Raw genomic sequence first — 57,671 nt, forward strand, 5'->3', positions numbered from 1 at the left:
CGCGCATACTGCGAACGGGTGGTATCGGTCCACATCACTGATCTCCAGAAGTTCTTCGCAAAACTCCTGAATCAGCCCTGGATTTGGCCGTCAAGCTAACTCGCTGATATCACCCAACTTAGTTTCGGGTCAGGCTCTAAGTTCGCGCAAAAGTTTAAGCTGATAAGAAATGATGGGGCGCCTTGTCGCAAAGGTTTGTGATCGCCCGATAAACTCACCTAATAGACCATCCCAAAAGCGTAGCGGGGGCACGGCAGGATCAGTGCCTCGTCACTTTTTCACCTCAAAGATATTCTCTGCGTAGCAATTCGTTGGATCGACAGGCTTTGCGGGAGTATCTTTAACGTCATGGAACGACGATCGATTATTGATGCCCGCTTCCCGGTCAGTGTCGAGGCGAGAATTTATCGTGCAGAAGGAGAATGGTTTCACGCTTTTGTAAGAAACGTCTCCAAGCGCGGATTTGCTATGGCTAGCAGCAATGACTTCACGTCGGGCGACTGCGTATTTGTTGAAATCGGAAGCCTTCCGAGGAGAAAGGCGAATGTGGCCTGGCGCCACGGAGAGCGTGTCGGGTGCGAATTCCACGAACCGTTGACCACTGCCGAGTTGGCAACGATCGGAAGTTTCGATGAGGATCTCCAAATTGGTACAAGCGATCCTCTGGGCGAAACGATCAGACGCTTGCGCCACGTCACTGGGGTAACTCAATCAGAACTCGCCGAAGCCATCGGCACCAGCCGAGAGACGATCTGGTCTTGGGAAACCGGAAAAACCCGACCAGCGCGCGAAAAGGTGTTTCGATTGTTCTCTTATCTTGAGAGTATGGTGGATACGACCGATGCCGGAAGCTTCATTGTCGAGACAGCAAGCGAAGAAGGTGGCCGAGAAGTGCGAAAGCTCTTGGACGAGTTGAGAGTTGCGGTGTCGGAACGTCTTGGGATCGAACCAGACTGCGTTGACATCCATATTAATATCAAGCCTGTCTAACTCCTACTTTGTTCAAACTTAACATTTTGCCAAACTCTGCGTCCCGTCATGGCACAGAGCGGCTATAAGCGCCGCCTTGGGATTGAGTGCTCGACCGATCTTACCTAACAAGATGTTAACCGCGAATCGGGTCAGCCCGATCAGAACAAGTAATGCGGTGCCCAACCTTTGGTGGGGCAGGTCGATTTTGATCACTCGATGAACGGAGATTATCTATGAAGAAGTTTACTTGCGTACTTGCCGTCTCTACGTTGGCAATTGCTGCTCCTGCCTTCGCACAGAGCGAAACTTCCTCCGAAAGCTTCACCATTTCGGCTGAAGTTCCTGAAGTTTGTGCCATGGCTGATATCAATGATGTGGATCTCGGCGAATTGGAGATCAACCGGAACTCTGGTTCGGAAGCTCTTTCGCTTGTCAGCAACGCCACCGGGTCGAGCAATGATTTCTGGATCAGCTGTAACGACGCCACGACGTTGACTCTTTCGAGCGCCAACCAGGGCATGCGCAATACCAGCCGCGGCGCGCCGACTGGCGACGATGCTGATTTGTTCACCAATAAGATTTTCTACAATCTGCGTCTGCTGAACTTCACTGATGCAAATCGTTCGGCACAGCCGGTTCTTCGTACGGACCGTGCCGCATCGACCAGCGTTCCGGGTACCGAAATTCACCGTGAAGTTACTGCCAGCGTAACCATCCTGCGTGACGATAACCCTCTGCTGCTTCTTGCCGGCGAGTACGAAGACACTGCAACCGTGGAAATCACGACGCTTTAACCGAAGATTTCTGATTAGGGAGGGGGGGCGCACTTTGGCGCCCCCCTTTGCATTTCAATCTTGTTCATTTGTCTAATCTAAGGACTTCGGGATGAGATATCTCGCTACTTTCTTCGCCGCCATCGCCATTTTTTTTATTCCCGTCGTCGCGCAAGCTGCGCAAGTCACACCTATGGTTCTGACTCTCGACGAGATTGGTCGAGGTGCCACGGGCAGGGTCGAAGTGGCGAATACCGGGGACGAGCCGGTTCCGTTTGAAGTTCTGATGTTTCGTGCGCAAATCTCAGAAGATGGCGAACTCGCGCTTGCCGCCGCCGATGAAGACTTCCTCGTTTTCCCGCCGCAGGTCGTGATTGAGCCACTGCGCCAGCAGATTTTTCGTATTCAGTATATCGGCGACGAGGCGCTCGCGCATTCGCAAGTTTATTACGCCTCGATACGCGAGGTCCCCATCAAGCGCGAGCGTAAGGGGATGAATCTTCAGATCGTCTCGACCTTCAATGTGCTCGTGAATGTTGTCCCTGCAGGAGCCTCTGCAAAAGCAAGTTATGAAGTCTTGGGCATCGAAAATCGCGATGGTCAGCCTGGCATTGTCGTTCGGGTCACAAATTCCGGGACCCGTTTCATGGCGGCCGGACGCCGAGATTGGTTGATCGAGGGGGAGACCATTTCCGGCCAAAGCTACAAGAAGGAATATCGATCAGCGGAAATCGGCGGGGTAATCGGGTACGGCGTCGTTCCTGCTGGCGGTGCTCGAAAGTTTTTCATCCCAACGCCCGAAGCCCTGAGGGTGGATACGCTCAAGGTTGAAATGGGAAGTTGATCCACGTGTTTGGGGGGTGGAATGATCTGGGGTACTTTTTTAACTGCGTCGACGGCGATGGTCGCAATTCTTTCACCGGACTTGCGACAAGAACCCCACTCTACGCCACAATTTACTCGTGAGGCGCGCGATCCTGTCACGCTGTCTCTACCAATTTTGTATCGCAGAGCTGTTCTTGGCGACGTCCTTGCGCGCCTCGATCCAGTAGATCCTGAGAATGTTACGCTCGACGCGCGATCGTTCCAACAGGCGATGAATAATGTCCTCAATGAACAGGGGCGCGATAACCTAGCGACTATGCTTTCGGAGAGGGATTTCGTTGAAATCGGGGACTTAGCGGACCTCGGCATTGTCATTCTTTACGATCGAGAACGTCTGGAATTGGTGATTGATCGCATTGATCCTTCTTTCTCCAATGTCTCGTCCTTTGGCGCGACTCCCTATCGCGAAACGCCCGTCACAATGTCGCCCGAACGAACGAGTGCATACTTAAATATCTTGCCGGAAATCCGCTTTGATGATTTCCGTGACGTCGAAGTGACGACCAACCTGTTTTTCGCTGCGCGGCACAAAGGGTTCGTGATTGAGGCAGACGGCGGCTATGATTCCACCACATTCGGACCAGGCTTATATCGGCGGCAGGCGCGCGCACTATACGACGTGCCCGATAAGTATTTGCGGTTCAGTGCTGGTGACCTGCGATTACAAAACCAGTCTCTTCTTGGCACTGCGTTTCTTGCGGGCGCGGCGATCGAGAAGGGCCGCAGGATTTTCAATCCCTTCCTGCCTTTTCAATCGCTTGGTCCACAGCAGGTCTTGATTGACCAGCGCACCACTCTTGAGATCTATTCGGGTGATACTCTAGTCGATACGGTGGTCCTGGATACGGGCGCATACGATATCGCAACACTCCCTGCGCGATATGGTTTGACGGATGCCCGGTTAGTAGTGGTTGATCCGTCTGGCGATCGGCAAGCGCTCGATTTCGACTTCTTTTTCGATCCTGCCGATCTGCAAAAGGGAGAAACGGAGTATAGCATCGCCGTCGGATTGCCAGCGACGAACCTCAATTTCAATCCGCGTTATGACGAAGAGCCAGCCTTTTCCGGCTTCTATCGCCGCGGTGTTTCGAATCGACTGATATTGGGGGGAGGAATCCAGACGACCCAGAATTTTATTGCCGGGTCGGCAGAAGCAATCCTTAGCCCGCAAGTCCTCCCTGGACGGATTTCCATGTCAGCCGGTTTCAGCTATCGTGAACGTCGTACCGGCTATTCGGGCGAACTGCGGTATATATTGCTCGACAGCTATAACAGCGGAATTGGGGACCTTTCCCTTGCTGCCAGTTTCCAATCCAAAGAATTTGTGAACCTTTCGCAGCGCCTGTCGGGTCTTGCATCTGAATTTACTTCTGTAAGTATAAATTATTCAAAGCCGATCGACGAACGTACATCTGTCCTTGCGGCTGGTTCGTATAATTCCCGCGCGACTGGGAATGACTTTTATCTAACTTCGATTGAAGGCTTGCATCGTCTGGATGACAGGATTTTTATTCGGGGCGGGTTCGAATACGGTACTTATGCAGGTGAAGGCGCCAGCTTTGGTGTACGGATCAGTATGACCGCACGTCTTGGCGGACGCAAGCGCGCCTCCGTCCGCTACAGTTCGGTCCGCGAATCCTACTCTGCTTCATTTTCGCGCTCGGCAGAGGATCGCGTGGGGGGATACGGCTATGATCTTACTGTTGGAGGTAACAGTGGGCGGCAGGAACTCGATGCGAGCGGTACATATGTGGGCAATCGTTTTGAAGCGCGCGGTCTTGTGGTTACTGGCGGGGATGGATTCGGCAATTTCGGCCAAGACAATTCAGTACGACTGAATTTGGGAACCTCGATCGCGATGGCAGGAGGCGATGTGGCGATTGGTCGCCCCATCTTTGATAGCTTCTTGATCGCAAAACCTTCATCAGATCTTGCTGACGCCGAAGTCATTGTCGGACGAAATATTCGCGAAAATGAGTACGATGCCAAAAGCGGGCCGCTAGGTCCCGGATTGCAATCTCGTCTGACGTCCTTTTCGAAACAAACTATAAGCTATGATATGGAGGGAGAAGGACGGTTTGCCGATATAGGAACGGGGATCGAAACCTTGGAACCGATGTACCGGAGTGGCTATCGTTTGACAGTCGGTTCGGGCGGAAGCGCTAGCGCGACTGGAACGGCCTATATCGACGGTCGGCGGGCCTCGCTTGCCAGTGGAAGCGTAGTTTCGGTAGACGATGCGGAATTCAAGCCGACCCAGTTCTTTACCAATTCTGCAGGTCGATTTGCCATTGTAGGCTTACGCCCAGGACGTACTTACCGTATCGTCTCGGATGATGGTTCCGAATACCAGTTTACCGTGCCGAACGAAGGTTCGAACCTGCTTCGTATCGAACGGGCGGACCTTACGGTCTCATCGGATTGAGGACTAAACGATGAAATTTCCTGCAACGATAATTGTCTCGACGACCGCGTTTCTCACCGCTCCTGCTGCGGCATGTGTAGCAAATATCGAAGTCCTCAGTCCGAGTGTAAGTATACGCAGCGCGCCGTCTTTTTCTGACGCAACAAGTCGTGAGCGGTTTCAGGTTCGTGTGCATAATATCAGCGAAGAGAAATGTGTGCTTGAGCTTGGTCTAACTCTCGATCCTGCTTCAGCTGGAGAATTCCCTCGGTACAGCATTGTTGGCCCAGGCGGAGTTATCGAGTTCGATGCCCAATCGATGAGTGCAGCGAATGGATCAGGAGAACTGCGGACACCTCTTACCCTCGATCCGGGGGCAGAAAGAACGTTTGACTACAATGTTGCGACATCAATCGGTTGGGATTTGCCTGCCGGTTCATACACACGGCGCTTGCGGTTTAACCTTGTCGAGGCCGGCACGAATTCCGAGGTCGATCAAGAAGAAATTGAGTTTGACGTAACTGTCCCGCTTTCCAGCCAAATTGATTTTGTTGGGAACATCGATCAAATTGCCTTGGGTCGGCTTTCCCTTGGACGCGAAAATTTCTCCCCGCCTTTCGGAATTCGCGTATATTCTACGTCATCTTACAACATGCAGTTTGAATCGGAAAACGCCGGTAATATGCGCAAAGAGGACGGCACTGCTCTGTTGCCATATCTAATGACGCTAAAAGGGCGGGAACTCAATCTTGCGAGTGGGGGTGATACGATCAATGGGTTGAGCAAGCCCGCCGATATTGGCGATGTCTTCAACGTAGTCGTCAGAGTGAACCCCGAACCGACTACTCCTGCAGGCTTTTATGCGGACCGCGTCAACGTGACCGTGACACCGTATTGATCAAAGATATGAAATGCTGACGGTCAGTACAACCGGCTCATTGAGGTTCGCTTCGTCGAGTTCGATTGCGCTCGCGCGTTTTACAGGTCCTCGCCGGTTCGCTATAGTTGTGAGGCCCGAAGGGTTTAATGCGAACGCTTTTCGATTGAGCCTCAACTCTACCATCTCGTCCTTCGCAAGCGTGCGGTGCTCCGCTGTGAGCAAATAGCCATCGCCAGTATTGCAATACTCTGTAACGGTACCGACTGTACCGCTGGCACCGGGGACGACCGGCTTGAGCTTCGCATCAATCTCGCAAACGGAATCTATCGAAACTTTCAAACGAAATGATCCACCCTCGCCCGCCAATGCTTGTACCGGCATCGCGATACCCAAACCGATTGCGGCGACTAGGATTTTGCGAGCTCTCATGCAAAATCAGATACGACGAAGTAGTTAAAGAACGATTGCCTTGGGACTGAGGCCAACATCAGATTTAAGCTGGAGCCTATATTTGGTGGGGAAGGGCACGGTGCTAATGCAACACATTGGTTATCGATAACCTACCCATACAATTACGCCCAAGCTCGCTCATCATTCGTTTTTGCTGGGGAATTAAAGGCTGGCTGGGGTGGCAGGGATCGAACCTGCGAATGTCGGTACCAAAAACCGATGCCTTACCACTTGGCTACACCCCAGCAGGTGCGCGCCCCTATAACGTGTCGTGCGCGGAAGGGAAGGGGTTGGATGTGGAAATGATGAGGGTGCCAGACCCGCGGCTGGATATCGGGCAAACGTCCTCTCCTCGATTACTTGGAGGAGAGGACATTTGCGCCCTCAGGCGGCGGCGCTTGCCGCGGCCTAGATATTCTTGCCTTCGAAATCGCTGGACGAATGCCGTTCGCTCAGCTGTTCGTTGTCTTCACCCCAGGTCTTGTTGACGATACGCCCACGGCGCACGGCTGGCCTCTCGGCGATCTGCTTTACCCACCGCTCGACATGGGTGTACTCATGGATCGAGAGGAATTTGCGCGCTTCGCCGTAAATGCCGCCAGTGACGAAGGGGGACAACCACGGCCAGCTTGCAATGTCGGCGATCGTATAGTCCTTGCCACCGAGATATTCGCTTTGGGACAGCCGCTTGTCGGCAACATCGAACAGGCGCTTCGTTTCCATAGCGTAGCGGTTGATCGGATATTCGAACTTTTCGGGTGCGTAGGCGTAGAAGTGGCCGAAACCACCACCGATGAACGGGGCGCTGCCGACCTGCCAGAACAGCCAGCTCAGCACTTCTGCACGGGTGGTGTCAGTCGGAAGGAAGGCACTGAATTTCTCAGCTAGATGAAGCAGGATTGCGCCGCTCTCGAAAACTCGGATCGGTTCCGGTCCACTGCGATCGAGCAACGTGGGGATTTTCGAGTTGGGGTTGAGGTTGACAAAATCTGATCCGAACTGATCACCATCCGAGATGCTTATCGTCCAGGCGTCGTATTCCGCACCGGAATGACCCGCTTCCAACAGTTCCTCGAGCATGATGCCAGCCTTCACGCCGTTGGGCGTCGCCAGCGAGTAAAGTTGGAAATCATGTTCGCCGACGGGAAGTTCCTTGTCTTCCCGGGCACCCGCCGTCGGTCGATTGATGCTGGCGAAGCGCCCGCCATTCTCGGTGTCGGGTGCCCAGACTTCGGGCGGGGTATAGGTGGGATCAGCCATTGTGTTCTCCTGTGATGCGATGGCTAAGCCAGCCTTCGGTTCACCGCAAGGTGGGGAACCGGACTTCCCGTCCCACTGTTCTTCCCTTCGCCATGACGAAGCTCATCTATGTCGACGACGACCTGCCTGGAATCACCCGCAAGGGTGCTGGGAAGGGATGGGCCTATTACGATCCCAAAGGTAAGCTTATCGGCGATGCAGAGGAAAAGCGCAGGCTCAATGCTATCGCTCTTCCGCCGGCTTATGTCGACGCCTGGTTCTGCCCCGCGCCGAATGGTCATATTCTCGCGACCGGCATCGATGCCAAAGGCCGCAAACAATATCGGTATCACCCGGATTTCCGCACCGCGCGAGAAGGCGAGAAGTTCGATAGTTGCGTTACCTTCGGCAGCCTGCTTCCTCTCGTCCGAAAGCGTGTAGAAAGCGATCTGCGCGGGCATAACCTCACCAGAGAGCGCGCCATCGCGAGCGTCGTGAGGCTGCTCGACCTTGGTGCGATAAGGGTTGGGAACGAAGGGTATGCAAAGGCCAACAAGAGTTTCGGTGCCACCACCCTGCGTAATCGCCACGCCGAACTGACCGGGAAGACCTTGCGGCTTCGCTACAAGGGGAAGGGCGGCAAGCTGCAGGAGGTTACCCTGTCCGATGGCAGCCTGGCACGAATGGTGCGCAAAATGCAGGATTTGCCAGGCCAACATCTGTTCAAATATGTCGATGACGATGGCGACCAGCACACGGTCGGATCGAGTGACGTCAACGAGTATCTGCGCGAAACCATGGGGCAGGATTTCACCGCCAAGAACTTTCGCACCTGGCACGCAAGCGTCAGGGCGCTGACCTGCGTTTATGAGGGCGATGGCAAGCTGCCGATGAAGCAACTGCTCGAATGCGTCGCTGACCATCTGGGCAATACACCCGCGGTCACAAGAAAAAGTTATATTCACCCGGCGGTGTTCGAAGTGCTCGAAAATCAGATCGAATGGCGCGAAGAGCTTCGCCTGCCACGCGCGACACGATGGTTAACACGCGAAGAACGCGGCCTGATCGACCTTCTGCAGAACAGTCCCAGCGCGAGCACCCTGCTCGCCGCCTAGGGCCGAAAATCTCAAAATCATTTCGTAATTTCGGTAGGTTGGGCTAACACTCTGCCATCGACGGAGTGGAGCTGTCGACGGTTCGCATATACGTTGGGGTTTATTGCGGACACCCATGTCTGCCGGAAGCTTGTCATCATGCATCGCCTCGCAAATTTCGATGTCAGCCGACAGTTTCTTACCCGTAAGGGCAAGATTACGGCTCAGATCGTATTCGGTACCTTGTGCGGTGCAGCGATGATCGGGCTCCGGACATTGTTCGATATGTGGGCGCCATCTTCGGGGCCCTTTGCTCTGATATATCCGACAGTGCTGCTATCGACGCTCTATGGCCATTGGCGCGCCGGACTGGCTGCTTTTTGCGTAACATTTGCGTGGGCCTGGTTCTTCGTCCTCCCAGTGCAATCCTCGTTCTTTTTTTCGGACCCCACCGATCCCGCTCGTGTCTTCCTGAACGCAGCAAGCGCGCTGGTCGTTCTGATTTTTGCCGAAGCGTTCCGCAGGGCAGCACACGCCACGCTGACTGAAATTCGCCTGCGGGCGGATCGTCGCTTGACCCTGCTTGCAGACCTCGAGCACCGAACAAAGAACAATTTTGCGTTGGTTGCCAGCATGCTGGAATTGCAGAAACGGCGCATTCCCCATCAGGAATTGCATGCGCCGCTCGATGACGCAGTGGGGCGTGTTCGAACCTTTGCGGATGCCTATTCCGCTCTCGCGCTCGAGCAATCGGACGATCCCAGCGTCGATATGAAGCCATATCTCGACTATCTGCTCAACCGGATCGAAGCGTCCAGTCTGCCACCTGCGGTCAAGCTGTTCCGCGAAATCGACGCAGCCACTTTGTTACGGGAGGAGGCGGTCGCCATAGGTCTCTATCTGAACGAAGCCGTCTCGAATGCCTGCAAATATGCCTTTCCGAACGACCGAAGCGGTACGATAGCAGTGTTCTTCCATGTGCGGGAGGGGGGGTGGCGGTTCACCATCGAAGACGATGGTGTCGGTGATGCCGCGATATCCCACCCAGGTGGGGGTCTGGGAAGCCAGCTCCTGACGGCATTCGCCGCTCAGGCGAGCGCAACCCACCATGGCGGGCCGGTTCTCAATGGCTATCGCAGTGAAATGCGAAAGGTTCTTGAAACCGAGGTTGCGTAGGGTAGCCTAAAAGGATACCGCACCGGCCATGCATCTGGCCGGTAGCAAAATTCGGCAGTGGCGCGAGGCGCATCACCCCCCGCTTAGTGCGGACGAATTCGGTATGCGCTACGGCCAACCAGCGCCTTGGCCCAGTCGAACCGTCTACGGCTGGGAGGCGAAGGGTAAGATTGCCCGTGCGTCGGTCCAGAAACGCCTCGCTGAACTGGGTATTTGCAAGCCCGCCGACTGGCTTGAGCCGGCTTCCGATAATCCCGACGAGAAAGGCCCCGCGTCAATGAGCGGTACCGAAACGCCCCCCTTCTTCGACCTGCATACGCATGGGTTTGTCAGAATTGCCACCAGCACGCCGAAGGTGCGCACGGCGGATGTCGAGTATAATGCTCAGGGTATCGTTGAGCAGGCGCGCATGGCGGATGCGAAGAACGTCGATCTGCTCCTCTATCCCGAACTTTCGCTATCGTCTTACGCTCTCGATGACCTTCATTTGCAGTCGGCGCTTCTCGACGCTGTCGAAGCGCAGGTTGAAGCGATCATAGATGCGTCGCGAACCTTGTCGCCCGTGCTCGTGTTCGGCGCTCCGCTGCGCCGCAATGGGCGTATCTACAACTGTGCGTTTGTGGTTGGGCATGGGGAACTGCTGGGCGTGGTGCCGAAGAGCTACCTGCCGAATTATCGCGAATACTATGAAAAACGGTGGTTCGCCCATGGTCGCGAATGCATCGGTCTAACCATCCGTTGCGGTGATCATGAGGTGCCGTTCGGCACCGACCTTACATTCGGCGCGAGCGATCTGCCGGGGTTTATCTTTGGCATCGAAATCTGCGAGGATTTCTGGGCGCCCAACCCGCCTGGGATCATGGCAGCTCTCGCCGGCGCGACTATTCTGCTAAATCCGAGCGCATCGAACATAACCATAGGCAAGTCGGACGAGCGCCATCTGCTGAGCCGTGCCAGTTCAAGCCGCCTGGTGTGCGCTTACGCCTATTCGGCCAGCGGACACGGAGAAAGCACGACCGATCTCGCATGGGACGGGCAGGGGATGATCTACGAACTCGGTGACCTGCTGGTCGAAAGTGTTCGCTTCGATCTCGATCCCGAACTCTGCATCACGGATGTGGATACTCAGCGCATCCTGTCCGAACGCATGCGGATGCAGACATTCAACGATGCCGCCGAGGCCGCAGGTCGGCCCGAGGACTGGTATCGACGTATTGCCTTCAAGCATCGTCCGCGGGGAGGGGATAAAGGGCTTCAGCGCCCCATCCGGCGCTTTCCGTTCGTGCCCAATCGTGCGGACAAGCTGGACGAAGATTGTTACGAGGCATTCAACATTCAGGTCGATGCGCTGATGCGCCGCATCGATGCCACAGATCCCAAATGCCTCGTGATCGGGATTTCGGGGGGGCTTGATAGCACGCATGCCCTGATCGTGGCAGCCAAGGCGATGGACCGACTTGGCCGTCCACGGACAGACATTCGCGGATATACTCTGCCAGGCTTTGCTACCTCGGATGGTACGAAGGCCAACGCCTGGCGGCTCATGGAAGCGTTCGGCATCGCGGCCGAGGAAATCGACATCCGTCCTACCGCCACGACCATGCTCGAGAACATCGGCCATGCGTTTGCCGACGGGCACCCGGTCTACGACACGACTTTCGAGAACGTGCAAGCGGGGTTGCGGACGGATTATCTCTTCCGCCTGGCCGGTCAGCATGGCGGCTGGGTGATCGGGACCGGCGATTTGAGTGAACTAGCACTGGGATGGTGCACCTATGGCGTCGGCGATCACATGAGCCATTACGGTGTTAATTCGGGCGTACCCAAAACCCTTATCCAGTACCTGATCGGCTGGACGAGCCGGACGAAGCAGTTCGACGACGGGGTTGAACAGGTGCTCGGCGATATCCTCGATACCGAAATCAGTCCGGAGCTCGTTCCTGCGGGAGAAGACGGCGAAATCCAGAGCACGCAATCGATCATCGGGCCTTACGAGCTTAACGACTTCTTCCTTCATCACCTTATTCGCTGGGGCCAGAAACCCAGCCACGTCGCTTTTCTCGCTTGGCATGCCTGGAAAGACGCCGAGCAAGGTCTTTGGCCCATAGGTTTTCCCGAAGATGCGAAGAACGAATATGAACTGGCCATCATTGCAAAATGGCTGCGAAATTTTCTGAAGCGCTTTTTCGGTTTCAGTCAGTTCAAGCGAAGCGCCTTGCCGAACGGGCCAAAAGTTTCCGCGGGCGGCTCGCTCAGCCCACGAGGCGATTGGCGGGCACCCAGCGATGCCGTTGCCGACATTTGGCTGGCCGAATTGGATGCTGCACTTCCACGGGATGACGGCTGATCATGCCGGTACGAGCCTTGGTCATAATGATGCTGTGCAATGTGGTTTGGGCGCTCAACGTCGTCGTCAGCAAGGTCGCGATCGCAGACCTCGGCACGCCGCCACTATTCTATGCCTTGCTACGATCGATCATTATTGCAGTCGTGCTCATCCCGTTGCTGCGGCCTCTGCCCGACAAACTGTGGCGCGTCTTGCTGGTCGGTCTGGCGATCAGTGGCGGGTCCTTTGCGCTGCTGTTCATGGGTCTTGCCACTGCCAGCCCGTCTGCAGCGGGTGTGGTAAGTTTGACCGGTGCGCCGATGACGGTCCTGTTTGCCATCATATTTCTTGGCGAACGTATTCGGTGGCGCCGTGGGCTCGGTATCGGGCTGGCGTTCGGTGGCGTCCTGTTCGCAATGGCGGGGGACAATCAGATGGAAACCAGCACTGGCCTGCTGCTGGTGTTCATTTCCGCAGTCATCGGTGCATTGGGGTCTGTCTTCGTGAAGCGGCTCGATCTGCCTTCAATCCGGCTGCAGGCGTGGGCCGCTGTCGCATCGGTGGCAGTGTTGATTCCTTTTACAGTGGCGATGGAAAGCAATCAGATCGCGGCGCTTTCCCAAGCCCCTTGGAAACTTGCTGCCTGCCTGTTCTTCGCTGCCATCATCGTATCGGTATGTGGACACACCGCATATTATCGCCTGCTGCAGGAACACGACGCCAATCTCGTGGTGCCTTTGACGCTGTTTACGCCGATCCTGACGATACTTTTCGGCGCCTGGCTGACGGGCGATGCCATTGGCGGGCGTTTGATCACAGGCGGAGCAATCGCACTCGCAGGTGTGGCGATTATCGTATTGCGGCCGAGCGAAACATTCACCCGGCGCTTTCTGGTCAGACCAAGGTTCTGATCAATCGAGTTTGTGCGTCCAGCCGTACGTGTCCGGCACGGTCCCTTTCTGAATGCCGACCAGTTTTTCACGTATCTTGTGGGTCATCTGACCCGTACCGCCGCTGCCTATAGTGAATTCGCCATCCGGACCCAGAACAGTGCCGACCGGGGTCACGACTGCGGCAGTACCGCAGGCCATGGTTTCCAGTAGGCGGCCCTCAGTCGCATCTACGCGCCATTGGTCGATGCTGTATGGTTCTTCGCGAACCTGAAGGCCTTCTTCGCGCAGGAGCTGTATCAGGCTGTCGCGCGTGATGCCGGGCAGAATGGTACCAGTTAGCGGCGGCGTAATGACACTTCCGTCGTCGAAGACGAAGAACAGGTTCATGCCACCCAGTTCCTCGATCCATTTCTTCTCGACGGCGTCGAGGAAGACCACCTGATCGCAGCCGTTTTCGATACCTTCGGCTTGCGGGACCAAGGATGCGGCATAGTTTCCGCCGGTCTTCGCAGCGCCCGTGCCGCCCGGTGCCGCACGGGTGTAATTGCGGCTCACCCAGATTTTTACCGGCTTGGCGCCGCCTTTGAAGTAAGGTCCGACCGGTGAAGCGATGAGGACATATTTATACTGTCGTGCCGGTCGCACGCCGAGAAATGCCTCGGATGCGAACATGAACGGACGAAGGTAAAGCGAACCATCGGGATCACCGGGCACCCAGTCACGATCTTTGGCGACAAGCTGGCTGATCGATTCGAGAAACAGTTCTTCCGGCAATTCCGGCATCGCCATCCGCCGGGCACTTTCATTGAAGCGGCGCGCATTTTGCTCGGGTCGGAAAAGGGCGAGCGAGCCATCCTCTCGCTTGTAAGCCTTCATGCCTTCGAAGATCTCCTGCGCATAATGCAGGACCGCCGCTGCGGGATCGAGGCTGATCGGTTCGCGCGGGCCGAGCGTCGCCGTGTGCCATCCACCTTTGTCAGCATCGAAATCAATCACGACCATATGATCTGTGAACAGTTTGCCGAAGCCGGGATCCTGCAATGCCTGCTGACGCGTTTCGCCGGGCACTGGGGCGGAGTGGGGAAGATGCTTGAAATCCATGGCCCGCGGGTAATGTGCGCTGCGAAATTTCGCAAGCGATCGGGTTGCGGGATGAAAATGAGAAGGGCAGCTCCACGCCCGTAGGTGGAACTGCCCTTCGCATGGTCAGCGGCGGGAAGTGCCGCTCACGGAGCCTCTAAAGGTCTCTGCTTACCGATAGTGCTCCGTGCGGAAACTTGCCGACCTCTCTGCTGAACCATGAGACATCGGATCACCTCCTTTCGCGCTGTTTAGAGCCAAAGTACCCCGTTTCCGGAGAACAAGACCGCGTTTCGCCGCTGATCTTGAGGACATATTTGAGTCTTTCGCGGGCCTAAAACAACCCTTGAAAAAAAGTTTTCCCACGTCAGAATTGTCGTTTCTGGCTCAGAACATTCATCGAGCCTTCCTCCAGCTCCTCTTCCGATCCACGGCCGTCGATAATCGCGAAGCGAATCCCCTCAGCGGCATTCCTCGATCACGTGCGATACTTCCGCCCATGGCGGCAGGTAGATTGTGGATAAGCCGGGGACTTCCACAGCGAATCGCCCCCTGGTGATCGCCATTGCGTCGAGCAAGGGATCGCGCGCGGAGACGGTGGCCACGGTGGTCGGCTGGCCGCCATCGCCCGGCCGGACTGCCAGCGTCCGATCCGCGGTTTCGGTACGGATGGTCATCCTCGACTGGCCCTGCACCTGACCAGCGCGGGTTAGAATGATCTGATTTGCCGAACGATCGCAGCGAATGGAAAACCGAGTTTCGGACGCATTTTCGCCGTATAAGGCCATCCCGCCATTCGTATCGGCGCGATAACTCCAGTCTCCTGGAGTACGGGGCTGGTCGATCCAGTTCTCGACCGGCGGTGCCGGAGGCGGAGGTGCGGGGGACGTAGTTTGCACTGGCGTGGGTGCAGGCGCGGGTGCCGGGGTGGAATCGGGTGCCGGAACGCAGGCGGCGATGGTGAAAGTGAGCGCCAGCGCGCCACCTAGATGGGCATAGATCGGTTTCATGCAGCAACAATGCTCGCTAAGCGCCATGTTTCCAATGCCGAAAAAGAAGCGCCTTGATCAGATGCTGGTAGACCGCGGGCTCGTGGAGAGCCGTACGCGGGCCCAAGCCCTGGTAATGGCCGGTCTGGTTTTCTCCGGAGAACAGAAACTGGCGAAGCCGGGTCAGCAACTTTCCGAAGATGCACCCTTGGATGTGCGCGGACGGGATCACCCGTGGGTCAGCAGAGGCGGGATCAAGCTCGCCCATGCGATCGACCATTTCGGCCTTAATCCTGCAGGGGTCACTGCGATGGATATCGGCAGTTCAACGGGCGGGTTTACCGATGTGCTGTTACAGGGCGGCGCAGATCATGTGTTCGCTGTCGATAGCGGCACAAACCAACTCGCCTGGAAACTGCGGCGCGATGCTCGCGTGACGGTGCTGGAACAGACGAGCGCGCGCGTTCTGACGCCGGCGATGATCGATCGCCCGGCTACCTGGGTAGTATGCGACGCCAGTTTCATAGGGCTTTCAAAGGTGCTCGAACGGCCGCTGGAACTCGCCGAACAGGCTTGCCGTTTGGTGGCGCTGATCAAACCGCAATTCGAAGTCGGGCGTGAAGAAGTCGGCAAGAAGGGCGTGGTCACCGATCCTGCGCTTCATCTGCGCGTTTGCGAGGAGGTACGCGAATGGGTCGAAGGGCTTGATTTCAATGTGCAGGGGATCGTCGAAAGCCCCATCACTGGCCCGGAAGGCAATGTGGAGTTCCTGATTAGCGCCTCTCGCAATTGACCTTGAGGCATGCTTCGCCCTAGGCGCTCGTGCAATCGTATTTCACGGAGAGAGCATGTCCGCCAATATTGCCGAAATGGAACGCCGCCGCGATGCCGCACATATGGGCGGGGGGCAAAAGCGTATCGATGCGCAACATGCCAAAGGCAAACTGACCGCGCGCGAGCGGCTCGAAATCCTGCTCGATGAGGGAAGCTTCGAAGAGCTTGATACTTACGTAGAGCATGACTGTGTCGATTTCGGCATGCAGGACCAAAAGATCCCGGGCGATGGTGTGGTTACCGGGTCAGGCACGATCAATGGCCGGCTCGTCTATGTTTTTTCCCAGGATTTCACAGTCTTTGGTGGCTCTCTTTCCAAGCGTCATGCGGAAAAGATCTGCAAGGTCATGGACACCGCGATGAAGGTGGGCGCCCCTGTTATCGGTCTCAACGATTCCGGTGGTGCGCGCATTCAGGAAGGCGTCGCTTCGCTCGGCGGTTACGCCGAGGTGTTCCAGCGCAACGTGTTGGCAAGCGGCGTGGTACCGCAAATCAGCCTCATCATGGGGCCATGCGCGGGCGGTGCGGTTTACAGCCCCGCCATGACTGACTTCATCTTCATGGTCGAAGACAGCAGCTATATGTTCGTCACTGGACCGGATGTGGTGAAGACGGTGACAAACGAAGTGGTCACCCAGGAGGAACTTGGCGGCGCGAAAACGCATACGACCAAGACCTCTGTCGCCGATAACAGCTTCGAAAACGACATTGAGACCCTGCTCGCAACGCGTAATTTCTTCGATTACCTCCCGCTGTCCAACCGCGAGGACGTGCCCGAGCGGCCGACCAGCGATGCCTGGGATCGCGAAGAGCCAAGCCTCGATACGCTCATCCCCGATAACGCTAACCAGCCGTATGACATGCACGAAGTCATCAGGAAGACGCTGGACGAAGGCGACTTCTTCGAGATCCAGCCTGCCCATGCAGGCAATATCATCTGCGGATTCGGCCGGGTGGAAGGACGCACGGTGGGCGTGGTGGCGAACCAGCCGATGGTACTGGCGGGCGTGCTCGACATAAACTCGTCCAAAAAGGCTGCGCGTTTCGTTCGTTTTTGCGACGCTTTCGAAATCCCCATCCTGACTTTCGTCGATGTGCCCGGTTTTCTTCCCGGGACCAGCCAGGAGCACAACGGCATCATCAAGCATGGGGCGAAGCTGCTGTTCGCCTATGCCGAAGCGACAGTTCCCAAGATAACCGTGATCACGCGCAAAGCTTACGGCGGCGCATACGACGTGATGGCATCGAAGCACCTGCGCGGTGATTTGAACTACGCATGGCCGACGGCCGAAATCGCGGTGATGGGCGCAAAGGGTGCGGTGGAAATCATTTTCCGACAGGACCGTGACGATCCGCAAAAGATCGCCGACAAGACCCAGGAATACGAAGCCCGCTTCGCCAATCCTTTCGTGGCTGCGAGCCGGGGTTATATCGACGAAGTCATCTACCCGCACTCCACAAGGCGGCGCATCGCACTCGGTCTGCGCAAGTTACGGACAAAGCAACTCGAGAACCCGTGGAAGAAGCACGACAACATCCCGCTTTGAGGGCCTCATGAGCGATATCTGGACTCAGCTGTCTTCGCCTTTGGGCCGAATTTTCCTGATACTTCTGATTGCGGGAGCGTTCGCCTTCTTGGCAAATGTCACCTACGACTTCGGTGCGTTACTTCACGAAATGTTCTGCCCCACACATGGAATGGTATTCTCATGAAACTTGGCCGTCTCAACCACATTGGCGTCGCAACGCCATCGATTGAGGAATCGATCTCCTATTATCGTGATGTCATGGGTGCGGGAAGAATACGCGATCCGTTCGAGATGGAGGAACAGGGGGTAAAGGTCTGCTTCGTCGATACACCGGGCGAGAACGGGACTTTCGGAACGCAGATCGAATTGATCGAGCCGCTTGGTGAAGACTCGCCTATCCATGGTTTTCTCGCGAAGAATCCGGCGGGCGGCCAGCATCACCTGTGCTACGAAGTCGAGGACATCGACGAAGCGCGAAGCTGGTTCGAAGGGCTTGGCAAGCGTATTCTCGGGCCTACGCGCATAGGTGCGCATGGCTCGCCAATCTTCTTTCTGCATCCCAAAGACATGATGGGTCAGCTGACCGAAATCATGGAAACGCCCAAGGACGACACGCACTGGTCGAACTGACCGGCGTGTAGAGAGAGGATTACCATGCTTTTCTACGACAGCCCGAATCCCGCGCCAAATCCGCGCCGCGTGCGCATCTTCGCCGCCGAAAAGGGTATTGATCTTTCATCGAAGGAAGTGTCGATCCCCAAGCGCGAACAGAAAGCGCCAGAATACGTGGCCAAGAACCCCAGAGGCCAAACGCCAATTCTGGAGCTCGACGATGGAACAGTGATCGCCGAAAGCGTAGCGATCATGCGGTACCTAGAAGCAGAACAGCCCGATCCGCCGCTATTTGGAACCACGGCACGTGACATTGCCGAAATAGAAATGTGGAATCGCCGCGTTGAAATGATCCTTATGCCAGCCATTGCTGCGGTTTGGGTTCACACGCACCCTTTCACCGCGGCGCTTCCTGGCCGAAACGCCGAATGGGGAGAATCCAACCGACCACGGGTTGCAGAGGGCATGCGCTTTTTCGATGGATCGCTCGAGGGACGCGAATATCTGGCTGGGAGTGCTTTCTCTGCTGCCGACATTCTCTTGCTGACGACTGTCGATTTTGCAAAATTCATAGGTCTCGAAGTGCCGAGCGAATGTGCAAATCTTCTCCGGTGGCACGAACGCGTTTCCGCCCGGCCAAGCGCTTCAGCCTGAGTTCCGCACGGCGCGGCAAAGGGCTTGCGCGCCAAATCGTTCGCAGCCAAGACCGGTTGCTAAACGCAACGTTTGGGAGAGACGCGTGAGCTACGAAACCATCATCGTCGAAAAGGACGGGCCGCTTACAATCATTACACTAAACCGGCCTGACCGGCTGAATGCGATGGCACCGCAGATGGCGGACGAACTCAGCGAGGCTCTCTACGACTTGGGTGACAGCCGCGCTGTGCTGATCACCGGGGCAGGCAAGGGTTTTTGCTCGGGCGCCGACCTCTCAGCGCGGGGGGAGCGTAGTGCCTTGAACAGCAAGGGCGGAAGTCACCGGGCTTTGCAGAACCATTACAACCCGGCAATCAACATGGTCCTGCGCGCGCCGGTTCCGGTTATATGTGCCGTAAATGGTCCTGCGGCCGGCGTAGGATGCAGCCTCGCGCTGGCCGGCGATTTCGTACTTGCCGGGAAAAGTGCCTATTTCCTTCAGGCCTTCGTCAACATCGGCCTTGTGCCGGATGGCGGATCGACTTGGCTTCTTGCGCGCGCAATAGGTCGTGCACGTGCCACCCGCATGATGATGCTGGGCGAAAAGATCGGTGCCGATCAAGCAGAGGATTGGGGCCTGATCTACAAGGCATGCGAAGACGATGCTCTGATGGAAGAGGCGAGGGCGCTCGCCATGAAGCTCGCCAATGGTCCGACGCTTGCCTATGCAACGATGAAGCGTAATATTGCGACCGCACTCGATGGCAGCATCACGGAAGTCCTTCTGGCCGAAGCCGAAGGCCAACGTCTGGCGGGCGCCAGCAAGGATGCGATGGAGGGCGGTATGGCCTTCCTGGAAAAGCGCAAACCGGCATTCAAGGGCGAGTAATTCGCCCGCCGGTCCTTCCCCTGTGCATACGATTGTGTTTAGGGACCCCGCATGACCGACAAGCCGACTTATGAAGACTGGAAGCCCCTCGCCGACAAGGAAGTAAAGGGGCGCGATCTGACCTGGCATACGCCCGAAGGCATCGCCGTTAAGCCGCTTTACACTAGTGAGGACACCGCCGATCTCGATCCTGGCGTCCCCGGTATCGCGCCGTTTACCCGTGGCCCCTATGCCTCGATGTATACCGGACGTCCTTGGACAATCCGGCAGTATGCGGGCTTCTCAACCGCGGAGGAATCGAACGCCTTCTATCGCCGCAATCTTGCCGCGGGGCAGAAAGGGCTGAGCGTTGCTTTCGACCTCGCGACGCATCGTGGGTACGACAGCGATCACCCCCGCGTGGTCGGCGATGTCGGCAAGGCTGGCGTCGCGATCGACACCGTTCGTGACATGGAAATCCTGTTCGACCAGATCCCGCTCGACACGATGAGCGTGTCGATGACGATGAATGGCGCGGTGATCCCGGTTCTTGCATTCTACATCGTCGCGGCAGAGCGTCAGGGCGTCAGCCAGGACAAGCTTTCGGGGACCATCCAGAACGACATCCTCAAGGAGTTCATGGTCCGCAATACCTATATCTATCCGCCCGAACCGAGCATGCGGATCGTTTCGGATATCATTGCATATACATCCGCCAACATGCCGAAATTCAACAGCATTTCGATTTCGGGCTATCACATGCACGAGGCCGGGGCGACGGCGGTGCAGGAACTGGCCTTCACCATCGCCGACGGCAAGGAATACGCCAAGCGCGCAATGGAAGCAGGGCTCGATATCGACGCCTTCGCGCCGCGCCTGTCCTTCTTCTGGGGCATCGGCATGAACTTCTTCATGGAGATCGCGAAGATGCGCGCGGCGCGCCATCTGTGGCACGATGTCATGGAAGATCTTGGCGCACAGAACCCGAAGTCGAAGATGCTGCGCACCCACTGCCAGACAAGCGGTGTGAGCCTGCAGGAGCAGGACCCCTACAACAACGTCATCCGAACCACGATCGAAGCGATGGCAGCAGTGCTGGGCGGAACGCAGTCGCTCCACACCAACGCGCTGGACGAAGCAATCGCGCTGCCGACTGATTTCAGTGCCCGTATCGCGCGTAACACGCAGCTGGTGATCCAGGAGGAAAGCGGCGTCACCAATGTCGCGGATCCGCTGGGCGGTAGCTATTATGTCGAAAGCCTCACGGCGTCCCTCCTCGAGCAGGCGCGTGCGTTGCTCAAGGAAGTCGAAGCGGCGGGCGGGATGACCGAATATGTCGCCAGCGGTAAGCCAAAGGCGCAGATTGAGGAAGCGGCTGCGGCCAAGCAGGCCTCCGTCGACCGGGGCGAGACCGTCATCGTCGGTGTAAACAAATACCGCCGTGACAAGGAAGACGAGATCGACACGCTCGATGTCGACAACCATGCGGTGCGTCGCAGCCAGATTGCGCGGCTGGAGAAAGTGCGCGCGGATCGGGATGAATTCGCGTGCAAGGCCGCGCTCGATGCGCTCGCCAGAGGGGCGGCGCAGCGACAGGGCAATCTGCTTGGCCTGGCGGTTGAAGCGGCCCGCCACGATGCGACGCTCGGTGAAATATCCGCTGCGATGGAAGACGCCTATGGGCGCTACGACACCATGCCCAAGCCTGTGCGCGGGGTCTATTCTGCGGCTTATGCCGAAGATGATCGTTATGCGCAGGTTGTCGAAGGTGTGAAGGCGGTCGAACGGCGCCTCGGGCGTGCGCCAAAGCTGATGGTTGCCAAGATGGGCCAGGATGGTCACGACCGCGGTGCTAACGTCATTGCCAGCGCCTTTGCCGACATGGGCTTCGAAGTGGTTTCGGGCCCGCTTTTCCAGACGCCCGCGGAAGCAATGGATCTTGCACTGGAAAACGATGTCGATGCCATCGGGGCCAGCAGCCTTGCCGCAGGTCACAAGACACTCATTCCCGAACTGATCGACCTGCTGAAGGAAGCTGGCCGCTCTGACATCAAGGTTATCGCAGGCGGCGTTATCCCGCAAAAGGATTACGAATTCCTCCGCGATGCTGGAGTGCAGGGTATCTACGGCCCTGGCAGCAACGTGGTCGAATGCGCGGCGGATGTGCTGCGCCTGCTGGGGCACAACATGCCGCCTGCGGGCGAGGATCTGGACGAGGCGGCGGAGTGATAACCCTCAATTCGTCAATGCGAGCAACGCGAAGCAATCTGGGGCGCTGGTCTATGGATTGCGGGGTGGCCCTCCGGGCCGTCTTCGACTCTGCGGGCGGTTTCTCGCGATGACGAGGGACGGTGGCAGACTGTGGGCTGGGCTGAGACTAACGCTCAAGCTCTCGCTCGGCTCTATCGCCGTCATGATCCTCGCGATCATTCATTTCTACGCCATCTTCTTCCTACCTGCAATTAGCTACAGGACGCTTGGAACAAACTTGGAATGGCCGACAATTGGCGTTGTGACAATTGGCGTTGTGTTTGTATCCTTTCTGATTTCGACAACCTTTGCCATTAACGTGATAGTAAAGCTCAAAGTATGACCCAAATCCGCACCGACTGGACCCGCGAGGAAATCGCTGGCCTGTTCGACCTTCCTTTCACCGAGCTGCTGTTCCGCGCAGCTTCGGTTCACCGCGAGAACCACCCACCCGAACAAGTTCAGCTCTGCACGCTGCTCTCCATCAAGACCGGCGGATGCCCGGAGGACTGCGGCTATTGCTCCCAGTCGGTGAAGGCCGATAGTGGGGTCGAGGCGACCAAGCTGATGGACGTGCGCGCCGTGCTGCAATCGGCAGCGCAGGCGAAGGATGCGGGCAGCCAGCGCTTCTGCATGGGTGCGGCCTGGCGCAATCCCAAGGACCGCGACATGCCTGCCATCGTCGAGATCGTGAAGGGTGTGCGCGATATGGGTCTCGAAACCTGCATGACGCTCGGTATGCTCACGCCAAAACAGGCGGGGATGCTCAAGGAAGCGGGCCTCGACTACTACAATCATAATGTCGACACGGGCCCGGAATACTACGAGCGTGTGATATCCAGTCGCAAGTATGAGGACCGTCTCGATACCCTTCAGAACGTGCGCGATGCGGGGATCAACGTGTGCAGCGGTGGGATCGTCGGCATGGGCGAAACGCGCGAGGATCGCGTCGGCTTCGTCCACACGCTCGCTACGCTCGAACGCCATCCCGAAAGCGTGCCGGTCAATGCGCTGGTGCCGGTCAAGGGTACGGTGCTGGGTGACATGCTGGCTGACACGCCACTCGCCAAGATCGACGATATCGAATTCGTCCGCACCGTTGCCGTGGCACGCATCTGTATGCCGATGAGCATGGTACGTCTTAGCGCCGGTCGCGAGTCCATGTCGGATGCCACCCAAGCCCTTTGCTTCCTCGCGGGCGCGAACTCTATTTTTACCGGCGACAAATTGCTGACCGCGCCCAATGCCGGCGACGACAGCGACGGCGCCCTCTTCGCCAAGCTTGGTCTGACCCCGCTTTTGCAGGAAGAGCCGATGCGGACGCGCCCCGTCATGGAACCGGCTGAGTGATCTTCGCCGCTCTTTTCTTGCTGGCTCAAGCGCCTGACGCGGTGCCGGAGTGTGCGGACCCCACTACACAAGGAGAGATGAATGCGTGCGCCAAGCAGGAATTCGACCGTGCCGACGCTGAACTGAATGCTGTGTGGAAGAAGGTGCGCGGCTGGGCAAAAAACGCCGATGCGAAATTGGACAGAGGTGATGGGCAATCGGGCTACGCAGAAAGCCTGCTCGCCGCCCAGCGAGCATGGTTGACCTACCGCGACGCCCATTGCCGTTTGGTGAGCTTCGATGCGCGCGGTGGCTCGATGCAACCGCTCCTGATTAATAACTGCTTGGCTGAACTGACAGAGAATCGCACTGCTGAGCTGCGCGAGCTTCTCGTCAATCAGGTTTCGGGCGAGCCCAAGACTTTACCGGAGACTTAGCGTGTTCAAGAAAATTCTAATCGCCAATCGCGGTGAAATCGCTTGCCGGGTCATCAAGACCGCGCGCCGGATGGGTATCGCAACCGTCGCCGTTTATTCCGATGCAGATGCGCGTTCACCTTTCGTGAAAATGGCGGATGAAGCGGTGCATATTGGTCCCGCGCAAGCCTCCGAAAGCTATCTCGTCGCGGACAAGATCATCGCCGCCTGTAAGCAGACTGGCGCAGAGGCCGTGCATCCGGGTTATGGCTTCCTGTCGGAACGAGCGAGTTTCGTGGAAGCGCTGGCGAAAGAAAACATCGCCTTCATCGGCCCGCCTGCCGAAGCCATTGCCGCCATGGGCGACAAAATCGAAAGCAAGAAAATCGCTGAAGAGGCGGGGGTCAACACCGTGCCCGGTTCGGGCGGGGCCATCGCCGATACGGCAGAGGCGCTCGAATGGGCGAACCGGATCGGCTATCCGGTAATGATGAAGGCCAGCGCTGGCGGCGGCGGCAAGGGCATGCGCCTGGCGTGGAACGATCAGGATGTGAAGGATGGCTTCGAAGCGACACAGCGCGAAGGACTGAACAGCTTCGGCGACGAGCGCGTCTTCATCGAGAAGTTTATCGAAGACCCGCGCCACATCGAAATCCAGATCCTCGGCGACCAGCACGGAAATGTGATCTACCTCAACGAACGTGAATGTTCGATCCAGCGCCGCCACCAGAAGGTGGTCGAAGAAGCCCCGTCGCCCTTCGTCACGCCGAAGATGCGCAAGGCCATGGGCGAACAGTGCGTCGCACTGTCCAAGGCCGTTGGTTATTACAGTGCGGGTACGGTGGAACTCATTGTTTCGGGCGCGGACAAGACGGGCGAAAGCTTTTACTTCCTCGAAATGAACACTCGCCTGCAGGTGGAACATCCCGTTACCGAGGCGATCACGGGCGTCGACCTGGTCGAGCAGATGATCCGCGTCGCCGCTGGCGAGAAGCTCGCCATGACGCAGGACGACGTGAAGATCGACGGTTGGGCGATAGAGAACCGGGTCTATGCAGAAGATCCTTACCGCGGCTTCCTGCCATCCACCGGCCGCCTCGTGCGCTATCACCCGCCGGTAGAGCCCTGGGCTGACGACGGCTCGGAAAACGGGCGCCGCGGCGTCGACGGCGTTCGAGTGGACGACGGGGTGTTCGAAGGCGGTGAGGTCTCGATGTTCTACGACCCCATGATTGCAAAGCTGGTTACCTGGGGCGAAACGCGCGACGACGCCGCCGATCTCCAGATTGCCGCTCTAGATGCGTTCAGGATCGAAGGCTTGGGCCACAATGTCGATTTCCTCAGCGCGATCATGCAGCATCCGCGCTTCCGGTCGGGCGAACTGACCACCGGCTTCATCGCGGAAGAATATCCCGAAGGTTTCGAAGGCGCTCCGGCCGATGGTCGTCTGACGAGCGTACTCGCAGCCGTGGGCGGGGTGATCGCTACGGCGGATGCCGACCGGGCACGGCGCGTCGAAGGGCAGTTGTCGGACGATCTCTATGCTCCGGGTGACTGGACCATTCGTATCGGCGAGCGCGAAGAGGGTTCGACGAGCCACGACGTGCGGCTGGAGGAAAACGCGCTGACGGTCGATGGCGAACAAGTCACGATCGAGATGCAGTATACGCCGGGCGAGCGAATGGTGGATGTGGCGCTGTTTGAAAACGGCGCGGGCGAAGATGCCGAGCCGATCCAAAGTTACACATTTCAGTTGAAGCCGACGCGTACCGGTTATGCCGTGACAACGCGCGGAGCCACGCATCATTTGCGGATCCTGCAAACACGTATCGCCCATCTCGCATCGCATATGATCGAGAAGACCCCGCCGGACCTTTCCAAGATGTTGATCTGTCCCATGCCGGGCCTGCTGGTGAAGCTGCATGTTGGCGAGGGGGATGAAGTCCAACCCGGCCAGCCGCTCGCGACAGTGGAAGCGATGAAGATGGAAAACATCCTGCGGGCCGAAAAACAGGCTACGATCGGCAAGATCAATGCCGAAGAAGGTGATAGCCTCGCCGTGGACGAAGTCATACTCGAACTGGAATAGGTCTTAGCCCGCGAAGGGCTTCAAGCCTTTCGCGGGTCAGATCGCCCTTATCAAAGCATCGATCTTGCTCATTTTACGAGCGGCATGGATTTTTAGGTTAACGACCTTCCAGCAATCGCCCAACTGACCGATACTACGCTCCTTCGAGTCGCTTCTGAACGCAATTACAGGAGCATCAAATGGCACAGCGGGGCACAGGGTTTTTCGATCGCAAGGGGCAGTATTTCAAGACTCCCGAAGAAGCGACGGTGAGCGATCTTGCCGGGATTCTCGGGAAAATAGGCGATGGTGAAAGCCTCGCTCCGGGCATTGCTCACACCATCCTTCAACGACGTAGCGAAATCGAACGATTGCTGGCCGAGCACGATTCGATGATGGCAGATTACCAGCCGATCGCGTCGGGCAGGATAATGCGGCTGGAGCCTCGGTCGGGCTAGCCAAGCTCCTACTGCGAAAACTCCGCGCTCGCGTCACGAGAGCGCGACGTTCTCCGGTTCGGCGTCGCGCATCAGGCGCGGTGCGAGCAGTAGCTTGAACAGGAGGAAGACAGCGCCCGCTGTCGCGGCAAAGCCCATGTGCATCAGCCAGAACTGCGTGATCGGCATCGTCTCGAACCAGCCCCCGACGTAACCGACAATGGAATTTCCGGCGAAGAAGGACAGGTAATACAGGCCGATCACGGTCGCATTGATCTGCTTTGGTGCAAGGCGGGCGAACAGTGCAAGGCTGACCGGCAACATGTGCGCAAAGCCGATGGCGTTCACGATGTGAAACATGACCGGCCAGAAAAGGCCGATCTTCTCGCCCGGCGGTGTGGTGGCGGCGGCAAGATAGAGACAGGCCATCCCGCCAATGGAGAATAACGATCCGATGATGATCTTCGTCAGTTCGTCCGGCTCCGTCCACTTGGTTTTCCACCAGCGATAGAACCCCGCGACGATGGCAAGGAAACTGACCGATACGATCGCGTCGAGTGACACCAGCCAGCTGGTAGGAAGCTTCTCGCCGCCCCAGTAAAGGGCAAACTGCTGATCCCCCCATACCAGATAGGCATTGAAGATCTGATTATTCGGCACGATGGCGAGCGCGAGGACGGGGATGAGAAGAATAAGAGCTGATGTCGCCAGCCAGTCGTGCCGCGTCATGGGTTCGCGCGGTTTCTTATCCGTTTTTGCCGCAGCCTTGCCGGGAACATCGAAATGCTCCTTGGGCAGATACTTCTGACCCGCGAGATAGATTGCGAGGCCGATCAGCATGCCAATGCCAGCCGCGCCGAACCCCCAGTGCCAACCCACCTTTTCACCCAGCGTTCCAACGATGAAGGGAGAGGCGATCACACCGGCGTTGATGCCGAGATAGAAGATCTGGAATGCATCGGCCCGCCTCAGGTCGCCCGGTGAGTAGAGGCTGCCGACCTGGCTGGCGATATTGCCCTTGAACAGCCCCGACCCGACGATCAGGCAAAGCAAAGCCAGCAGGAACGTCACGTTGAACGCCATCAGGAAATGGCCCAGCGCCATGACGATCGCCCCAAGCAACACGGTGCGTCTCTTTCCCAGAATTCTATCGGCGATCCAGCCGCCGAAAATGGGCGTGAGATAGACGCTCGCGGCATATGTGCCGAAGATGGCGCTGGCGAAGGGTTGGCCGTCGATTCCGCCATACAGCGCGCGAAGCTGCTCGATCCCTGCAACGCTGCCAACCTCTTCCGGTTTGAGCAGGAAATTGACCATGTAGAGCACGAGCAGTGTCTGCATGCCGTAATAGGAAAACCGCTCCCACGCTTCCGTGAAGGCGAGGTAGCCAAGCCCTTTGGGATGTCCGAGGAAACTGCGATCCTCGGGGTCGTACAGCCGGAGTTCGGGAGTCGCTTCGGCGACGGTCATGCGCGCATCCTCACCTGCAAGAGGCCGCCGGGATAGCGGCGCACCCCAATTGTGTCGCGCGATTTTGAAAGTCGTTCGTAGAAAATTGCTGCGCGTTCGACACGCAGCATTGCGCCTGCTCAGTGAGCTTGAAGCTGCTCGTCGAGAAAGGCTGCCACGTCCTCCAGCTGGACCTTGCGATCGAGAAATGCAGACCCGATGCCGCGCAAAAGGATGAAGGGCAGGATGCCTGCATCCATCTTCTTGTCATGCTGCATGTGATCGGCAAGATCGCCGCCGCTGCATGCCAGTTCCAGCGCAGATATTTCCGCGGGCAGGCCCGCCGCATCGACTGCATGTGTGACGCGTTCGGCGTCTTCGCCGCGCATCAGACCGCACCGCGCAGAATATCGCGCCGCCAGCACCATGCCCAGCGCCACCGCCTCTCCATGGAGAAGCTTGTCGGAAAATCCCGTCTCGGCTTCCAGGGCATGGCCGAAGGTGTGGCCCAGATTGAGCAGGGCCCGTGCACCGCTCGTCTCACGCTCGTCCTCGGCAACGATCCGCGCCTTGGCCGAAACACTTCTTGCCACGGCTTCCTCCAATGGCGCTTGCTCCATTCCCAAGACCGCATCGCCATGCTCCTCCAGCCAATCGAAAAAACTGCGATCGCCAAGGACGCCGTATTTGAGAACTTCGGCGTATCCGGCGCGCATCTCGCGCTGGGGGAGGGTGGAGAGGGTTTCGAGGTCGGCAAGCACCAGGGATGGCTGGTGGAAAGCTCCAACCAGATTTTTTCCTGCAGGTGTGTTGATCGCCGTTTTCCCTCCAACCGAACTATCGACCTGCGATAACAGTGTGGTCGGAAGCTGGACGAAGCCGCAGCCGCGTTTGAGAATGGCGCAGGCAAAACCGGTCAGGTCACCGACGACCCCGCCGCCCAATGCAAAGACGTGATCTCCGCGCTCGACATTTTGCGCCAGGAGCCAGTCTGTAAGACGGGCAAGGCTGTCCCAGCTTTTCGAGGCTTCGCCGGGGGCGACATCAAACCAGCGCGGTTCGATTCCTGCCAACTCCAGCGAGCGCGAGACCGCATCGCCCCAGTTCGCACGAGCATTGATGTCAGCCACAATGCAGACGTGGCGCTTGCGAAGAAACGGCTCTGCTTCGGTCGCGATGCTTTGAAGCAGGCCTTGGCCTACCCGAACCTCATATTCCCGGCCTGCCAGTTCGACGGGGATTACAGCCATGCGTCGATTGCCTCCAGAATGCGCTCCGCCGTTTCGGCGTGGGGTCCGTTATTGGTTAGCACATGGATCGGCGCTTCGGCATAGGCCGCGCTGCGCTGATCCTTCAATTTGGCGAGTATCTCGCGGGGGTCGCCCGTCCGCAGCAGAGGGCGGTCGTTGCGCCGCGAGGTTCGCTCGACCAGCGTGTCGACATCGCAATCCAGCCACACCGCAATAGCCTGCCCCAGAATTATTCCCCGCGTTTCGGGCTCGACGAATGCCCCGCCACCCGTTGCGATTACGCCGTGGGCTTCGCCCATGAGCCGTGCGATCACGCGCCGCTCGCCATCGCGGAAATAGGTTTCCCCATGTGTTTCGAAGATCTCGCTGATGGTGCGATTGGCGGCGCGTTCTATCTCTTCGTCGACATCTATGAAATCTGTGCCGAGAATGGCAGCGAGTCGGCGTCCGACCGTTGATTTGCCCACGCCCATAAGGCCCACCAGCACGACCGGCCGGTCTATCCGCCGGGCAATGCCGCCGATCTCGGCAGGGGTGAGGCTGATCGCATGGGTCATTGCCGCCGTGCCTAGAACTGGGCTAGGGCGCGGGCAAGGTATCAGCACTTGGAGCGGGACGCGAAAAACTTGGCTATGAGCGGCAGGAAGGTTGGCGGCGTATTGGCTGTGCTGTTCGTGGCGTTGCTGATCGCAGCGTTGATCGACGGCGGCGAGGAACCGTTACACCCCATCGAACAGACGATCGATGTGCCGGAGGCGGCACGATGAAATCGGCATGGTTGATAGGCGGCGCAGCGCTCGCGCTGACGTCGGCAATGGTCTGGGCACAGGAAGCGCCGGTCGATCTGCTGCCGCCTGGTTTCGATGATCCCGCGCCGAGCCCAAGTCCTGCCCCGGCACCGCAGCCGAGCCGTGCACCAGCACCGACCCAGGGCAGTACCCCGCAGCCGACGGCAACCCAATCTGGCGAGATCGTCCAGCCCCTGCCAGTGGAAGCGGCGCCATCGGGCGCGAATCTGGACTTGTCGGATCTGCCAACGCTGCAGGAACTTGAGGACATGTCGACCGACGAGCTCGACGAATTCCTCGGCCTCAAGCCCAAGTTCGATATTCCGCCCGCGGCCCGTCGCTCTATGGAGCGTGTAGGCGTTCTGGGTGCGGGCGAGGGCGGTCTTCCTTCGGCCTCGCTCGAAAAGCAGCCGGCGGGTCTGGTCCGGGCGGTGCTTGCCGGAACCACGCAGCCCATGGTTTCGCGCTGGGGCCATATCCTGCTTCGCCGGGCGCTGGCCAGCAGGCTTGCTGCGCCCGAAGGGATGGATCCGGTCGAATTCGCGACTCTGCGGGTCAACGTGCTTAACGCGATGGGCGAATATGTGGTCGCTCGCGCTTTGGTGCAGGATATCGACACTGGCAATTATTCGCCGGCACTCACCAATGCAGCGGTGGAAGCGTATATCGGAAGTGCCGATGTCGTGGGTGCCTGCCCCGCGGTTCAACTCGTCCAGACAAATCGTGACGATACCGAATGGCAGATGCTTGCGGGGATCTGCAATGCCTATGCAGGCGAAACCACGCGGGCACAGAACGATCTTCGCCGCCTGCTGAACCGCACCCAGGACGATCGCATCGATGTACTTTTCGCGCAGCGCTTCGCAGGGGCGGCTGGGCGCGGTCGCCGCGCCGTTACCATCGAATGGGACGACATCAATTCCCTGACGCCGTGGCGGTTCACCATGGCAAATACGCTTGGCGAGACGATCCCGGATAAATTGCTCGACCGGGCCAGTCCCCAGCTTCTGAGCATTGCGGCAATCACCCCGGCACTCACGCCCGCACAGCGCGCAGCCGGTGCCGACGTTGCCGGAACGAGCGGAATTCTATCTTCTGCAGCGATGGTCGATCTGTATAGCCAGCTTTACGCGCAGGACGGCGTGGCGGGCCCCGCGGCGCAGACCGCGTCGAGCCTGCGCGAAGCCTACGTCGGCACCAGCCCGGTGCAGCGCATCGGTGCGATCAGGGATATCTGGTCAAGTGGTGGCGATTATTCTTACGGTCGCATGGTTCTGACCGCCTACGCCGCCGCGCGTATCCCTCCGAGCAGCGATTTCAGCGAAGACGCCGGCGGGCTCATCGCGTCCATGCTCGCTGCCGGGCTCGACAAAGATGCGGTTCGCTGGTCCGGCGAAGTCGATGGCGGAAGTCAGGCTTGGGCATTGCTTGCCCTTGCTGCGCCTAACAGTTCGACTGGCGTCAGCAGCGGCGATATCGACAGCTTTATCGATGATGATAGCTCGTCGGGGCAGCGCAAATCGCGCATGCTGGTCGCTGGGCTGGCCGGGTTGGATAAAATCGGCGAGGGCGCGCTGGATCAGTATGATGGGCGCCTCGGTGTGAATATAACGGCTGAAAGTCGCTGGACCCGCATGATTGATCAGGCTGCAGCAGTGAATAATCGCGCTCTTGTCGCCATGCTTGCGGGCCTCGGAATGCAGGGTGCAAGCTGGGATCGCATGACGGCCCGCCATCTCTATCACATCGTATCCGCCTTGCGGCGCGTGGGACTGGACGCCGAAGCCAGGATGATCGCCGCGGAGGCCGTGGCGCGCGCCTGATGTGAGCGCGATTCCCGATTTCCTCGCCATGCTTGCTGCCGAAAGGGGCGCGGCGCGCAATACGATTCTTGCTTATGGCCGTGACCTGGAGCAGGCCGAGGAACTGATCGGTTCGAACCTGGACACGGCGAGTTCTGCCCAGCTCGCCAAACTCGGAGCAGACTGGTCCGACCTTGCCCCCTCGACACTGGCGCGGAAGGTTTCGGCCTTGCGACAGTTTTTCGGCTTTCTGGTGGATGACGGGTTGCGAGATGACGATCCGACCCATGCGTTGCCGCGACCCGCGACCCGCCGTCCTCTGCCGAAGATACTGTCTCACGAAGAGGTCGAATCGCTTTTCACGGCAGCAGAAGAAGCTGCGCAGGCAGATAGTCCCGCCGCCGTGCGTCTGCTGACGTTGTTGGAAATGTTGTACGGATCGGGCTTGAGGGCGACCGAGCTCGTGTCGCTACCCGTATCCGCGGTACCGCGGGATGCCCCTTTTCTTACCGTGATCGGCAAGGGTGGGCAGGCGCGGATGGTGCCCGTCAGCCACCGCGCGGACAAGGCCCTAAAGCGCTGGCTTGCCTTGCGCGATTCCAGTTCGAGATGGCTGTTTCCCTCGCGCACCGGCCACCTTTCTCGAGTGCGCCTGTTCCAGATGCTGAAGGAGTTAGCCGTTCGTGCCGATCTGCCCCGCGAAAAGCTGAGTCCTCACGTCTTGCGCCATGCCTTTGCAACGCATTTGCTTGAAGGCGGGGCGGACCTTCGCGCACTGCAGACATTGCTGGGCCACTCCGATATTTCGACCACCCAAATCTATACGCATGTCGATGCTGCGCGGCTCGTCAGGCTTGTCAACGAAAGGCACCCGCTTGCACGCGGGCGTCGTTCGGACTAGCGCACGGCCATGATTTCCTACCTCGAATTCGAGAAACCCGTCGCCGAACTGGAACAGCGCATCGCAGAACTGCGCAGCGCAGCCGATGGCGACGATGTCGATATCTCTACCGAACTCCACCGTCTGGAGCAGAAGAGCGCCGATCTTTTGGCGAGCACGTACGAATCGCTCAGCCCCTGGCAAAAGACACAAGTCGCCAGGCATCCCTCACGCCCGCATTTCCGTGATTACGTCGAACAGGCTTTCGAGGATTTCGTGCCGCTCGGGGGCGATCGTAATTATGGTGACGACGAAGCCATTCTCGGTGGCTTCGCCAAGCTCAATGGACGCAAGATCATTCTGATCGGCCATGAAAAGGGCAACGATACGGCCAGCCGCATCCGTCACAATTTCGGGATGGGTAAACCGGAAGGCTATCGCAAAGCGATACGCCTCATGGAAATGGCCGGTCGTTTCGGACTGCCAGTGGTTACGCTCGTCGATACGTCGGGCGCGTTTCCTGGGGTCGAGGCGGAAGAACGCGGGCAGGCGGAAGCTATTGCCCGCTCGACGGAGGCGTGTCTCGCCTTGCCGGTACCCATGGTGGCGGCAATTGTCGGTGAAGGCGGTTCGGGCGGCGCAGTCGCGCTGGCCAGCGCCGAACGTGTTCTGATGATGGAACACGCCGTATACTCTGTGATCTCACCCGAAGGCTGCGCATCGATTCTCTGGCGTACTGCAGAAAAGGCGCCCGACGCGGCAGAAGCAATGAAGGTCACCGCTCAGGATCTAAAAGGTCTCGGCGTGATTGACCGCATCGTCCCCGAACCGGTGGGCGGTGCGCACCGCGATCCCGTAGTCGCTGCCACATCTCTGGGTGCCGCGATCGCTGAAGAACTGGACATGTTGAGCGGTTACGCGCCGCATGAGCTCAAGCGTCAGCGCGAAGACCGTTTCCTGGCAATAGCTGGCTGATTTGCAGTCCGAGCGGCGGGAACAAAATTCCGCTCGTTCCGGTTCTCCTACCGTCAACGAACAACAGCGCGCGGGCGGATAATGCCGTCCCGCGCGTTCGTGTAAATCGGGGAGAATTCTTCATGTTACGCAAAAAATTTATCGCGGCGTCATCCGTCAGCGCTCTCGCACTCGCCTTGTCGGGTTGTGTTGGTGCCGGAAACATTCCGAGTGCCTCGACGCCCATCACGCAGAGCGAAGCGCAAATGGGCGCCGAAGCACATCCGCAACTGCTTGCCGAATTCGGCGGTGCAATGACCGGCAGCCAAGCGCAATATGTCGAACAGGTCGGAAAGAATATCGCGGTTCATTCCGGATTGGGGAATGCGCGCGAATCGTTCACGGTGTCTCTACTCAACAGCCCGGTGAACAATGCCTTCGCCATTCCAGGCGGTTATATCTATACCACCCGGCAGCTCGTTGCTCTCATGAACAACGAAGCAGAACTTGCCGGTGTTCTCGGGCATGAAGTCGGCCACGTGGCAGCCCGCCACTCGCAGCGCCGCCAGGCGGCCGCCCAGCAGAATTCTCTACTCGGTGCCGCAGGTGCGATCCTTTCGGGTATCCTGCTCGGCAACAGCGGCGTCGGACAACAGATCTCGCAAGGGATTCTCCAAGGCTCGCAATTGCTGACCCTGAAGTTCTCCCGCTCGCAGGAACTGGAGGCTGACGGGCTCGGAATTCGTTATCTCAATCAAGCGGGCTACGATCCACGTGCCATGGCCAGCGTTCTGCAGAGCTTGGCGCTTCAGAACGCGCTCGACGCCAGGGTCCAGGGTCGTGGGAACGCGAGCATCCCTGAATGGGCATCTACCCACCCGGACCCGGCGAGCCGGGTGCAGAGTGCCCTTGCGACAGCGCAGGCCTCTGGCGCGACAGGCGGGGTCACCAATCGCGACACCTTCCTCACGCGCATCGATGGCATCACATATGGTGACGATCCGTCGCAGGGTGTGGTCGAAGGGCGCCAGTTCATCCATCCCGAACTGCGGCTCGCATTTACCGCGCCACAGGGCTTTTTTATGGTGAACGGCACCGACGCCGTCACCATCAATGGTCAGAGTGGGCAGGCGCAATTTACGTTGGCACCGTATAGCGGTAACCTCGACAACTACGTAACAAGCGTTTTTTCGCGCCTAAGCCAGCAGCAACAGATCCGACCGCAGTCGATTCAGAAGACGACCGTCAACGGTCTTCCCGCGGCTTACGGCAGCGCGCGTGTGAATTCAGGGAATGGGCAGGTCGATGTGACGGTGTTCGCCTATCAATTCGCCAATGATCGGGCTTACCATTTCCTGGCCATTACCCCGGCTGGCGGGACTTCAAGCTTCAACGAAATGTTCGGATCGATGCGGCGTATCGATGCGCAGGCAGCAGCCAATGTGATCCCGCGTGTGATCGACGTAGTAACCGTCGGTAGCGGAGATACCATCAATTCGCTGGCCAACCGGATGGCCTATAGCGACAATCAGGTAGAACGGTTCCGTGTTCTCAACGGGCTGACTTCAAACGAAGGAATCAGCGCAGGGCAGAAGGTCAAGCTCGTGGTTCGCGGGCGTTAGATTTAGGTGTAAGGTTGAAAGAAAGGGCGGCGAAATATTTCGCCGCCCTTCGAGATAAAACTATACACCACTAGTTGTGGTCGTACCCGTTCCAGTCATCGCAGTCGAAACCTTGTTGAATGTCGTGCTGAGGTTCGTGCCGAGGCTGCTCATAGCGGTGATTGCAGCAACTGCGATAAGTGCAGCGATCAGGCCGTATTCGATTGCGGTTGCGCCTTCTTCATTGCGGCGCAGCTTGCGGAAAAACTTCATGTGTCGTCTCCTGGTTCAGTCTTCGTACCCGGCTCGTTCCGAAATCATGGTGCGAGCAACTTGCTTCTTGCACGGCAGTGGTTGAAAAAATCCTAACTGCACGAGCATCTTTTTGCTCTCGTCAAACCCCGGTCGAAGCTAGAATGGTGTCACTGATCAAGTTCCACATTTCGATTACTTCTTGCCCGAAAGTCTGCACTGCCCCGACCATCGCGAGGAAGATAAGAGCGAGGATCAGCCCATATTCGACTGCAGTGGCACCCCGCGTGTCGCGTCCCAGATCTTTAAGGAATTCGACCATTACCAGATGCCCCCATCCGTCACTTGTCCAAGCTGACCGCTCGTGACTACTTTTAGTCAGGTTAAAAAAGGGTTGAGGGCAGCAGCGACTTTGGAAAAAATCCCGACATGGATCTGCGTGGTCGCACTCGCGCTGCACGACGACAGAGGGCGCTGGCTCATGCATCGTCGGCCTCTCCATAAGCATCATGGCGGCCTGTGGGAGTTTCCTGGCGGCAAGGTGGAGCCCGGCGAACGCCCCCGTGAGGCACTCGTCAGGGAAATACAGGAAGAGCTCGGACTGGCGCTTGCGCCGCACACCGTTCAGCCTGTAGCATTCGCCGAAGAGGATGAAACGGGGAACGCGAAGCCGATTGTCATAATGCTTTACAGTTCGGCTTGGGGCGGCAGTCCGGTCGCGGCCCTCGAAGGCGGGGAAATTGCCTGGTTCAAGCCGCACGAGATAGATTTGCTCCCAAAACCCCCACTCGATATCGAACTATCTCGAAGGTTGTTCGAAAAAGGGTGATTTAGGGATTGCCAAGACTCTGGAGCCTGCCTATGTGGCGCCCTCCAAGCGCGCCCGTAGCTCAGCTGGATAGAGCACCAGACTACGAATCTGGGGGTCAGAGGTTCGAATCCTTTCGGGCGCGCCAATTTCCAAAAGCCCGCCTCCTTACCGAGGCGGGCTTTTTGTTTCCCGGCTATTCGGCCTGGTCTTCGAGCCGGTGCATGTCCTCGTCGCTGAAGCCGAAATGGTGGCCCGCCTCGTGCACGACAACGTGGCGAACGAGGTCTTCCATCCTCACCCCCGTTGCACGCCATTCCGCGATCAACGGTTCGCGAAAGAGCCATATGCGCGGCGGCATCCGTCCGCTTTCCCAGATCGATCGGTCGGGCAGGGGCTCACCCTGGTACAGTCCGGACAGTTGCCAGCGATCGTCGAGATCAACGGATTCAAGCTGTTCGGGCGTCGCAAAGTCCTCGACCTCGAGAACGACGTCGCTCAGCTGACTGCGGAACTCTGCGGGAAGTCCGGCAAAGGCCGCCTCCGCCATGATCTGCATCTGCTCTCTGGAAGGGGCCGGTCGGTCATGCATGGTGATATGGATATGATTGCGCCGCAGGATCGGTTCAAGGCAGGAACCGCACTGCGTGTGACCTGTTCAGGTTTCGAAGGAGATTGATTTCATGGCTACCGCCACCGAGATTTTCGAACGACTGAAGCAGGATCACGACAAGCACAGGGAACTTCTCGACAAGCTGCTCGAGACCAGCGGCGACAGCGATGATCGTGAAACGCTGTTCGAGGAGCTGACCAAGGAACTCAAATCTCATGCCGCCGCCGAAGAGCAGGCCTTGTATTCGACGATGCTCAGAAAGCCGCCGACGACGGACGAAACCCGTCATTCGGTTGCCGAACATCACGAAATCGAGGAAGCGCTGAACGATCTCGCCGCCACGGACATGTCGTCGGGCGGCTGGCTGACGAAATTCAAGACGTTCGATCATGACTATCGCCATCACATCGATGAAGAGGAAGAAGATCATTTCCCGGATTTTGCGAAATATCTCGACGATAAGGATATGGAGCACATGGAACGGGTCTTCGAGCGTCGTAAGAAAGAAGAAAAGGCGGAAGCCGAGGTGACTCCTGAGAAGAAGGAAGACGCCAAGGAATAGGGGGATCGGGGGGTTGTGAGCAAAAACGAAAAACCGGATCCGAGCCGTATCTCGCGGCTTGATCCTTCGGTCGAACCGGGTGTGTGGCGTTACGCGAAGGCATCGCGCGCCAGCGTCATCATCGATGCGGCGGATTATTTCGCCTTCATGCAGGAAGCCATGCTCGGCTCGCGCCGCCGCATCCTTCTCATCGGATGGGATTTCGATACCCGCATTCATCTCGAACGCGGGCGTCGGTGGTGGCAGCGCACCTGGAAGCGCGGCTATCCCTCTAGGCTCGGCAGTTTCATTGCCTGGCTCGCGCGGCATCGTAAACAGCTCGACATACGTCTTCTGAAATGGAGCGTCGGCGCCTTGTCCACGATCGGTCGGGCCTCGATGTGGTGGGATCTCGCTCGCTGGGTTCGCCACCGGCAAATCAGCTTCAAGTTCGATACGGCGCATCCGATCGGCTGCACCCATCACCAGAAGATCGCGGTTCTGGACAACAAGGTCGCCGTGTGCGGCGGTATCGACATGACCGACAAACGCTGGGATACGCGCGACCACAAAGAACACGATCCTCGGCGCAAGACTCCTCGCGGAACCGATTACGGCCCGTGGCACGATGTCAGCATGATGATGGAGGGCGATATTGCCAAGGCGTTGGCCGATCTCGGCGGTGACCGCTGGATATGCGCCGGGGGCAATCAGTTGCCGGACGTCGAGGATGGACCGGGCAATCCCTGGCCAAATGCCCTGACCGCTCAGTTCGAAGATGTGGAAATCGGCATCGCCCGAACCCGCGCCGCCTATCGCGACTGGGACAAGGTCGACGAGATCGCGCAGCTCTATCTCAAGCATATCGCGGGCGCCAAACGGTTCATCTACGCCGAAAGCCAGTATTTCGCCTCGCGCGTGATCGCCGAAGCGATCATCGAGCGGCTGCAGGAAGACGATCCGCCGGAAATCGTGATCGTCCATCCGCGTCATGCCGATGGCTGGCTGGAACAGCAGGCCATGGACCATGCCCGCGCCGAGCTTGTCAGATCGATCGAGGAAGCTGACACCAAGGGCCGTTTTTCGCTCTGGTCACCCTTTAGCGGCGAAACGCCAATCTATGTTCATGCAAAGCTGATGGTCATTGACGACCAGATCCTGCGGATCGGATCGGCCAATCTCAACAATCGCTCGATGGGGCTCGATAGCGAATGCGATGTGTTCATCGATTCAACCCGTCCCGGCAACGAACATGCCGCTGATAATATTGCCGCCCTGCGCTATTCCCTCTTGGCCGAGCACTGCGGTCTGGAAGAAGCCGATATGCCCGAACTGCTCAGCCGCCATGGATCGATGATCGGGCTGATCGAAGATTCCCAAGGCAACAAGGGGCGCACTCTGGAGCGTTATCGTCCGCCAGACCTCAACGATGTCGAAGAAACGCTGGCCCGCAGCGCCTTGCTCGATCCTGAAGACCCGGACGAGATGTTCGAGCCATTTGCAAAGGGCGGTCTTTTCCGCAAGGGGAGCAGGCTTTCGCGGTTTCGCGACAAGGTCAGGAGGTACAGGGGAAAGTGAGTAGCCTAGTTGGACCCGACGAGGACGATCCGCGCGCAAAGCCGCCGGTGCCCCAACATGTCCAGGATGCCATCCGCACTCTTATCGAGTGGACCGGAGACGATCCCTCTCGCGAGGGCCTGCTCGATACACCCAAGCGTGTGGCGAGGGCATGGAAAGAATATTGCGTCGGCTACGAAGAAGACCCGGCGCAGCACCTTGGCCGCGTGTTCGAGGAAGTGGGCGGTTACAACGAAATCGTCCTGCTCAAGGACATTCCGTTTCAGTCGCACTGCGAACATCACATGGCCCCGATCATCGGCAAGGCCGCCATTGCGTATCTGCCCAACGATCGGGTGGTCGGCATTTCGAAGCTTGCGCGTGTCCTTCACGGTTTCGCGCGCCGGCTTCAGGTGCAGGAACGCCTCACGGCCGAAGTCGCGGACTGCATCTGGGATAATCTTCAGCCTCAGGGCGTCGCCGTGGTCATCGATGCGCAGCACAGTTGCATGACCGCTCGCGGGGTCCGTACCCCAGGCGTGGGAATGGTGACCAGCCGCATGATGGGTACCTTTCTCGACGACCACCGCAGCCGCGAAGAAGTGCTCAAGCTCATGGGTTATGGGTAGCGATTGGCAGGCGGCCCCTTACCGCTAAGCGTCTTTAAACTTGCCGATTGCATGGAGATCCGGCCGACGCCGGTGATCTATTCGGCTTTTGCGATGACCAGACGCAAGGGCCCCTCATAAAAGGGTCGGCTCCGCCAGTATCCGTATTCCTTATCCCACTGACCACTCGCCAGATCTTGCGACAACCTGTCGACGAACTGCTGAACGACGGATTGTGGCACGAGGCTCCAACTCGAACATGCGAGCCGGGCACCTTCTTCTAGGAAAGCTTCCGGTCGGCCGTAATAAGCTTCGTTGAACCCGTCGGCGCATTCCAGCGGGATAGGTACTGGCTCTACCGTAACGGTCCCGCCAAGAGCCGCCTCGATGCGCTCTAGCGGAGGGAAACGGCGTGCTTCGATCTCGCGGACCTGTGGGATGTAGTCGCTTAGCCAGTAATCCATCATCATTGCAGGATCGCACACCAAAAGGACGACCGGACCCCGAGTGACCCGGCGCATTTCCGCAAGACCTTTTTCCAAATTGGACCATTGATGCACTGTCACAGACGCCATTGACGCATCGAAGCTGTCATCTTCAAACGGGAGGCTCTCTGCCACCGCGTCGATGGCAATTGCCAGATGGGACGGCCTCTGGGCCCTCATGGCCGCCGACGGTTCTACTGCCGTTACATCGCAATCCGTCGGCTCGTAGGAACCGGCGCCTGCGCCGACATTCAATACCGTCTGCGCATCGCCAAGGGCACGGCGTATCTGCAATGCAATTGCGGGCTCGGGCCGACGGTAGTGACTGTAGGTCCGCCCGATCCGGCCGTAGTCGACATCGCCCGCACTGCCATCTGTTAATCTTGCCTGGCTCATGAGCTCTCCCGTTCTTCCGCTGCGACTTGTAAAAGCTCTCCTGAAATTAATGAAGACAGCAGGTGACAGCGCCGATGATGGTTCCTCGTTTGAAACGACTTTCCTACAGGATCGATATCTGCTCCAGACTGGCAGATGTCCAAACGACCTGCCCATAAAGCCCGCCGTCGACCGCCATTCTTCCATCCCGCCATGCCAAGGACGCGCACCGACGGCTGGAGCGTTTCGCGCCAATGCGAATTCCTGGCGCAGCTATATGTCGCTGGTTCGGTCGGCATTGCGGCACAGCGCGTCGGAATGACACGGGCTTCCGCCTATCGGCTCCGCGATCGGGCTGATGGCGCTGGGTTCGCCTTTACCTGGGACCATGTGCTCACGCCGCCAGGCACGGGGCACATGGCCCGCCCGAAACCGGATTGGCGGAAGGTGACAAATGAAGAGCTGATCCGCCGCGCGGAAGAGGGGCTGGTCCAGCCGGTCGTCTATCGCGGAGCAATGGTCGGTATTCGCTGGAAACCCGACATTTCCGCGGCGTTGCGACTGATACGGAGGTCGGCGGGGGCGCCAATACGCAAAAGGGCGAGACCGTCGGTCCCGCCCTTCCACGAGTTCATAAAACAGCCCCGGTCGGTGTAAACCGGACGGCGTCGATGGACCTAGAGTTGGCCGAGCATATGTTCAGCGCTCGAAACCGAAAAGTCGCCGGGTTGTTCGACATTGAGCTGCGTCACGACGCCGTCGTCGACGACCATCGAATAGCGCTGCCCGCGTTTGCCCAAGCCGAAGCCGGAACCGTCCATGGTCAGTCCGACCGCTTCGGCGAAATCGCCATTGCCGTCGGCCAGCATGGTGATGTCGTTCGAACCGGAAGCATTATTCCATGCGCCCATGACGAAGGCATCGTTAACCGCTGTCGCAACGATCTCATCGACGCCCTTCGACTTCAGCTCGTCGGCCTTTTCGACATAGCCCGGCAGATGGCGCGCCGAGCAAGTTGGCGTGAATGCTCCGGGGACCGAGAAGAGGGCGACTTTCTTGCCCTTGAAATACTCAGCCGCATTGACCTGTTCAGGGCCGTTCTCGGTCGCTTTGACCAGGGTTACATCGGGCAGTTTGTCGCCCACTGAAATCGTCATGTTGGAAACTCCGTCTGTCCCATCCTTGGCGCGAGGTAGGACCGTGGCCCGTGCGGCGCAAGTTCTGCCGTATAGTAAATCGGCACTGCGCTGCGACGGGGGACGCAGCATTGCCCTCGCGGCGGCAAGTGGCTAGGGGCGGGGCCAACAGAACGACCGGGATTTTTCTTTGCGGTCGCCAATTTCAAAGCCGAGGATTTTTTCGTGACCGATTTTACCGATTACGTCGTCAAGGACATTGCACTGGCCGAATACGGCCGCGCCGAAATCGCCATTGCCGAAACCGAAATGCCGGGCCTCATGGCCCTGCGCGAAGAATATGCGCAGAAGCCGCTCAAGGGCGCGCGCATCACCGGCTCGCTGCACATGACCATCCAGACGGCCGTCCTGATCGAAACGCTCGTGGCGCTGGGCGCAGATGTGCGCTGGGCGACCTGCAACATCTATTCGACGCAGGATCACGCTGCCGCAGCCATTGCCGCACAGGACATTCCGGTCTTCGCGATCAAGGGTGAAAGCCTGGCGGATTACTGGGACTATGTCGGCAAGATCTTCGATTGGTCCACCGATGAAGACCAGGATCAGACTGCCAACATCATCCTCGACGATGGCGGCGATGCGACCATGTTCGCGCTGTGGGGTGCCCGCATCGAGGCAGGCGAGGAACTTCCCGAGCCGCAGAACGCCGAAGAAATCGAATTCCAGCGCGCGCTCAAAGCCTTCGTTGCCGCCAAGCCTGGCTACCTGACCAATTCGGTCAAGAACATCGTCGGCGTGTCGGAAGAAACGACTACGGGCGTTCACCGTCTCTATCACCTTGCCAAACAAGGCAAACTGCCATTCCCGGCCATCAATGTGAACGACAGCGTGACCAAGTCGAAGTTCGACAACCTTTATGGCTGCCGCGAATCGCTGGTTGATGCGATCCGCCGCGCCACCGACGTCATGCTTTCAGGCAAGGTTGCCTGCGTTGCTGGCTTCGGCGATGTCGGCAAGGGCTCGGCCCAGTCCCTCCGCAATGGCGGTGCACGTGTCCTCGTTACCGAAATCGATCCGATCTGCGCACTGCAGGCGGCGATGGACGGCTTCGAAGTCGTCACGATGGAAGAAGCGGTGAAGGTCGCCGACATCTTCTGCACGGCCACAGGCAACGAGCATGTGATCACCGCCGAACACATGAAGGCGATGAAGAACATGGCAATCGTGTGCAACATCGGCCACTTCGATAGCGAAATCCAGATTTCGGCGCTCGACAATTACGAGTGGAACGAACTCAAGCCGGGCACCGATCTCGTGAAGTTCCCCGACGGCAAGGAAATCATCGTCCTTGGCAAGGGTCGCCTCGTGAACCTCGCTTGCGCGACTGGCCACCCGAGCTTCGTGATGAGCTTCAGCTTCACCAATCAAACGCTGGCCCAGATCGAATTGTGGACCAAGGGCGAAGACTACAAGAACGACGTCTATGTGCTGCCCAAGCATCTCGACGAAAAGGTCGCCGCGCTCCACCTCGACAAGCTCGGTGTGAAGCTCACCCAGCTCAGCCAGAAGCAGGCGGATTACATCGGCGTCCCGGTCGAAGGGCCGTTCAAGCCGGAACATTACCGCTACTGATTGTCGCAACTGGCGGAAATACCGTCGCATGAACGCGCGCGGGGGCATTGCACTCCCGCGCGCGTCCGCATAGCTGGCGGGTAATGGATACTTCTCCCGCACTGCTGGCCATTATCGGCCTCCTGCTGGCCTTATGGACCGCAGGCGCCGTCTGGGTGATGTTGCGCGCGACCGGGCGCGAACAGAAATCCGTTGCCAGCCGCAAGGCGGCGCAGCGCCTTTCCCGCATGATCGAGGAAGGCCCCGCCATCCCGATGCTGGTGCGGGCCGATGGACGGATCGAGGCGCCGGACCGACTGGCTCGCTGGATCGGTCTCGAAAAGGTGCCCGATTACCTCAGCGAACTGGCAGGCGCGGACGGCCGCGGGTTGAGCGAAGATCAGGTCGAAGAACTCACCCGCTATGTCCGCCGTACCCAGAAAACGGCCCGCCCGTTTCGAATGGCCATCACCGTATCGCCGGGGTCGGGCAAGTCGCTCGCGATGCAGGGCACCCTGGCCGATTCGGCCGTGTCGCCCGGGGGCGCAGCCCTGATCTGGGTATTCGACTTCAGCGAGAGCGAAGCCGAGTTGACCCAGCTGCGCGAGGAAGCGGCGCGTGCCCGCGAAGATTTCGGCGCACTCGTGGGTCTGATCGAAGCTGCGCCTATGCCGATGTGGTTCCGCGGTGCGGACATGCATCTGCGCCTCGTGAACAAGGCCTATGTCGCTGCAGTCGGTGCCGAAAGCGCCGATCAGGTCGTCGCCGACCAGATCGATCTCGTTGAAACGGTCAACGGGCGTACCGCAGCGCAAGTCGCGCAGCAGGCAGCCGATCGCCGGCAACCTATCGAACGGATCGTGAGCGCCACGATTGACAGGGCGCGTCGCACAATGCGCGTCACCGATCTTCCACTCGTCGGCGAAGGCATTGCCGGCTACGCGGTCGATATCGAGGAAATGGAAGAGCAGGCACGCGAATTTCGCGCCTTCCGCGAAGCCCAGCGCTCGATGCTCGACCAGCTTTCCATTGGCGTGGCCCAATTCGATTCGGCGCATCGCATGACATTTGCGAACCAGCCGTTTCACCGCGTGTTTTCTCTGCCGCCCGGTGTGGTGAATGACCGGACGACATTCCAGCACATGCTGCTGATCGCCCGCGAGAATGGCCGCATCCCCGAAGTGCGCGATTTTCCGGCTTGGCGAAACGAACTCGCCGAATGGTTCCAGCACGACGAGCCGCACGAAGAAGCCTGGTCGCTATCCGACAGCACTCATCTTCGGATCGTCGCCCAGCCGCTGCCGGATGGCGGTCTCGTGATGATTGCCGAAGACCGGACGGAGCAGCTGGCCCTGTCGGCAACGCGCGATACGTTGCTGCGCACCAGAACCGCCACCTTCGACAGCCTGTTCGAAGCGCTCGCGGTTTTCGCTCCGGACGGACATCTGGAATTGTGGAACCGCGGGTTCCCCGGCGCCTGGGGTATCGATCCGGAAGCCTTGGATGGCCATCCACAAGCCGAAGACCTGTTGAATGCGGTCGCCAAGAATCTGTCCGACCCATCGGCTATTTCGCGCATCAACCAGGTGATCCGCGCCGCAACGCTGGATCGCAAGAAGAGCGATGGCCGGGTCGAACTGGCCGATGGGCGAACGCTCGATTTTACCGGTGTACCGCTTCCCGACGGCAATGGCATGCTCACTGTCCTCGATGTCACCGCCTCGCGTCAGGCCGAAGAGGCCCTGCGCGAACGCAACCGTGCGCTCGAAGAGGCAGATGCAGTGATGACCCGCTTCCTCGCCAATATGAGCTATGAATTCCGCACACCGCTGACGTCGATCGGTGGATTTGCCGAATTGCTGACAAGTGGCATCGCGGGAGATCTGACCCCGACGGCGAAGGAATATGCGCAAGCGATCTCGCTTTCCGTCGGCAAACTCACCGAACAGGTGGAGAATGTCCTCGACCTGTCTCAGTCAGAAGCGGGCTTGATGCCGTTGCGCAAGACCAAGCTCGAACTGATGCCCTTTGTCACTCAGATCGTGCGCAAGCAGGAAGACCGGATCCTCGAAGGCGGATTGACGCTCGACCTGCGGGGCGACCCCGGCAAGACGATCACTGCGGATCCGCAACAATTGCGCCGGGCCATCTCCCAGCTTCTCGACAATGCGATCAACGGGACACCGCGCGGCGGTCGTATCCTCATCGATATCGGCCGCAAGCGCGGCGAGACCAAGATCGTTATTTCCGATAACGGCCGCGGGATGAGCCAGCACGAACTTGCCCGCGCGCTGGAGGGCATCCGCATGTCGGCGGATGGAAAGGGTATCGAGCGCCGGCATGGGCTCGGAATTCCACTCGCTCGCCAGCTGGTCGAAGCGCACGGCGGAACGCTGGAAATCCACAGCCGGAAGAACGGCGGCACAACCGCCTCGATCACGCTCCCATGACCGTCCAGCTACCAGACTTGGCGGCAATGGAGGCTCTCGGGAGAAAAATTGCCGGGAAGATCGAGCCTGGTGATGTCGTGGCCTTGTCAGGCACGCTTGGCACGGGAAAGACAACGCTTGCCCGCGCCATCATTGCTGCGCTCGGCTATGAAGGCGAAGTGCCGTCACCCACTTACACCATCATCGAAACCTATGATGGACTGCGCGTCCCGCTCGTTCACGCCGATTTCTACCGATTGAACCATCCGTCGGAAATCGAAGAACTCGGCCTCGACGATTATCGCGACGGAGCAGTGTTGATTGCCGAATGGCCGGACCACGCCGGTGGGTTTGCGCATGAGGCAGGATGCCTTTCTATCACGCTCGAAAAAGTGGGTGAGGGGCGCGAAGCCGTTGTAACGTCCGGCGCATCTTGGCAAAGCCGCTGGCCATGAGTGACGCTCTGCCTGAAGGCATCCATAACTTCCTTGGCAACTCCGAGTGGGAAGGGGCAGAGATTGCCCCGCTTGTCGGAGATGCCAGCTTTCGCCGTTATTTTCGCCTACGCATGGGCGGCAGGACCGCAATGCTGATGCATGCTCCGCCACCGCACGAAGATCCAAAGCCCTTTCTCCAGGTGGCGCACTGGCTCGAGGCGAATGGTATGCGCGCGCCGCATATTCTTGCGGAGAGCGCGCCCGAAGGATGGGTGCTGACCGAGGATTTCGGCGATCAGCGAATGCGCGAGTGGATCGATGAGCATCCAAAGGATGAACGTGACATCTACGCGAAAGCCATCGAAACCCTTGCCCAGTTGCATCGCCTGCCTCCCGGACCGTTCCCGCCATACGATATGGCGGTATATCAGCGGGAGGTTAACCTGTTCGTCGAATGGTACTGTCCGGCCATGGGGCTGGTCGTCGATGCGCCGAGCTGGGCCGCAGCGTGGGAGGAAGCACTCGCCCCCTTGATGAAGCGCCAGAACCCCGGCGTTACGGTTTTGCGCGACTATCATGCGGAAAACATCATGCTGCTCGAGCCAGAGGAACTGGCAGGCGAACAGGGGCTGATCGATTTCCAGGATGCGCTGGTCGGGCACCCGGCCTACGATCTCGTCAGCTTGCTGCAGGATGCCCGGCGTGACGTTTCTCTGGCGCTCGAGGAAGAAATGCTCGGTCGCTATCGCGCAGCAGCCGATCCGGGGGAGCATTTCGAAGCGGATTACGCACGCCTCGGGGCTCAAAGGAATGCCAAGATCGTCGGCATTTTCACACGGCTGTGGAAGCGTGACGGCAAGGCCCGGTACGTCGCCATGATTCCCCGCGTGTGGGAGGCAATGGAGCGCGATCTGGCACATGATGCAATGGCGCCGGTGGCCGAATGGTTCGCCCGCAACGTACCGCAGGAAATCCGTGATACGTTCGGCGGGGAAATCCAGTGACGGCATTGGTCACCGACACGGCGATGTTGATGGCCGCGGGTCTCGGCAAGCGGATGCGCCCGTTGACCGCATCCACGCCCAAGCCCTTGGTCCGGGTCGCCGGAAGACCGCTGATCGACCGGGCGCTTGACCGGTTGGAAGAAGCCGGCGTTTCGCGCGCTGTGGTCAATGTCCACTACCTTGCCGATGCCATCGAAGCGCATATTGCGTCGCGCAAAGCGCCGAGCATCACCTTTTCCGATGAACGCGATGCACTGCTCGAAACCGGCGGCGGCATGGTGAAAGCGTGCGATGCGGGAATGCTTCCCGACCCTTTCTTCGCCTGCAACGCGGACAGCATCTGGCTGGATGGGCCGCGCAATGCCTTCGCCGATCTCTCCACTGCCTGGGATCCGGAGCGCATGGATGCGCTTCTGCTCGTCGTCACGCATGCAAGGGCGCATAACTTTGACGGAACGGGCGATTTCTACATGGATGGTGCAGGGCGGCTCAAGCGCAAGCTGCCCGGCCGCATTGCGCCCTTCATCTATACGGGCATCCAGCTCGTTTCGCATCGCCTGTTGCGCGATGCACCAGACGGCAAGTTCTCGACCAATGTTCTGTGGAACAGAGCCATCGAAGAGGGCCGCCTCTATGGCCTGGCATTCACTGGCCACTGGTATGAAGTCGGCACCCCAAACCATATTCGCCCAACGGAAGATGCATTGACCGGTGGCTGAGCGGGTTCGGCCCAAGGTCTATTCGATTGCCGCCCACCGCGGCTTCGCCGATGCACTTGTTGCAGGACTCGTGCCTCGATACTCTGAACCGGAATTCGGCCTCGCACGCCTGACGCTCTTGCTGCCGAGCAGCCGCGCGCGCCGCACCGTTTCCGAAGCCTTCATCCGTCACGCGGGAGAGCAGGGCAATCCGGGTTTGTTGATGCCGCGCATGGCGGTTGTCGGCGACCTGGATCTCGATGAAGCGTTGGGACCGCTGCTCGATCCGCTCGGTGCGGACATTCCAGCGGCCATTGATCCACAGCGTCGCCTGTTCGCCTTGGCGGACCTGATCGCCGGGACCATGGGGGAAAACGCCCCCACAGGCGCCACTTTGCTTCGTCTCGCAAGAGAAACCGGCGCAACGATGGACAGGCTTCTGGTCGAAGGAATTGGTCCGGAAGAGCTTGTCGGCGATGCAGTGCTTGACCTCTTCGGATCTTTGTCCGGCCATTGGCAGGACAGCCTGCGTGTGTTTGCGACTGTACAGGCGAAATGGCTTGGCCGCCTGCAGGAATGGAACAGGCTGGATGCGGCTGCGCGCCGGAATCGACTGTTCGACTTCGCAGCCGAAAGCTGGAAAAGATCGCCTCCCGGCACGCCCATGGTGGCAGCTGGTGTGACGAGCGCGGCACCTTCGCTGGCGCGGCTGCTGCGCGTTGTCGCCGATCTGGACGAAGGGGCAGTCATTCTGCCCGATTTCGATCTCACGATGCCAACCGATGTGTGGGACGAGCTGGGCCGCGCAGGCGCCGCGCCCGAACCGGGAGACACTCCATTCGCGCGCGATGATGCGGTTTCGCACCCACAATACCATTTGAAGCTGTTGCTCAACCGGATGGGCGTGGCTCGGGAAGAGGTCCAACCTTGGCACCGCAAAGGTCTGGCTGCGTCTCCGCCGGAACGCAGTCATGCCATCGGCTCGCTCTTCCTTCCTGCCGAGGCCAGCAAGACCTGGATCGAGCTACCCGCGGAAAAGCGCCGTTTGGCAGGCGTGCGGATTATGCAGGCTGCAACGCCCGAAGAAGAAGCGCAGGCTGTCGCATTGCTCGTGCGCGAAGCGCTGGATCATCCGGAAAAGCGCGTGGCCGTCGTCACGCCAGATCGGCCGCTTGCTCGGCGAGTCGTCCATCACCTCGCCCGCTGGAATATCCTTGCAGACGATTCTGCCGGACGCCCGCTTGCGCAAACTGCAGCAGGCCGTGCATTTCTCCTCACTGCCGAGGTCATGGCCGGAAATGCCAAAGCGGTGCCCTTGATGGCTCTGCTTGGTCACCCACTTGCCGATGGCGGGATGGAACGCGGAACATGGCTACGACACCTTCGGACAGTCGAGCGCGAACTGCGCGGTCCGAGGCTGGAAACCGGTCTTCGGCCAATCCGTGATGTCGTGGAAAAGTTCGTGCTCACCCATAAGCAGGTGGGGGATTGGTGGCAGCTAACCGAAGCGGCGATCGCTCCCCTCCTGCAATACCATCCGGACCAGACCGCACGATTGAGCGATCTGATCGATACGATCGCCATGGCTGCCGAGAATTTGTGCGGCGAGAAACTCTGGGCGAAGGAAGATGGCCGGAGTCTAGCGCAGTTCGTCGAGGATTTTCGTCTCCACGCCCGGGAGGCGCAATTCGAAATTCGTCCTCGCGACGTCGCTCGCGTGCTGGTGGATGCAATGGAACCGGTGGCCGTTCGCCCGCCTTATGGCGGTCATGCGCGGGTACAGGTGCTCGGATTGCTCGAAGCGCGCATGAACCGTGCGGATATCGTGATCTGCGCAGGTCTTAACGAAGGTGTATGGCCGGGGCGTGGCAGCGTGGACGCGCTTCTGGCGCCGCCGGTATTGCGGGCACTGGGTGTTCCCGGTGCGGATTTCCGTATCGGCCTTTCGGCGCACGATCTCGCCGGTGCGCTTGGTGCTCCTGAAGTTGTGCTCAGCCGTTCGGCGCGGGATGAAAGCGGGCCGACGATACCTTCGCGGTTTATTCTGCGCGTTCAGGCGTTGCTTGGCGATCTGCTGCCGAAACATACCGACACACGCGCCATCGATCTGGCCCGGGCCATGGTCCGCACGCCCGAAGCGCCAGTATATCCGCGGCCTCGTCCAATGCCGAATGCGGATCAGCGGCTGGTCGATATTTCGGCGACTGCGCTCGATCGGCTGCGCGGTGATCCGTACCAGTTTTTCGCGGGCAAGATCATGCAGTTGCAAGCGCTCGACGCGCTGGACGCGTCGCCGAGCCCCGCATGGCAGGGTGAGGTCGCGCATCAGATCCTTGAGGAATGGCACAGGGCCGATCCCAAACCGCCAATCGTCGAGATAATGAAGCGAGTGTTCGAGGAGCGAAACGTCCACCCGCTTATGCGCGGTCTGTGGCAACCACGCCTAGAACGCGCTCTCAAATGGGTGGAACATGAAGTCGCTGGTTACGGCGATCGCGAGGTTGTCGCTGTCGAAGCGTGGGGCGAAATGCATGTCGACGGTGTGCGAATTCACGGAAAGATCGACCGGCTTGACCGGTATGCCGATGGGACGCTGGCTATCGTCGATTACAAGACCGGCTCGCCGCCGTCGTCGAAGATGGTCGAACAGGGATACGCCCTGCAGCTCGGACTGCTCGGAATGATGGCGGAGCGGGATGGCTTCAAGGCGGCATCGGGCGAAGCGACCGGGTTCGAATACTGGTCGCTCGCCAAGTCCAAGACCGATGGCAACCCGTTTGGCTTCGGATACGTAGAGACACCGCTCAAGGTCGGAAGCAAAAGGAGCGGCCTGCCACCGGAAGATTTCCTGCCGACAACCGCAGCCTATCTGGATGGTGCGATTGCGGCCTGGATCAAGGGCGATGAGCCCTTCACCGCGCGGCTCAATCCCGATTATCCGGGTTACGATACCTATGACCAGCTCATGCGGCTGGACGAGTGGCTCCCACATATGGACGTGGAAGGGGAAGAGGCGTGAGCGGCCAGGTTTATCCGCTCGTCGGTCATCAGCGCGACGCGGTCGATCCGCGGGAGAGTGTTTGGCTCTCCGCAAGTGCAGGTACAGGCAAGACGCAGGTGCTCTCTGCGCGGGTCCTTCGCCTGTTGCTCGAACCGGGCGCTGATCCTTCGCAAATCCTGTGTCTGACCTTCACCAAGGCGGGGGCTGCCGAAATGGCTGTTCGCGTCAATGAAGTCCTCGCGCGGTGGGTTCGCCTGCCGGATGAAGTGCTGGCCGAGGAACTGGCCAATCTGGGCTCGCCGACCGATCCGGAAACCCGTTCCCGGGCGCGGTCGCTGTTTGCACGGGTTCTCGACTGTCCCGGTGGCGGGCTGAGGATCGATACCATCCATGCCTTCGCCCAGTATCTGCTCGCAGCGTTTCCCAATGAAGCGCAAATCCTGCCCGGCAGCCAGCCGATGGAAGATCGTGACCGGGACCTCTTGAGCCTCGATGTTCTTGCTGAACTCCTCGAAAGCGGCGAACCGATCGTGCGCGAGGCGGTGGCAGAGATGAGCCGCCGCAAGGGGACGGATGCCGTACGCGGCTGGCTGATGAAATGCGCCGGGTATCTCGACACATGGTACCAGCCCGACTGGCAGGGCGATCTCACTGCGCCGGTGCGCCGGCTGCTAGACATTCCATTCGATGCTGGAGCAGATTGGGTCGCTGAAGCCTGCACCGACGGTGAGTTTCCTGTCAGCGCTCTTCTAGCTTGCAGTCGCATCAACGCGGAGTGGAATACCGCCACTGGCCTGAAGAGCGCCGATTTCGCCGCGGGATGGCTGGCCGCGAGTCCCGCTGCCCGTCTTGCCGAACTTGATGGCTTCTTCGGCACTTTGCTTACGCAGAAAGGCGAGCCGAAGAGCATGGCCAATCTCGAAAAGATCAATCCCGCGTATGGCGGATATATAGCCGATGTCGTGGACGGTATCTCCTCAGTCACGCAGCGTCGTGCGCTGCTTGACCTTGCCGATTTTCTCGTACCCCAGCTCACGGCTGGCCGCGCATTTGCTTTCGAGTGGGAGGCGGCCAAGGCGCGTGAAGGACTTGTCGATTTCGACGATCTTATTGCCCGTGCCGCCAACCTGCTTTCTAACACGGCAATGGCTGACTGGATCCGCTACAAGCTGGATCGCAGTTTCGACCATATCCTCGTCGATGAAGCGCAAGATACCAATCGGGCGCAGTGGCAGATCATAGAGGCTTTGACCGACGATTTCTTCAGCGGCGAGGGCGCGCGGGGGAATGCAGTGCGCACGATTTTCACCGTCGGCGATTTCAAGCAGGCAATCTTCGGCTTCCAGGGCACCAGCCCGAAGAATTTCAGGGACGCCCGGGATCGTTTCGCCGAAAGCATGCGGAAAACAGCGGATGCGGCTGCCGACCTGCGAGGGGGGCCGTATCCGCGCTATCTGCGGGAATACGGGCTCGGTCAAAGCTTCCGTACCGCGGACAATGTTCTCGATTTCGTCGACAGTGCCATTGCCGCGATCGGCAGCGAAGGACTGGGTCTCGATAGAGACGCAGAAGAGCACGAAGGTCAATCCCGTCCCGGCATGGTGACCCTCTGGAACCTGATCCACGCCGATAGCGGCATGGAAGAAGGCGAGGGCGACGAAGGCTGGTTGGGACGTCACGATCGTAAATTGGCCGACCGTATAGCGCAGCAGGTTCGGCACTGGATGGATTCGGGCTTTCCCTTGGTGAAAGATCGACGCAAGGATGGTGCACCTCGGCGGGCTGGTCCGGGGGATGTCATGGTACTCGTGCGCAAACGGCGCGATCTGGCTTCGCTCATAGTAGCGCGTCTTCACCGCCGCGGCGTACCCGTCGCAGGCGTGGACAGATTGCGATTGGGAAATCCGCTCGCCGTCAAGGATCTGATGGCAGCCATCCGGTTTGCGGCACAGCCGCTTGACGACCTGACACTCGCATGTGTGCTCGTATCCCCGCTGATCGGCTGGTCTCAGGAAGAACTGCTCGAGTACGGCTATCGCGCGAAGAATGTCCGCCTGTGGGAACATCTGCGTAAAAGCGAAGCGCCTCGCGTCGGAGAAACCATGGCAATCCTGCGCGAGATTCTTCGCCGGGCGGATTTCGACACTCCGCAGCAATTGCTTCACTGGATCTTGATCGGCCCGATGGATGGGCGCCGGAAGCTTGTCGCGCGGCTGGGGCGTGAAGCGAACGATCCGATCGATGAATTGCTCAATGCGGCCAACGCCTACGCTGCAAGTCATATCGCGAGCCTGCAGGGCTTTATCCAATGGTTCGACGCTGGCGAGGGCGAAATCAAGCGAGACGCAGGCGAGGGCGGCGATCAGGTTCGCGTCATGACGGTGCATGGTTCGAAAGGGCTCCAGGCCCCCATCGTTGTACTCGCCGATGCGGCAATAGGCCCGGACGGCGCGCGCGATTTCGAATTGGAGGAAACGCCGCTGGGACACGTCGAGCCGCGGCGTATTCCCTTGCCGGGGTTGACCAAGGACCAGAAAGTCGGCCGGTTGCAAGTCGCGGAAGAGCGCGCTGCTGCCACCGAAATGGAAGAACACTGGCGTCTGCTTTACGTGGCAATGACGAGGGCGGAGGAAGCGCTATTCATCGGAGGTTCGCTCGGTCCCCGCGACGTGAAGCGTGGCCAGGCGCACGAAGATAGCTGGTACGCACGACTGAAGCCTCTCTTCGGCAATGAGCCGCTAGCCGATGATCTGTGGGGTTCGCGTTGGGAATGGGGCGAACTGACCAACGAGGCCCCGATCGAAAGCGTATCGGCAGCAGAGCCCGTCACCGCACTTCCTGCATGGGCAGTAAGTCCAGTCGGGCCGGAACCGCGTCCGCCCCGGCCACTTGCCCCGTCGGGTCTTGGTGAGGTGGAGGGAAGCGATCCGCCCCTGCCGCCAACACATGCAGCCGACGCCGCCCGCAGGGGCACGTTGATCCACGCGCTTCTCGAACGATTGCCGCTAGTGGACGAAGGCGATCGCAAGGCGCGCGGATTATCTTGGCTCGCTCGGCAAACGTCCGATCTCGATGAGCATGAACGTGCGGACATTCTCGACCGGGCACTGACCGTATTGGGAGATCCGCAGTTTGCACCGGTCTTCGGGCCGCAGGCTCTTGCCGAAATCCCGCTTGCTGCCGAAGTGAATGGGCAGGTGGTGATGGGGACCGCCGACCGGCTCCTCGTCACCCCCGAAAAGGTCACGGTCGTCGACTTCAAAACGGCGAGGCGTCCGCCCCTATCGGTCGATGCCATTCCCGACAGCACGATGAAGCAGATGGCTGCATATGCAGCGGCGCTGGAGGTGATATACCCCGGCCGCCAGATCGAGGCCGCCGTTCTCTATACCCAGACACCGCAGCTCTTCGCCTTGCCCGGCGAAAGACTTGCCGCTTACAAGAGCGCGTTTGCGGCTCCGCAGGAAAGTTTTGTGCTGCCGCCAGTTGAGTAAATACATGCGCAGCCCACATTGGGTGCCGACGAAATACAGGAGATTTCCAATGGCCACCACCGCCGTTACCGACGCCAGTTTCAAGTCGGACGTCCTAGAAAGCGAAAAGCCCGTGCTCGTGGACTTCTGGGCCGACTGGTGCGGACCGTGCAAGATGATCGCACCTGCCCTCGAAGAACTGAGCGAAGAACTGGGCGACAAGGTGACGATCGCGAAGATGGACATCATGGAAAATCCCGATGTTCCGGGTTCCATGGGCGTGCAGTCAATCCCTTATCTCGTATTGTTCAAGAATGGCGAGCCGGCTGCCCAGATGCGCGGTGCCGCCCCGAAAGGCCAGCTAAAGCAATGGCTTGAGGGCGAACTTTAGTCCAATCTAGAATATAGTTCGGCCAGCTCGTCCCACAGGGTCGGGCTTGCTGCACCCAGCAGGCCCGTTCGGCCCACCTCGTCCACGCGATAGGGTGAGCCGTCGGGCCTTGCCGCTTTTCCGCCAGCTTCGTTCAGCCACAGAACGCCGGCAGCGTGATCCCAGGCAAGCGTGCGCTCGAAGATCGATACGTCGTTCACGCCCAGCGCGAGACGAGGATACTGCTCCGCCGCGCAATAGGGAATGTCGACCAGATCGTACATCGGGGCGATGTGCCGCCTGGTCGCATCCCGCCGCGCATCGTCCATGAAAACAAGCGAAATGGCAGCTACCGGCGGGGTCTGGCCCGTCGGACGAGCAACAACCGTTTCGCCATTCACGCTGGCACCTTTGCCCGCGTGCGCAACGCAGAAGCGGCCCGTGAGGCAGTCGAAGATCCAGCCCGACCGGGCCACGCCCCCTTCTGCGCGGGCGATGATGATGCCGAAGGGCGGTTTGCCCGCGGCGAAATTGCGTGTGCCGTCAATCGGATCGACGATCCAGCATGGCCGATCGAGCCGATCGAGTATCGACGGGTCCGCATGCGCCGTCTCTTCGCCCACGAATGCGAGAGTTCCGTCGATAGCGGATAGCCCTTCGCGAAGCAGCGCTTCGCTATCCTTGTCCGCGATCGTAACGGGGTCGTTGCCGCCCTTGTCTTCCACATCGCCGGTCGCAAGGTTCTGGTAACGCGGCAGGATCGCCTGCTCCGTCACGCGTTGCATCAAGGCAAGGATCGCCTCGTCCAGCGCCCGATCTTCGGAGGTGAGCGGAAGAGTCACGAACGATAATCCGCGTTTATCGAGATATATCCGTGCGTCAGGTCGCAGGTCCAGACGGTTGCGCGGCCATCGCCCACGCCGAGATCGACATCGATGCGAATATCCTGACCCTCGAGATGCCTGGCAACCGGTGTTTCGTCATAGTCTGCGAGCGGCTGGCCGTCCTTCGCTGCCCAAGTGCCGCCAAAGCCGATCGAAAGCCTGTCGCGATCGGCAGGCTCACCAGCCTTGCCGACGGCCATAACGACCCGGCCCCAGTTCGCGTCACCCCCCGCAATGGCGGTCTTCACCAGCGGCGAGTTCGCTATGGCGAGGCCGACATGGCGAGCGCTTGCGGCGTCGGCAGCGCCGGTCACCGCTATCTCGATGAACTTTTGTGCACCTTCTCCGTCGCGCACAACCAGATGCGCCAAATCGCGGCAGATACCGAGAAGGGCGGCGTAAAACGCATCCGCCCCATCGTCATCCCAGGACGAGAGTGCCGAATTGCCAGCCTTTCCGGTGGCAAACAGGAGAACCGTGTCGCTGGTGGAGGTATCGCCATCGACGGTGATGCAGGAGAACGTTGCCTCATTTGCCTTGGACAACATTTCCTGAAGAAAAGCCGGATCGACAGCGGCGTCCGTGAAGACATAGCCGAGCATCGTCGCCATGTCCGGCGCGATCATGCCGCTGCCCTTGATGAAGCCGGCGAGCTCCACGCGGTTTTCGGCGAGCATGGCGGAAGCGGAGGCTCCCTTGGTGAACGTATCGGTCGTGCCAATGGCGCTGGCCGCATCTTCCCAGCCGCATGGCGCTGCAACCAGTGCCGCTTTGATCCCTGCCTGGGCTTTGTCCTTGGGCAGGGGCACACCGATCACGCCGGTGGACGACACGAACACCTCGCTCGGATCGCAATCGAGTGCAGAGGCGACCTGCGCCATGATCTGTTCCACCGCCTCGCGTCCGCGATATCCGGTGAAGGCGTTGGAATTGCCGGCGTTGACTATGAGCGCCCGGGCCCGGCCCAGCCTTGCTTGTTCCCGACCGAGCTCAACCTCGCTAGAAGCGCAGGCGCTGCGCGTGAAGACCCCCGCCACGGCAGTGCCGGGGCAAAGCTCGACATAGGTCAGGTCGCACCTGTCCCACGCCTTGTATCGCGCGCGGGCGATACGCAGCGTTACACCGTCGATCTGCGGCATGTCGGGGAAAGGGCGGGCGAGGGGAGAGCGTTCGAGATCCATGAACCATGCCGAATAGGCGCAGAGGCGCGTCGGGTAAACGGTCAACCGGGGTGGACGTGCGCGGCGACACGCCCTATCTGAACGATGCAATGCTTCGTCGCCTGATTACCCTGCTTGCGATCCTGTCCGGCCTTACTGCTGCCGGCGCGCCTGCGCATGCGGTTGTTTACGATGCGGCATCCGGGGTCGAACTGGCGGCCAAGGCGGAAAAAACCTGCAAAGGCGATGCCTGCAGGTGCGCCGATGCCGATCGCCAGACCTTCGATCTGCCCCGGGAAAAGAAGCCCAGCAAGCCGGCGACCGTCATCACGGTTTTCATTCCGACTGTGCAAATGGGTATCGACCGCGCCTGCGAATAGGCTGCCGGTTCAGTTCCAGATTTCCGTTCGGCACGAGCAGCGTGCGCGGACGTTCACCCCATAGAATTCATCCGGAAGGCTCAGGGCCCCTCACATGTTCAATACGCTCATGAAATCGATGTTCGGTTCGTCGAACGAACGTTACGTCAAATCACTTGGTAAAATCGTCGCACAGATCAACGCGCTCGAACCGCAATTGCAGGCGCTTTCCGACGAGGAACTCGCCGCCCAGACCGACAAGTTCCGCGGCCAGCTGGCAGATGGCAAGACGCTGGACGATATTCTTCCCGAAGCCTTCGCCACCGTACGCGAGGCATCGGTCCGGGTGCTGGGCATGCGGCACTTCGACGTGCAGATGGTGGGCGGTATCGTCCTCCATCGTGGCGAAATTTCGGAAATGCGCACCGGTGAAGGCAAGACGCTGGTCGCGACACTGGCAACCTATCTGAACGCGATCGAGGGCAAGGGCGTTCACGTCGTGACCGTGAACGATTACCTCGCCGCGCGCGACGCGGAATGGATGGGCCGCCTGCACCGCTTCCTCGGCCTGACGGTGGGCGTGATCGTGCCCAACCTTGCCGAACCGCAGCGCCGCGACGCGTATAATTCCGACATTACCTATTCGACGAATAACGAACTGGGTTTCGATTACCTGCGCGACAATATGAAACACGAGCGCGGCCAGATGGTGCAGCGTCCGTTCAATTACGCGATCATCGACGAGGTGGACTCCATCCTCATCGACGAGGCGCGTACGCCGCTGATCATTTCCGGGCCGACCGAGGACAAGTCCGACCTCTACATCTCGATCGACGAGGTGGTGAAGACCTTCCCCGAAGACTGGTACGAGAAGGACGAGAAGCAGCGCAGCATCCAGCTGACCGAAGAAGGCACCGAAGAGGTCGAGAAGCTTCTGATCGAGAAGGGCCTGCTGGAGTCGGAAAATCTCTACGACGTGGAGAACACGCAGGTCGTGCACCATCTC

General features: G+C 59.2%; 52 protein-coding genes and 2 tRNA genes (1 of these 54 running past the window's edge). 39 read left to right on the forward strand and 15 right to left on the reverse strand.

The features are described from left to right. Window positions 1–348 precede the first annotated feature (348 nt). The 5 genes from AC13F2_RS01285 to AC13F2_RS01305 all read left to right on the forward strand — a co-directional run bounded on the left by AC13F2_RS01285 (window position 349) and on the right by AC13F2_RS01305 (window position 5,932). Window positions 349–990 (forward strand): helix-turn-helix domain-containing protein, encoded by a 642-nt coding sequence (locus AC13F2_RS01285; RefSeq protein ID WP_482964919.1) that lies wholly within the window; start codon window positions 349–351, stop codon window positions 988–990. 215 nt (window positions 991–1,205) lie between these two features. Next, entirely contained in the window at window positions 1,206–1,766 is a 561-nt protein-coding gene (locus AC13F2_RS01290) for a hypothetical protein (RefSeq protein WP_482964920.1), read from the forward strand. Window positions 1,767–1,857: 91 nt separating this feature from the next. Further along, window positions 1,858–2,589 (forward strand): fimbria/pilus periplasmic chaperone, encoded by a 732-nt coding sequence (locus tag AC13F2_RS01295; RefSeq protein ID WP_482964921.1) that lies wholly within the window; start codon window positions 1,858–1,860, stop codon window positions 2,587–2,589. A 21-nt stretch (window positions 2,590–2,610) separates the two neighbouring features. Continuing rightward, window positions 2,611–5,055 carry a fimbria/pilus outer membrane usher protein gene (locus AC13F2_RS01300; protein ID WP_482964922.1) on the forward strand — a complete coding sequence of 815 codons (2,445 nt, stop codon included), beginning with the start codon at window positions 2,611–2,613 and terminating at the stop codon, window positions 5,053–5,055. A 10-nt stretch (window positions 5,056–5,065) separates the two neighbouring features. Beyond that, window positions 5,066–5,932 (forward strand): Csu type fimbrial protein, encoded by an 867-nt coding sequence (locus AC13F2_RS01305; protein ID WP_482964923.1) that lies wholly within the window; start codon window positions 5,066–5,068, stop codon window positions 5,930–5,932. On the opposite strand, the gene AC13F2_RS01310 is transcribed toward AC13F2_RS01305, so the two are convergent. The 3 genes from AC13F2_RS01310 to yghU form a co-directional block, all read right to left on the reverse strand. Continuing rightward, entirely contained in the window at window positions 5,933–6,343 is a 411-nt protein-coding gene (locus tag AC13F2_RS01310) for a hypothetical protein (protein WP_482964924.1), read from the reverse strand. A gap of 191 nt (window positions 6,344–6,534) precedes the next feature. Next, a tRNA-Gln gene (locus AC13F2_RS01315) sits at window positions 6,535–6,609 on the reverse strand. Between the two features lie 163 nt (window positions 6,610–6,772). Then, window positions 6,773–7,624: a glutathione-dependent disulfide-bond oxidoreductase gene (gene yghU / locus AC13F2_RS01320; protein ID WP_482964925.1), complete on the reverse strand. Its 852-nt coding sequence runs from the start codon at window positions 7,622–7,624 to the stop codon at window positions 6,773–6,775. Between the two features lie 92 nt (window positions 7,625–7,716). Here yghU and AC13F2_RS01325 point away from each other — a divergent pair, with 92 nt between their 5' ends. The 4 genes from AC13F2_RS01325 to AC13F2_RS01340 all read left to right on the forward strand — a co-directional run bounded on the left by AC13F2_RS01325 (window position 7,717) and on the right by AC13F2_RS01340 (window position 13,110). After that, a complete protein-coding gene (locus tag AC13F2_RS01325) occupies window positions 7,717–8,718 on the forward strand; it encodes a DNA topoisomerase IB (RefSeq protein ID WP_482964926.1) in 1,002 nt (333 codons plus the stop codon). A 138-nt stretch (window positions 8,719–8,856) separates the two neighbouring features. Continuing rightward, window positions 8,857–9,873, forward strand: coding sequence for a sensor histidine kinase (locus AC13F2_RS01330; RefSeq protein ID WP_158246595.1), 1,017 nt, complete (start codon window positions 8,857–8,859; stop codon window positions 9,871–9,873). Between the two features lie 277 nt (window positions 9,874–10,150). After that, window positions 10,151–12,220 carry an NAD(+) synthase gene (locus AC13F2_RS01335; RefSeq protein ID WP_482964963.1) on the forward strand — a complete coding sequence of 690 codons (2,070 nt, stop codon included), beginning with the start codon at window positions 10,151–10,153 and terminating at the stop codon, window positions 12,218–12,220. A 2-nt stretch (window positions 12,221–12,222) separates the two neighbouring features. After that, window positions 12,223–13,110: a DMT family transporter gene (locus AC13F2_RS01340; RefSeq protein ID WP_103023277.1), complete on the forward strand. Its 888-nt coding sequence runs from the start codon at window positions 12,223–12,225 to the stop codon at window positions 13,108–13,110. Here AC13F2_RS01340 and AC13F2_RS01345 read toward each other — a convergent pair whose 3' ends face one another. After that, on the reverse strand, window positions 13,111–14,193 hold the full coding sequence (locus tag AC13F2_RS01345; RefSeq protein WP_482964927.1) for a branched-chain amino acid aminotransferase: 1,083 nt from the start codon (window positions 14,191–14,193) through the stop codon (window positions 13,111–13,113). A gap of 440 nt (window positions 14,194–14,633) precedes the next feature. Next, window positions 14,634–15,182: a hypothetical protein gene (locus AC13F2_RS01350; RefSeq protein WP_482964928.1), complete on the reverse strand. Its 549-nt coding sequence runs from the start codon at window positions 15,180–15,182 to the stop codon at window positions 14,634–14,636. 34 nt (window positions 15,183–15,216) lie between these two features. Between AC13F2_RS01350 and AC13F2_RS01355 the strand changes: the two genes are divergently transcribed. The 10 genes from AC13F2_RS01355 to AC13F2_RS01400 all read left to right on the forward strand — a co-directional run bounded on the left by AC13F2_RS01355 (window position 15,217) and on the right by AC13F2_RS01400 (window position 26,161). Continuing rightward, window positions 15,217–15,954, forward strand: a complete 738-nt coding sequence (locus tag AC13F2_RS01355) for a TlyA family RNA methyltransferase (protein WP_482964929.1) — start codon at window positions 15,217–15,219, stop codon at window positions 15,952–15,954. Window positions 15,955–16,009: 55 nt separating this feature from the next. Then, complete coding sequence (locus AC13F2_RS01360; protein ID WP_103023280.1) at window positions 16,010–17,542, forward strand: acyl-CoA carboxylase subunit beta; 1,533 nt, start codon at window positions 16,010–16,012, stop codon at window positions 17,540–17,542. Between the two features lie 162 nt (window positions 17,543–17,704). Further along, window positions 17,705–18,154 (forward strand): methylmalonyl-CoA epimerase, encoded by a 450-nt coding sequence (gene mce, locus AC13F2_RS01365; protein WP_196846339.1) that lies wholly within the window; start codon window positions 17,705–17,707, stop codon window positions 18,152–18,154. 24 nt (window positions 18,155–18,178) lie between these two features. Continuing rightward, window positions 18,179–18,790: a glutathione S-transferase family protein gene (locus tag AC13F2_RS01370; RefSeq protein ID WP_482964930.1), complete on the forward strand. Its 612-nt coding sequence runs from the start codon at window positions 18,179–18,181 to the stop codon at window positions 18,788–18,790. An 85-nt stretch (window positions 18,791–18,875) separates the two neighbouring features. Further along, window positions 18,876–19,661 (forward strand): enoyl-CoA hydratase-related protein, encoded by a 786-nt coding sequence (locus AC13F2_RS01375; protein ID WP_482964931.1) that lies wholly within the window; start codon window positions 18,876–18,878, stop codon window positions 19,659–19,661. 51 nt (window positions 19,662–19,712) lie between these two features. Beyond that, window positions 19,713–21,869, forward strand: a complete 2,157-nt coding sequence (scpA, locus tag AC13F2_RS01380) for a methylmalonyl-CoA mutase (protein ID WP_482964932.1) — start codon at window positions 19,713–19,715, stop codon at window positions 21,867–21,869. A 360-nt stretch (window positions 21,870–22,229) separates the two neighbouring features. After that, window positions 22,230–23,240: a biotin synthase BioB gene (bioB, locus tag AC13F2_RS01385; protein WP_482964933.1), complete on the forward strand. Its 1,011-nt coding sequence runs from the start codon at window positions 22,230–22,232 to the stop codon at window positions 23,238–23,240. Next, window positions 23,237–23,656 carry a lysozyme inhibitor LprI family protein gene (locus AC13F2_RS01390; RefSeq protein WP_482964934.1) on the forward strand — a complete coding sequence of 140 codons (420 nt, stop codon included), beginning with the start codon at window positions 23,237–23,239 and terminating at the stop codon, window positions 23,654–23,656. Before bioB ends, AC13F2_RS01390 begins: the two co-directional genes overlap by 4 nt. A 1-nt stretch (window position 23,657) precedes the next feature. Beyond that, a complete protein-coding gene (locus AC13F2_RS01395) occupies window positions 23,658–25,724 on the forward strand; it encodes an ATP-binding protein (protein WP_482964935.1) in 2,067 nt (688 codons plus the stop codon). A 179-nt stretch (window positions 25,725–25,903) separates the two neighbouring features. Continuing rightward, on the forward strand, window positions 25,904–26,161 hold the full coding sequence (locus AC13F2_RS01400; RefSeq protein WP_482964936.1) for a hypothetical protein: 258 nt from the start codon (window positions 25,904–25,906) through the stop codon (window positions 26,159–26,161). A 33-nt stretch (window positions 26,162–26,194) separates the two neighbouring features. Here the strand turns inward: AC13F2_RS01400 and AC13F2_RS01405 are convergent, their stop codons facing one another. From AC13F2_RS01405 to AC13F2_RS01415, 3 genes are all read right to left on the reverse strand, one after another. Further along, window positions 26,195–27,610: a peptide MFS transporter gene (locus AC13F2_RS01405; protein WP_482964937.1), complete on the reverse strand. Its 1,416-nt coding sequence runs from the start codon at window positions 27,608–27,610 to the stop codon at window positions 26,195–26,197. A gap of 119 nt (window positions 27,611–27,729) precedes the next feature. Next, on the reverse strand, window positions 27,730–28,839 hold the full coding sequence (gene aroB / locus AC13F2_RS01410; RefSeq protein WP_482964938.1) for a 3-dehydroquinate synthase: 1,110 nt from the start codon (window positions 28,837–28,839) through the stop codon (window positions 27,730–27,732). Further along, on the reverse strand, window positions 28,830–29,396 hold the full coding sequence (locus tag AC13F2_RS01415; protein WP_482964939.1) for a shikimate kinase: 567 nt from the start codon (window positions 29,394–29,396) through the stop codon (window positions 28,830–28,832). Before AC13F2_RS01415 ends, aroB begins: the two co-directional genes overlap by 10 nt. Window positions 29,397–29,471: 75 nt before the next feature. Between AC13F2_RS01415 and AC13F2_RS01420 the strand changes: the two genes are divergently transcribed. The 5 genes from AC13F2_RS01420 to AC13F2_RS01440 all read left to right on the forward strand — a co-directional run bounded on the left by AC13F2_RS01420 (window position 29,472) and on the right by AC13F2_RS01440 (window position 34,885). After that, complete coding sequence (locus tag AC13F2_RS01420; protein ID WP_255407925.1) at window positions 29,472–29,606, forward strand: hypothetical protein; 135 nt, start codon at window positions 29,472–29,474, stop codon at window positions 29,604–29,606. After that, window positions 29,603–31,450 (forward strand): hypothetical protein, encoded by a 1,848-nt coding sequence (locus AC13F2_RS01425; RefSeq protein ID WP_482964940.1) that lies wholly within the window; start codon window positions 29,603–29,605, stop codon window positions 31,448–31,450. The genes AC13F2_RS01420 and AC13F2_RS01425 overlap by 4 nt, the downstream gene beginning before the upstream one ends. A 1-nt stretch (window position 31,451) precedes the next feature. After that, on the forward strand, window positions 31,452–32,330 hold the full coding sequence (locus AC13F2_RS01430; protein WP_482964941.1) for a tyrosine recombinase: 879 nt from the start codon (window positions 31,452–31,454) through the stop codon (window positions 32,328–32,330). Window positions 32,331–32,339: 9 nt separating this feature from the next. Continuing rightward, on the forward strand, window positions 32,340–33,284 hold the full coding sequence (locus AC13F2_RS01435) for an acetyl-CoA carboxylase carboxyltransferase subunit alpha (protein ID WP_103023294.1): 945 nt from the start codon (window positions 32,340–32,342) through the stop codon (window positions 33,282–33,284). A 122-nt stretch (window positions 33,285–33,406) separates the two neighbouring features. Beyond that, the gene (locus AC13F2_RS01440; RefSeq protein WP_482964942.1) at window positions 33,407–34,885 is read left to right on the forward strand and encodes a M48 family metalloprotease; all 1,479 of its coding nucleotides are present in this window, start codon (window positions 33,407–33,409) and stop codon (window positions 34,883–34,885) included. Window positions 34,886–34,945: 60 nt separating this feature from the next. Here the strand turns inward: AC13F2_RS01440 and AC13F2_RS01445 are convergent, their stop codons facing one another. Then, window positions 34,946–35,137: a Flp family type IVb pilin gene (locus AC13F2_RS01445; protein ID WP_482964943.1), complete on the reverse strand. Its 192-nt coding sequence runs from the start codon at window positions 35,135–35,137 to the stop codon at window positions 34,946–34,948. A 121-nt stretch (window positions 35,138–35,258) separates the two neighbouring features. Further along, a complete protein-coding gene (locus AC13F2_RS01450; RefSeq protein WP_482964944.1) occupies window positions 35,259–35,438 on the reverse strand; it encodes a Flp family type IVb pilin in 180 nt (59 codons plus the stop codon). 117 nt (window positions 35,439–35,555) lie between these two features. Here AC13F2_RS01450 and AC13F2_RS01455 point away from each other — a divergent pair, with 117 nt between their 5' ends. Together AC13F2_RS01455 and AC13F2_RS01460 are read left to right on the forward strand one after the other, a co-directional pair. After that, window positions 35,556–35,945 (forward strand): NUDIX domain-containing protein, encoded by a 390-nt coding sequence (locus tag AC13F2_RS01455; RefSeq protein ID WP_482964964.1) that lies wholly within the window; start codon window positions 35,556–35,558, stop codon window positions 35,943–35,945. A 50-nt stretch (window positions 35,946–35,995) separates the two neighbouring features. Next, window positions 35,996–36,072: transfer RNA gene (locus tag AC13F2_RS01460), tRNA-Arg, on the forward strand. Window positions 36,073–36,120: 48 nt separating this feature from the next. On the opposite strand, the gene AC13F2_RS01465 is transcribed toward AC13F2_RS01460, so the two are convergent. Next, window positions 36,121–36,483, reverse strand: coding sequence for a metallopeptidase family protein (locus AC13F2_RS01465; protein ID WP_482964945.1), 363 nt, complete (start codon window positions 36,481–36,483; stop codon window positions 36,121–36,123). Window positions 36,484–36,607: 124 nt separating this feature from the next. On the opposite strand from AC13F2_RS01465, the gene AC13F2_RS01470 reads away from it, so the two are divergent. From AC13F2_RS01470 to folE, 3 genes are read left to right on the forward strand one after another with little or no spacing between them, the layout of a single operon-like run. Then, on the forward strand, window positions 36,608–37,099 hold the full coding sequence (locus AC13F2_RS01470) for a hemerythrin domain-containing protein (RefSeq protein ID WP_103023299.1): 492 nt from the start codon (window positions 36,608–36,610) through the stop codon (window positions 37,097–37,099). A 15-nt stretch (window positions 37,100–37,114) separates the two neighbouring features. Next, complete coding sequence (locus AC13F2_RS01475) at window positions 37,115–38,656, forward strand: phospholipase D-like domain-containing protein (RefSeq protein ID WP_482964946.1); 1,542 nt, start codon at window positions 37,115–37,117, stop codon at window positions 38,654–38,656. Then, on the forward strand, window positions 38,653–39,264 hold the full coding sequence (folE, locus tag AC13F2_RS01480; protein WP_103023301.1) for a GTP cyclohydrolase I FolE: 612 nt from the start codon (window positions 38,653–38,655) through the stop codon (window positions 39,262–39,264). The genes AC13F2_RS01475 and folE overlap by 4 nt, the downstream gene beginning before the upstream one ends. A 77-nt stretch (window positions 39,265–39,341) precedes the next feature. Here folE and AC13F2_RS01485 read toward each other — a convergent pair whose 3' ends face one another. Continuing rightward, the gene (locus tag AC13F2_RS01485; RefSeq protein WP_482964947.1) at window positions 39,342–40,124 is read right to left on the reverse strand and encodes a class I SAM-dependent methyltransferase; all 783 of its coding nucleotides are present in this window, start codon (window positions 40,122–40,124) and stop codon (window positions 39,342–39,344) included. Between the two features lie 656 nt (window positions 40,125–40,780). Continuing rightward, window positions 40,781–41,260: a peroxiredoxin gene (locus AC13F2_RS01490; RefSeq protein WP_103023304.1), complete on the reverse strand. Its 480-nt coding sequence runs from the start codon at window positions 41,258–41,260 to the stop codon at window positions 40,781–40,783. Window positions 41,261–41,464: 204 nt separating this feature from the next. Here AC13F2_RS01490 and ahcY point away from each other — a divergent pair, with 204 nt between their 5' ends. The 8 genes from ahcY (at window position 41,465) to trxA (ending at window position 54,283) form a co-directional block, all read left to right on the forward strand. Then, window positions 41,465–42,871, forward strand: coding sequence for an adenosylhomocysteinase (gene ahcY, locus AC13F2_RS01495; RefSeq protein WP_196846323.1), 1,407 nt, complete (start codon window positions 41,465–41,467; stop codon window positions 42,869–42,871). Window positions 42,872–42,954: 83 nt separating this feature from the next. Further along, window positions 42,955–45,300: a sensor histidine kinase gene (locus tag AC13F2_RS01500; protein ID WP_221597537.1), complete on the forward strand. Its 2,346-nt coding sequence runs from the start codon at window positions 42,955–42,957 to the stop codon at window positions 45,298–45,300. Beyond that, complete coding sequence (tsaE, locus tag AC13F2_RS01505) at window positions 45,297–45,734, forward strand: tRNA (adenosine(37)-N6)-threonylcarbamoyltransferase complex ATPase subunit type 1 TsaE (RefSeq protein ID WP_482964948.1); 438 nt, start codon at window positions 45,297–45,299, stop codon at window positions 45,732–45,734. The genes AC13F2_RS01500 and tsaE overlap by 4 nt, the downstream gene beginning before the upstream one ends. After that, complete coding sequence (locus AC13F2_RS01510) at window positions 45,731–46,720, forward strand: aminoglycoside phosphotransferase family protein (protein WP_482964949.1); 990 nt, start codon at window positions 45,731–45,733, stop codon at window positions 46,718–46,720. The genes tsaE and AC13F2_RS01510 overlap by 4 nt, the downstream gene beginning before the upstream one ends. Continuing rightward, the gene (locus AC13F2_RS01515) at window positions 46,717–47,439 is read left to right on the forward strand and encodes a nucleotidyltransferase family protein (protein WP_222827316.1); all 723 of its coding nucleotides are present in this window, start codon (window positions 46,717–46,719) and stop codon (window positions 47,437–47,439) included. Before AC13F2_RS01510 ends, AC13F2_RS01515 begins: the two co-directional genes overlap by 4 nt. Then, on the forward strand, window positions 47,432–50,437 hold the full coding sequence (addB, locus tag AC13F2_RS01520) for a double-strand break repair protein AddB (RefSeq protein ID WP_482964950.1): 3,006 nt from the start codon (window positions 47,432–47,434) through the stop codon (window positions 50,435–50,437). The genes AC13F2_RS01515 and addB overlap by 8 nt, the downstream gene beginning before the upstream one ends. Next, entirely contained in the window at window positions 50,434–53,913 is a 3,480-nt protein-coding gene (gene addA / locus AC13F2_RS01525) for a double-strand break repair helicase AddA (protein ID WP_482964951.1), read from the forward strand. Before addB ends, addA begins: the two co-directional genes overlap by 4 nt. A gap of 49 nt (window positions 53,914–53,962) precedes the next feature. Beyond that, window positions 53,963–54,283, forward strand: coding sequence for a thioredoxin (gene trxA / locus AC13F2_RS01530; RefSeq protein WP_103023311.1), 321 nt, complete (start codon window positions 53,963–53,965; stop codon window positions 54,281–54,283). On the opposite strand, the gene AC13F2_RS01535 is transcribed toward trxA, so the two are convergent. Both AC13F2_RS01535 and argJ read right to left on the reverse strand, forming a co-directional pair. Beyond that, complete coding sequence (locus AC13F2_RS01535) at window positions 54,280–55,047, reverse strand: inositol monophosphatase family protein (RefSeq protein ID WP_196848106.1); 768 nt, start codon at window positions 55,045–55,047, stop codon at window positions 54,280–54,282. The genes trxA and AC13F2_RS01535 overlap by 4 nt on opposite strands. 53 nt (window positions 55,048–55,100) lie before the next feature. Continuing rightward, window positions 55,101–56,327: a bifunctional glutamate N-acetyltransferase/amino-acid acetyltransferase ArgJ gene (argJ, locus tag AC13F2_RS01540; RefSeq protein ID WP_482964952.1), complete on the reverse strand. Its 1,227-nt coding sequence runs from the start codon at window positions 56,325–56,327 to the stop codon at window positions 55,101–55,103. A 5-nt stretch (window positions 56,328–56,332) separates the two neighbouring features. Between argJ and AC13F2_RS01545 the strand changes: the two genes are divergently transcribed. Next, a complete protein-coding gene (locus AC13F2_RS01545; protein WP_146029813.1) occupies window positions 56,333–56,686 on the forward strand; it encodes a hypothetical protein in 354 nt (117 codons plus the stop codon). Between the two features lie 94 nt (window positions 56,687–56,780). Continuing rightward, window positions 56,781–57,671, forward strand: the start of a protein-coding gene (gene secA / locus AC13F2_RS01550) for a preprotein translocase subunit SecA (RefSeq protein ID WP_482964953.1). It continues 1,875 nt past the right edge of the window; only the first 891 of its 2,766 coding nucleotides appear in the window; its start codon is at window positions 56,781–56,783; its stop codon lies off the right edge, out of view.

Source organism: Qipengyuania sp. L-5Y, from assembly GCF_056859455.1.

What these genes read in the sequence shown, in the direction of transcription:
- yghU (WP_482964925.1), bottom strand. Translation starts at nt 7,624, where the DNA reads ATGGCTGATCCCACCTATACCCCGCCCGAAGTCTGGGCACCCGACACC.
- mce (WP_196846339.1), top strand. Translation starts at nt 17,705, where the DNA reads ATGAAACTTGGCCGTCTCAACCACATTGGCGTCGCAACGCCATCGATT.
- AC13F2_RS01285 (WP_482964919.1), top strand. Translation starts at nt 349, where the DNA reads ATGGAACGACGATCGATTATTGATGCCCGCTTCCCGGTCAGTGTCGAG.
- AC13F2_RS01360 (WP_103023280.1), top strand. Translation starts at nt 16,010, where the DNA reads ATGTCCGCCAATATTGCCGAAATGGAACGCCGCCGCGATGCCGCACAT.
- AC13F2_RS01510 (WP_482964949.1), top strand. Translation starts at nt 45,731, where the DNA reads ATGAGTGACGCTCTGCCTGAAGGCATCCATAACTTCCTTGGCAACTCC.
- AC13F2_RS01415 (WP_482964939.1), bottom strand. Translation starts at nt 29,396, where the DNA reads ATGACCCATGCGATCAGCCTCACCCCTGCCGAGATCGGCGGCATTGCC.
- AC13F2_RS01470 (WP_103023299.1), top strand. Translation starts at nt 36,608, where the DNA reads ATGGCTACCGCCACCGAGATTTTCGAACGACTGAAGCAGGATCACGAC.
- AC13F2_RS01340 (WP_103023277.1), top strand. Translation starts at nt 12,223, where the DNA reads ATGCCGGTACGAGCCTTGGTCATAATGATGCTGTGCAATGTGGTTTGG.
- AC13F2_RS01435 (WP_103023294.1), top strand. Translation starts at nt 32,340, where the DNA reads ATGATTTCCTACCTCGAATTCGAGAAACCCGTCGCCGAACTGGAACAG.
- AC13F2_RS01300 (WP_482964922.1), top strand. Translation starts at nt 2,611, where the DNA reads ATGATCTGGGGTACTTTTTTAACTGCGTCGACGGCGATGGTCGCAATT.
- AC13F2_RS01335 (WP_482964963.1), top strand. Translation starts at nt 10,151, where the DNA reads ATGAGCGGTACCGAAACGCCCCCCTTCTTCGACCTGCATACGCATGGG.
- AC13F2_RS01545 (WP_146029813.1), top strand. Translation starts at nt 56,333, where the DNA reads ATGCCGAATAGGCGCAGAGGCGCGTCGGGTAAACGGTCAACCGGGGTG.
- AC13F2_RS01485 (WP_482964947.1), bottom strand. Translation starts at nt 40,124, where the DNA reads ATGAGCCAGGCAAGATTAACAGATGGCAGTGCGGGCGATGTCGACTAC.
- AC13F2_RS01370 (WP_482964930.1), top strand. Translation starts at nt 18,179, where the DNA reads ATGCTTTTCTACGACAGCCCGAATCCCGCGCCAAATCCGCGCCGCGTG.
- AC13F2_RS01305 (WP_482964923.1), top strand. Translation starts at nt 5,066, where the DNA reads ATGAAATTTCCTGCAACGATAATTGTCTCGACGACCGCGTTTCTCACC.
- trxA (WP_103023311.1), top strand. Translation starts at nt 53,963, where the DNA reads ATGGCCACCACCGCCGTTACCGACGCCAGTTTCAAGTCGGACGTCCTA.
- AC13F2_RS01425 (WP_482964940.1), top strand. Translation starts at nt 29,603, where the DNA reads ATGAAATCGGCATGGTTGATAGGCGGCGCAGCGCTCGCGCTGACGTCG.
- AC13F2_RS01405 (WP_482964937.1), bottom strand. Translation starts at nt 27,610, where the DNA reads ATGACCGTCGCCGAAGCGACTCCCGAACTCCGGCTGTACGACCCCGAG.
- AC13F2_RS01535 (WP_196848106.1), bottom strand. Translation starts at nt 55,047, where the DNA reads ATGCAACGCGTGACGGAGCAGGCGATCCTGCCGCGTTACCAGAACCTT.
- AC13F2_RS01490 (WP_103023304.1), bottom strand. Translation starts at nt 41,260, where the DNA reads ATGACGATTTCAGTGGGCGACAAACTGCCCGATGTAACCCTGGTCAAA.
- argJ (WP_482964952.1), bottom strand. Translation starts at nt 56,327, where the DNA reads ATGGATCTCGAACGCTCTCCCCTCGCCCGCCCTTTCCCCGACATGCCG.
- aroB (WP_482964938.1), bottom strand. Translation starts at nt 28,839, where the DNA reads ATGGCTGTAATCCCCGTCGAACTGGCAGGCCGGGAATATGAGGTTCGG.
- AC13F2_RS01290 (WP_482964920.1), top strand. Translation starts at nt 1,206, where the DNA reads ATGAAGAAGTTTACTTGCGTACTTGCCGTCTCTACGTTGGCAATTGCT.
- tsaE (WP_482964948.1), top strand. Translation starts at nt 45,297, where the DNA reads ATGACCGTCCAGCTACCAGACTTGGCGGCAATGGAGGCTCTCGGGAGA.
- AC13F2_RS01345 (WP_482964927.1), bottom strand. Translation starts at nt 14,193, where the DNA reads ATGGATTTCAAGCATCTTCCCCACTCCGCCCCAGTGCCCGGCGAAACG.
- AC13F2_RS01450 (WP_482964944.1), bottom strand. Translation starts at nt 35,438, where the DNA reads ATGGTCGAATTCCTTAAAGATCTGGGACGCGACACGCGGGGTGCCACT.
- AC13F2_RS01355 (WP_482964929.1), top strand. Translation starts at nt 15,217, where the DNA reads ATGCCGAAAAAGAAGCGCCTTGATCAGATGCTGGTAGACCGCGGGCTC.
- AC13F2_RS01400 (WP_482964936.1), top strand. Translation starts at nt 25,904, where the DNA reads ATGGCACAGCGGGGCACAGGGTTTTTCGATCGCAAGGGGCAGTATTTC.
- scpA (WP_482964932.1), top strand. Translation starts at nt 19,713, where the DNA reads ATGACCGACAAGCCGACTTATGAAGACTGGAAGCCCCTCGCCGACAAG.
- AC13F2_RS01500 (WP_221597537.1), top strand. Translation starts at nt 42,955, where the DNA reads ATGGATACTTCTCCCGCACTGCTGGCCATTATCGGCCTCCTGCTGGCC.
- AC13F2_RS01325 (WP_482964926.1), top strand. Translation starts at nt 7,717, where the DNA reads ATGACGAAGCTCATCTATGTCGACGACGACCTGCCTGGAATCACCCGC.
- AC13F2_RS01420 (WP_255407925.1), top strand. Translation starts at nt 29,472, where the DNA reads ATGAGCGGCAGGAAGGTTGGCGGCGTATTGGCTGTGCTGTTCGTGGCG.
- AC13F2_RS01310 (WP_482964924.1), bottom strand. Translation starts at nt 6,343, where the DNA reads ATGAGAGCTCGCAAAATCCTAGTCGCCGCAATCGGTTTGGGTATCGCG.
- AC13F2_RS01330 (WP_158246595.1), top strand. Translation starts at nt 8,857, where the DNA reads ATGCATCGCCTCGCAAATTTCGATGTCAGCCGACAGTTTCTTACCCGT.
- AC13F2_RS01445 (WP_482964943.1), bottom strand. Translation starts at nt 35,137, where the DNA reads ATGAAGTTTTTCCGCAAGCTGCGCCGCAATGAAGAAGGCGCAACCGCA.
- AC13F2_RS01295 (WP_482964921.1), top strand. Translation starts at nt 1,858, where the DNA reads ATGAGATATCTCGCTACTTTCTTCGCCGCCATCGCCATTTTTTTTATT.
- AC13F2_RS01440 (WP_482964942.1), top strand. Translation starts at nt 33,407, where the DNA reads ATGTTACGCAAAAAATTTATCGCGGCGTCATCCGTCAGCGCTCTCGCA.
- AC13F2_RS01350 (WP_482964928.1), bottom strand. Translation starts at nt 15,182, where the DNA reads ATGAAACCGATCTATGCCCATCTAGGTGGCGCGCTGGCGCTCACTTTC.
- AC13F2_RS01465 (WP_482964945.1), bottom strand. Translation starts at nt 36,483, where the DNA reads ATGCAGATCATGGCGGAGGCGGCCTTTGCCGGACTTCCCGCAGAGTTC.
- bioB (WP_482964933.1), top strand. Translation starts at nt 22,230, where the DNA reads ATGACCCAAATCCGCACCGACTGGACCCGCGAGGAAATCGCTGGCCTG.